This is a genomic window from Stenotrophomonas sp. 1278, assembly GCF_029892765.1.
In the GTDB taxonomy this organism is placed as follows: domain Bacteria; phylum Pseudomonadota; class Gammaproteobacteria; order Xanthomonadales; family Xanthomonadaceae; genus Stenotrophomonas; species Stenotrophomonas indicatrix.
In genome coordinates, this window is the sequence record NZ_JARXWD010000011.1 from 57672 (window position 1) to 113632 (window position 55961).

General features: G+C 66.9%; 54 protein-coding genes and 1 pseudogene (2 of these 55 cut by a window edge). 21 read left to right on the forward strand and 34 right to left on the reverse strand.

Annotated elements, in window-relative coordinates:
• A protein-coding gene (locus tag M2299_RS11735; protein WP_100436981.1) for a methyl-accepting chemotaxis protein crosses the window boundary here: on the reverse strand, positions 1-333 show its start. 2205 nt of this gene lie to the left of the window's left edge; 333 of the gene's 2538 nt are visible here — the first part of the coding sequence; the start codon lies at positions 331-333; the stop codon falls past the left edge of the window.
• 202 nt (positions 334-535) lie between these two features.
• On the opposite strand from M2299_RS11735, the gene M2299_RS11740 reads away from it, so the two are divergent.
• The gene (locus M2299_RS11740; RefSeq protein WP_280884390.1) at positions 536-1369 is read left to right on the forward strand and encodes an arylamine N-acetyltransferase; all 834 of its coding nucleotides are present in this window, start codon (positions 536-538) and stop codon (positions 1367-1369) included.
• Positions 1370-1401: 32 nt separating this feature from the next.
• On the opposite strand, the gene M2299_RS11745 is transcribed toward M2299_RS11740, so the two are convergent.
• On the reverse strand, positions 1402-1773 hold the full coding sequence (locus M2299_RS11745; RefSeq protein ID WP_099843880.1) for a VOC family protein: 372 nt from the start codon (positions 1771-1773) through the stop codon (positions 1402-1404).
• A 113-nt stretch (positions 1774-1886) separates the two neighbouring features.
• Here M2299_RS11745 and M2299_RS11750 point away from each other — a divergent pair.
• Positions 1887-2603: pseudogene (locus M2299_RS11750) on the forward strand (transporter substrate-binding domain-containing protein).
• A 36-nt stretch (positions 2604-2639) separates the two neighbouring features.
• Here the strand turns inward: M2299_RS11750 and M2299_RS11760 are convergent.
• Positions 2640-3542: a LysR substrate-binding domain-containing protein gene (locus M2299_RS11760; RefSeq protein ID WP_025878639.1), complete on the reverse strand. Its 903-nt coding sequence runs from the start codon at positions 3540-3542 to the stop codon at positions 2640-2642.
• A 243-nt stretch (positions 3543-3785) separates the two neighbouring features.
• On the reverse strand, positions 3786-4340 hold the full coding sequence (locus M2299_RS11765) for a GIY-YIG nuclease family protein (protein ID WP_280884393.1): 555 nt from the start codon (positions 4338-4340) through the stop codon (positions 3786-3788).
• An 84-nt stretch (positions 4341-4424) separates the two neighbouring features.
• Between M2299_RS11765 and M2299_RS11770 the strand changes: the two genes are divergently transcribed.
• Both M2299_RS11770 and M2299_RS11775 read left to right on the forward strand, forming a co-directional pair.
• The gene (locus M2299_RS11770) at positions 4425-5231 is read left to right on the forward strand and encodes a D-alanyl-D-alanine carboxypeptidase family protein (protein ID WP_099843886.1); all 807 of its coding nucleotides are present in this window, start codon (positions 4425-4427) and stop codon (positions 5229-5231) included.
• A gap of 69 nt (positions 5232-5300) precedes the next feature.
• Complete coding sequence (locus tag M2299_RS11775) at positions 5301-5834, forward strand: hypothetical protein (RefSeq protein WP_280884394.1); 534 nt, start codon at positions 5301-5303, stop codon at positions 5832-5834.
• Between the two features lie 19 nt (positions 5835-5853).
• Here M2299_RS11775 and M2299_RS11780 read toward each other — a convergent pair whose 3' ends face one another.
• Together M2299_RS11780 and M2299_RS11785 are read right to left on the reverse strand one after the other, a co-directional pair.
• Positions 5854-6456 (reverse strand): TetR/AcrR family transcriptional regulator, encoded by a 603-nt coding sequence (locus tag M2299_RS11780; protein ID WP_229655636.1) that lies wholly within the window; start codon positions 6454-6456, stop codon positions 5854-5856.
• A 9-nt stretch (positions 6457-6465) separates the two neighbouring features.
• Positions 6466-7062: an NAD(P)H-dependent oxidoreductase gene (locus M2299_RS11785; RefSeq protein WP_280884395.1), complete on the reverse strand. Its 597-nt coding sequence runs from the start codon at positions 7060-7062 to the stop codon at positions 6466-6468.
• Positions 7063-7252: 190 nt separating this feature from the next.
• Between M2299_RS11785 and M2299_RS11790 the strand changes: the two genes are divergently transcribed.
• Positions 7253-7654, forward strand: coding sequence for a response regulator (locus M2299_RS11790; protein ID WP_025878633.1), 402 nt, complete (start codon positions 7253-7255; stop codon positions 7652-7654).
• 11 nt (positions 7655-7665) lie between these two features.
• Here the strand turns inward: M2299_RS11790 and M2299_RS11795 are convergent, their stop codons facing one another.
• Together M2299_RS11795 and M2299_RS11800 are read right to left on the reverse strand one after the other, a co-directional pair.
• Complete coding sequence (locus tag M2299_RS11795; RefSeq protein WP_280884396.1) at positions 7666-8493, reverse strand: isocitrate lyase/phosphoenolpyruvate mutase family protein; 828 nt, start codon at positions 8491-8493, stop codon at positions 7666-7668.
• 46 nt (positions 8494-8539) lie between these two features.
• Positions 8540-9880, reverse strand: coding sequence for an acetamidase/formamidase family protein (locus tag M2299_RS11800; protein ID WP_280884397.1), 1341 nt, complete (start codon positions 9878-9880; stop codon positions 8540-8542).
• A 268-nt stretch (positions 9881-10148) separates the two neighbouring features.
• On the opposite strand from M2299_RS11800, the gene aroQ reads away from it, so the two are divergent.
• Genes aroQ through accC form a run of 4 tightly spaced genes read left to right on the forward strand, consistent with a single transcriptional unit; the run spans position 10149 to position 12946 of the window.
• The gene (gene aroQ / locus M2299_RS11805; RefSeq protein WP_025878630.1) at positions 10149-10601 is read left to right on the forward strand and encodes a type II 3-dehydroquinate dehydratase; all 453 of its coding nucleotides are present in this window, start codon (positions 10149-10151) and stop codon (positions 10599-10601) included.
• Positions 10598-11020 carry a lysozyme inhibitor LprI family protein gene (locus M2299_RS11810; RefSeq protein WP_059065320.1) on the forward strand — a complete coding sequence of 141 codons (423 nt, stop codon included), beginning with the start codon at positions 10598-10600 and terminating at the stop codon, positions 11018-11020. The genes aroQ and M2299_RS11810 overlap by 4 nt, the downstream gene beginning before the upstream one ends.
• A gap of 54 nt (positions 11021-11074) precedes the next feature.
• Positions 11075-11566, forward strand: a complete 492-nt coding sequence (gene accB, locus M2299_RS11815) for an acetyl-CoA carboxylase biotin carboxyl carrier protein (protein ID WP_025878628.1) — start codon at positions 11075-11077, stop codon at positions 11564-11566.
• A gap of 12 nt (positions 11567-11578) precedes the next feature.
• Complete coding sequence (accC, locus tag M2299_RS11820; RefSeq protein WP_025878627.1) at positions 11579-12946, forward strand: acetyl-CoA carboxylase biotin carboxylase subunit; 1368 nt, start codon at positions 11579-11581, stop codon at positions 12944-12946.
• Between the two features lie 145 nt (positions 12947-13091).
• Here the strand turns inward: accC and M2299_RS11825 are convergent, their stop codons facing one another.
• Both M2299_RS11825 and M2299_RS11830 read right to left on the reverse strand, forming a co-directional pair.
• Positions 13092-13466 (reverse strand): hypothetical protein, encoded by a 375-nt coding sequence (locus M2299_RS11825; RefSeq protein WP_105164750.1) that lies wholly within the window; start codon positions 13464-13466, stop codon positions 13092-13094.
• Positions 13463-14428 (reverse strand): hypothetical protein, encoded by a 966-nt coding sequence (locus M2299_RS11830; RefSeq protein WP_280884398.1) that lies wholly within the window; start codon positions 14426-14428, stop codon positions 13463-13465. Before M2299_RS11830 ends, M2299_RS11825 begins: the two co-directional genes overlap by 4 nt.
• Positions 14429-14578: 150 nt before the next feature.
• On the opposite strand from M2299_RS11830, the gene prmA reads away from it, so the two are divergent.
• The 3 genes from prmA to fis all read left to right on the forward strand — a co-directional run bounded on the left by prmA (position 14579) and on the right by fis (position 16682).
• Positions 14579-15499, forward strand: coding sequence for a 50S ribosomal protein L11 methyltransferase (gene prmA / locus M2299_RS11835; protein ID WP_059065374.1), 921 nt, complete (start codon positions 14579-14581; stop codon positions 15497-15499).
• 42 nt (positions 15500-15541) lie between these two features.
• A complete protein-coding gene (locus M2299_RS11840) occupies positions 15542-16291 on the forward strand; it encodes a DUF3426 domain-containing protein (protein WP_280884399.1) in 750 nt (249 codons plus the stop codon).
• Between the two features lie 115 nt (positions 16292-16406).
• Positions 16407-16682, forward strand: a complete 276-nt coding sequence (fis, locus tag M2299_RS11845; protein ID WP_006397198.1) for a DNA-binding transcriptional regulator Fis — start codon at positions 16407-16409, stop codon at positions 16680-16682.
• Positions 16683-16806: 124 nt separating this feature from the next.
• Here fis and M2299_RS11850 read toward each other — a convergent pair whose 3' ends face one another.
• From M2299_RS11850 to M2299_RS11875, 6 genes are read right to left on the reverse strand one after another with little or no spacing between them, the layout of a single operon-like run.
• Positions 16807-17799 (reverse strand): phosphatidate cytidylyltransferase, encoded by a 993-nt coding sequence (locus tag M2299_RS11850; protein ID WP_033832372.1) that lies wholly within the window; start codon positions 17797-17799, stop codon positions 16807-16809.
• Positions 17796-18425, reverse strand: a complete 630-nt coding sequence (locus tag M2299_RS11855) for a lysophospholipid acyltransferase family protein (protein ID WP_025878621.1) — start codon at positions 18423-18425, stop codon at positions 17796-17798. Before M2299_RS11855 ends, M2299_RS11850 begins: the two co-directional genes overlap by 4 nt.
• A gap of 12 nt (positions 18426-18437) precedes the next feature.
• Positions 18438-18875 (reverse strand): hypothetical protein, encoded by a 438-nt coding sequence (locus M2299_RS11860; protein WP_099843895.1) that lies wholly within the window; start codon positions 18873-18875, stop codon positions 18438-18440.
• Positions 18872-20206 carry a phosphatase PAP2/dual specificity phosphatase family protein gene (locus M2299_RS11865; protein WP_099843897.1) on the reverse strand — a complete coding sequence of 445 codons (1335 nt, stop codon included), beginning with the start codon at positions 20204-20206 and terminating at the stop codon, positions 18872-18874. The genes M2299_RS11860 and M2299_RS11865 overlap by 4 nt, the downstream gene beginning before the upstream one ends.
• Positions 20206-21957 carry a bifunctional alpha/beta hydrolase/class I SAM-dependent methyltransferase gene (locus M2299_RS11870; protein ID WP_099843899.1) on the reverse strand — a complete coding sequence of 584 codons (1752 nt, stop codon included), beginning with the start codon at positions 21955-21957 and terminating at the stop codon, positions 20206-20208. Before M2299_RS11870 ends, M2299_RS11865 begins: the two co-directional genes overlap by 1 nt.
• A gap of 39 nt (positions 21958-21996) precedes the next feature.
• Positions 21997-22617, reverse strand: coding sequence for a CDP-alcohol phosphatidyltransferase family protein (locus tag M2299_RS11875; RefSeq protein ID WP_280884400.1), 621 nt, complete (start codon positions 22615-22617; stop codon positions 21997-21999).
• Positions 22618-22830: 213 nt separating this feature from the next.
• Here M2299_RS11875 and purH point away from each other — a divergent pair, with 213 nt between their 5' ends.
• Genes purH through purD form a run of 3 tightly spaced genes read left to right on the forward strand, consistent with a single transcriptional unit; the run spans position 22831 to position 26652 of the window.
• On the forward strand, positions 22831-24414 hold the full coding sequence (gene purH / locus M2299_RS11880; protein WP_025878616.1) for a bifunctional phosphoribosylaminoimidazolecarboxamide formyltransferase/IMP cyclohydrolase: 1584 nt from the start codon (positions 22831-22833) through the stop codon (positions 24412-24414).
• A 17-nt stretch (positions 24415-24431) separates the two neighbouring features.
• Complete coding sequence (locus tag M2299_RS11885) at positions 24432-25310, forward strand: hypothetical protein (RefSeq protein WP_280884401.1); 879 nt, start codon at positions 24432-24434, stop codon at positions 25308-25310.
• A 58-nt stretch (positions 25311-25368) separates the two neighbouring features.
• Positions 25369-26652, forward strand: coding sequence for a phosphoribosylamine--glycine ligase (gene purD / locus M2299_RS11890; protein WP_280884402.1), 1284 nt, complete (start codon positions 25369-25371; stop codon positions 26650-26652).
• A 129-nt stretch (positions 26653-26781) separates the two neighbouring features.
• On the opposite strand, the gene rpoH is transcribed toward purD, so the two are convergent.
• The 6 genes from rpoH to rhlB all read right to left on the reverse strand — a co-directional run bounded on the left by rpoH (position 26782) and on the right by rhlB (position 32990).
• Entirely contained in the window at positions 26782-27657 is an 876-nt protein-coding gene (gene rpoH, locus M2299_RS11895) for an RNA polymerase sigma factor RpoH (RefSeq protein ID WP_025878613.1), read from the reverse strand.
• A gap of 254 nt (positions 27658-27911) precedes the next feature.
• Positions 27912-28637, reverse strand: a complete 726-nt coding sequence (gene ung / locus M2299_RS11900) for a uracil-DNA glycosylase (protein WP_280884403.1) — start codon at positions 28635-28637, stop codon at positions 27912-27914.
• Positions 28638-28646: 9 nt separating this feature from the next.
• A complete protein-coding gene (locus M2299_RS11905) occupies positions 28647-29489 on the reverse strand; it encodes a response regulator (protein WP_025878611.1) in 843 nt (280 codons plus the stop codon).
• 7 nt (positions 29490-29496) lie between these two features.
• Positions 29497-30444 (reverse strand): permease-like cell division protein FtsX, encoded by a 948-nt coding sequence (ftsX, locus tag M2299_RS11910; RefSeq protein WP_025878610.1) that lies wholly within the window; start codon positions 30442-30444, stop codon positions 29497-29499.
• Positions 30445-30446: 2 nt separating this feature from the next.
• Positions 30447-31133 carry a cell division ATP-binding protein FtsE gene (gene ftsE / locus M2299_RS11915; RefSeq protein WP_025878609.1) on the reverse strand — a complete coding sequence of 229 codons (687 nt, stop codon included), beginning with the start codon at positions 31131-31133 and terminating at the stop codon, positions 30447-30449.
• 126 nt (positions 31134-31259) lie between these two features.
• A complete protein-coding gene (rhlB, locus tag M2299_RS11920) occupies positions 31260-32990 on the reverse strand; it encodes an ATP-dependent RNA helicase RhlB (protein WP_025878608.1) in 1731 nt (576 codons plus the stop codon).
• A gap of 512 nt (positions 32991-33502) precedes the next feature.
• On the opposite strand from rhlB, the gene trxA reads away from it, so the two are divergent.
• The 3 genes from trxA (at position 33503) to M2299_RS11935 (ending at position 37634) form a co-directional block, all read left to right on the forward strand.
• Positions 33503-33832: a thioredoxin gene (gene trxA, locus M2299_RS11925; protein ID WP_025878607.1), complete on the forward strand. Its 330-nt coding sequence runs from the start codon at positions 33503-33505 to the stop codon at positions 33830-33832.
• Between the two features lie 228 nt (positions 33833-34060).
• Entirely contained in the window at positions 34061-35836 is a 1776-nt protein-coding gene (rho, locus tag M2299_RS11930; RefSeq protein WP_280884404.1) for a transcription termination factor Rho, read from the forward strand.
• 223 nt (positions 35837-36059) lie between these two features.
• Positions 36060-37634: a sensor domain-containing diguanylate cyclase gene (locus M2299_RS11935; protein WP_280884405.1), complete on the forward strand. Its 1575-nt coding sequence runs from the start codon at positions 36060-36062 to the stop codon at positions 37632-37634.
• A gap of 58 nt (positions 37635-37692) precedes the next feature.
• Here the strand turns inward: M2299_RS11935 and M2299_RS11940 are convergent, their stop codons facing one another.
• The 3 genes from M2299_RS11940 to aceK all read right to left on the reverse strand — a co-directional run bounded on the left by M2299_RS11940 (position 37693) and on the right by aceK (position 41337).
• Positions 37693-38568 (reverse strand): energy transducer TonB, encoded by an 876-nt coding sequence (locus M2299_RS11940; RefSeq protein WP_345782460.1) that lies wholly within the window; start codon positions 38566-38568, stop codon positions 37693-37695.
• An 82-nt stretch (positions 38569-38650) separates the two neighbouring features.
• The gene (locus M2299_RS11945; RefSeq protein WP_100436995.1) at positions 38651-39544 is read right to left on the reverse strand and encodes a TonB-dependent receptor; all 894 of its coding nucleotides are present in this window, start codon (positions 39542-39544) and stop codon (positions 38651-38653) included.
• 62 nt (positions 39545-39606) lie between these two features.
• Entirely contained in the window at positions 39607-41337 is a 1731-nt protein-coding gene (gene aceK, locus M2299_RS11950; protein ID WP_280884407.1) for a bifunctional isocitrate dehydrogenase kinase/phosphatase, read from the reverse strand.
• A gap of 177 nt (positions 41338-41514) precedes the next feature.
• Here aceK and M2299_RS11955 point away from each other — a divergent pair, with 177 nt between their 5' ends.
• The gene (locus M2299_RS11955; protein WP_280884408.1) at positions 41515-42261 is read left to right on the forward strand and encodes a KilA-N domain-containing protein; all 747 of its coding nucleotides are present in this window, start codon (positions 41515-41517) and stop codon (positions 42259-42261) included.
• Between the two features lie 63 nt (positions 42262-42324).
• On the opposite strand, the gene M2299_RS11960 is transcribed toward M2299_RS11955, so the two are convergent.
• The 9 genes from M2299_RS11960 to M2299_RS12000 form a co-directional block, all read right to left on the reverse strand.
• On the reverse strand, positions 42325-42684 hold the full coding sequence (locus M2299_RS11960) for a hypothetical protein (RefSeq protein WP_025878601.1): 360 nt from the start codon (positions 42682-42684) through the stop codon (positions 42325-42327).
• A 52-nt stretch (positions 42685-42736) separates the two neighbouring features.
• Complete coding sequence (locus M2299_RS11965) at positions 42737-43153, reverse strand: roadblock/LC7 domain-containing protein (RefSeq protein WP_032976421.1); 417 nt, start codon at positions 43151-43153, stop codon at positions 42737-42739.
• Positions 43146-43694 carry an ATP/GTP-binding protein gene (locus M2299_RS11970; protein ID WP_025878599.1) on the reverse strand — a complete coding sequence of 183 codons (549 nt, stop codon included), beginning with the start codon at positions 43692-43694 and terminating at the stop codon, positions 43146-43148. The genes M2299_RS11965 and M2299_RS11970 overlap by 8 nt, the downstream gene beginning before the upstream one ends.
• Positions 43687-44634 carry a hypothetical protein gene (locus M2299_RS11975; protein WP_140228513.1) on the reverse strand — a complete coding sequence of 316 codons (948 nt, stop codon included), beginning with the start codon at positions 44632-44634 and terminating at the stop codon, positions 43687-43689. Before M2299_RS11975 ends, M2299_RS11970 begins: the two co-directional genes overlap by 8 nt.
• 332 nt (positions 44635-44966) lie before the next feature.
• Complete coding sequence (locus M2299_RS11980) at positions 44967-47189, reverse strand: NADP-dependent isocitrate dehydrogenase (RefSeq protein ID WP_280884409.1); 2223 nt, start codon at positions 47187-47189, stop codon at positions 44967-44969.
• A gap of 371 nt (positions 47190-47560) precedes the next feature.
• Entirely contained in the window at positions 47561-48064 is a 504-nt protein-coding gene (locus M2299_RS11985) for a hypothetical protein (RefSeq protein WP_025878596.1), read from the reverse strand.
• A gap of 47 nt (positions 48065-48111) precedes the next feature.
• Positions 48112-48405, reverse strand: coding sequence for a LysM peptidoglycan-binding domain-containing protein (locus M2299_RS11990; RefSeq protein WP_025878595.1), 294 nt, complete (start codon positions 48403-48405; stop codon positions 48112-48114).
• A 206-nt stretch (positions 48406-48611) separates the two neighbouring features.
• Complete coding sequence (queF, locus tag M2299_RS11995; RefSeq protein ID WP_032976417.1) at positions 48612-49430, reverse strand: NADPH-dependent 7-cyano-7-deazaguanine reductase QueF; 819 nt, start codon at positions 49428-49430, stop codon at positions 48612-48614.
• A gap of 555 nt (positions 49431-49985) precedes the next feature.
• Positions 49986-51305: a M20 family metallopeptidase gene (locus M2299_RS12000; RefSeq protein ID WP_025874644.1), complete on the reverse strand. Its 1320-nt coding sequence runs from the start codon at positions 51303-51305 to the stop codon at positions 49986-49988.
• Between the two features lie 186 nt (positions 51306-51491).
• Between M2299_RS12000 and M2299_RS12005 the strand changes: the two genes are divergently transcribed.
• Positions 51492-52730: an efflux RND transporter periplasmic adaptor subunit gene (locus M2299_RS12005; RefSeq protein WP_032976663.1), complete on the forward strand. Its 1239-nt coding sequence runs from the start codon at positions 51492-51494 to the stop codon at positions 52728-52730.
• A gap of 74 nt (positions 52731-52804) precedes the next feature.
• A protein-coding gene (locus M2299_RS12010) for an efflux RND transporter permease subunit (RefSeq protein WP_280884410.1) crosses the window boundary here: on the forward strand, positions 52805-55961 show its 5' portion. Its footprint extends 77 nt past the window's final position; only the first 3157 of its 3234 coding nucleotides appear in the window; the start codon lies at positions 52805-52807; its stop codon lies beyond the right edge, outside the window.

A 55961-nucleotide genomic window follows, 5' to 3' on the forward strand; every position in this document is an offset into this window, starting at 1 on the left:
CAACTGGCTGCGGTCGGCATCGTCGAAACTTCGCGCATACTGGGTCTGCAGGCGCCGGGCCTCGGCCACCCGCGCTGCCAGCGAAGCGACGCGGTCACTGCCGTGCTGGTAGCTGGCCTGATCGCGCACCGCCTGCCTGCTCGAATGGCTGGTCCAGGCATGGACGGCGGCGATGGCCACCAGGCCCAGGCTGCAGACCAGCAGGGTCGCCTTGAGCTTGTCGGCGACGCTCAGCCGATGGGGCTGCAACCAGCGCAGCAGGCCAGGGAAACGGGAACGCAACCCGGCAACGCGGCTACGCAGGGACCGAAGGTGGGGAACGACGGCCGACATGACAGACTCCAGGCGGAAGGACGCACCTGTATCGACCGGTTACAGCAGAACTTTAGCCCCGGATTGATTCCAGCCACGAGTGGCGGGCAGTTGTCGCTGTTGTACCGGCCGTAGGCGACCGGGGGATGACACCGGCGGGATGCGCTTGACCTCAACCCCGGTTGCGGTATCACAGTGGAGGCCCCCGCCCGTGATGCCTGCCATGCCCATCGACGTCCCCCGCTACCTGCAGCGCCTGCAGCTGGATGCCCCGCCCCCGCTCACCCTGGCCGGGCTGACCCTGCTGCAGCAGCGCCACAACGCCCTGCTGCCGTTCGAGACCCTGACCAGCCTGCTGCGCGACGCGGTGGCAATCGACCTGGACAGCGTCCAGCACAAGCTGCTGCACGCGCAGCGCGGCGGTTACTGTTTCGAACTCAATGGCGCGTTCCTGGCGCTGCTGCAGGTCTTGGGCTTCGATGCGCAGCCACTGAGTGCACGCGTGCTGCTGTCGGCCACCGAGGGCGAGCTGACTGCGCGTACGCATCTGCTCCTGCGGGTGCGTCTGCAGGAAGAGGATTGGCTGGTCGATACCGGCTTCGGCAGCCTGACCCCGACCGTACCGCTGCGCCTGCACGAGACCGCAGTGCAGGACACACCGCACGAGCGTTACCGCGTGCGGACGCTGGATGATGGCGACTTCATGCTCGCCGCCGAGGCGGGGGATGACTGGCGGGCGCTGTACCGCTTCGACCTGCAGCCACCGGCGCCGATCGACAACGAGGTAGGCAACTGGTACGTGTGCACGCATCTGCAGTCGAGCTTTCCCGGCCAGCTGCGTGCATCACTGACCGGGCCGGATTGGCGACGCACCATCGGCAGCGGCAACTACACCGAATACCGCCCGGGCCAGGCGCCGGCCAAGCGCCCGCTGCGGGATGTGCAGGACGTGCGCGGGGTGCTGCAGCAGGGCTTCGGCATGCGCCTCCCCGACGATCCGCGGTTGGATCCGGCCATCGCCGACTGGCTGCAGCGATCACGGGCCACGTCCGTGTAGCGCGGCGCCATGTTCGGCTGCCGTCCTTGCTGCTATGGGTTGACGGGTGCCTGCAAGGCAATCCGGTTGCCCTCGCTGTCGCGGATCTCGGCCACCCGCCAGCCACCGGCGACGGCCGGGCCAAAGCACAGCACCGCGCCGGCCTGCAGGGCACGCTGCAGGCTCCGGTCCACATCGTCCACGCCCAGGTAGATGCGCGGGCCGTGCTCCGACGGCACGTAGTCGGCGCCGTGCACCAGCGCCATGCTGGCACCTGCGGCGTCGTCGTTGAACGACAGGTAGGCCATCCGGCAGTCATGCAGGTCGATCGGCGCTTCGATGCGTACCTGCAGCCAGTGCTCGTAGAACATCACGGCGCGTTCGAGATCGGCGACCGGAACTTCAACATGCAGGATGGGATTCATGGTGATCGTGCTCGGCGTGCAGATGGATGAAAGGCAGCATCGCAGCCCTGTGCACTGCACGATACGGCCCCGACTGGCATGCTGGACAGCCTGCCACCGTACTGGAAGCGCCCATGTCCCTGGCCGATCACCGTCATGCCCTGGCCCCGTTGGGCCACCTGCGCGTTGCCATCAACCTGGGCAACCCGGTGCTGGCCCAGGGCGACGCCAATTCACCGCGTGGGCCGTCGGTGGAACTGGCCACTGCGCTGGCACAGCGGCTGGGTGTGCAGGCATGCTTCAGTTGCCACGACGCGGCCGCATCGGTGGTTGCAGCGGCGAGCGACGATGCATGGGATCTGGCCTTCCTGGCGGTGGACCCGGCACGTGCCGACCGCATTGCCTTCAGCGCGCCGTATGTGGAGATCGAAGGCACCTATCTGGTGCGCGATGACAGTCCAGCGCAACGGGTTGCAGACCTTGATCGCAACGGGCTGCGTATCGCGGTGGGACGCGGCGCCGCCTACGATCTGTTCCTCAGCCGTGAGCTGCGGCACGCGACGATTGAACGTGCCGACACCTCGGCCGCGGCCATCACCCTGTTCGACCAGCAGCGGCTGGATGCAGCGGCCGGCGTACGCTAGCCCCTGCTGGCCTGGGCGCAGGCACATCCCGGCCATCGCGTGCTGGCCGATCGCTTCACCGTCATCCAGCAGGCGGTTGCCGCGCCCATCTCTCGACCCGTAGCGGCGTTGCAGGCACTGTTCGCGGAAGTGCAGGCGATCAAGGCCGGGCCGCTGCTGGGCGAGGCCTTCGCGCGTGCCGGGCAGGCAGTCACGCTGTTGCGGTGACGCGCACTCCATGGCGTCGCGCCTGCCCGCGTGGCGCTACCCCGCGTCTGCGGCCTGCATGTGCCGCACATGCTCGGCCGCCTGGGCGTGCAACCATTCGCGGAAGGCGAGGAAACCACGGTGCCGCACCGAGCGCTGCGGATACACCAGCCAATGCGGCCATGCGGTTTTCAGGCGCCGGTCCGACAACGCAACCAACTGGCCGGAATCCAGCAGCAGCCGCGCCCGCGTCACCCGTCCCAGGGCAACACCGACGCCGTCCAGTGCGGCGCGATGGTGGGCTTCGGAATCATCCAGCACCGCCACGTACCGCGCCGGCGGGCGCTGCCCGGTCAGCGCGAACCATGCGCCCCACGCGCCGTCGGGGTCTCCCAGCAGCGGCCACTGTGCCAACGGCAGGTGGCCGATGCCGCCCATGCGCTCGATCAGTGCCGGGCTGGCCATGGGCAGCAGCCATTCGTCGAACAACGGTTCCACCACCAGCCCCGGCCATTGTCCGCTGCCCAGCCGCAGCGCTGCATCGAACTGCAGCTGCCGGTCGAAGTCGATCAGTCGCTCGCTCGACTGCAGATTGATTTCGATCTGCGGATGCGCCGCCACGAAGTTGCCCAGGCGTGGCACCAGCCAGGCGCTGGCCATCGACGGCACGGCGCTGAGGGTGAGCACATGCTCCGGTCGCGCGGCGTAGGGCTGGAAGGCTTCGTTGATCGCATCCAGATGAGGGCCCACCTGATCCAGCAGGCGCTGCCCTTCCAGGGTCAAGGCCACACCGCGTGCCTGCCGTATCAGCAGCGGCTGGCCCAGGCGTTCCTCGAGCTGGCGCATCTGATGGCTGAGCGCACTGACCGTCAGGTTCATCGACGCGGCGGCGCGGGACAGGTTGCCCAGGCGTGCGGCAGCGACGAAGCCCTGCAGGGCATGCAGCGGTGGGCGGGACATAAGCCTTGAATTCCTCTCAAGTCGACCTTGCGGAAATGTCGCTTTTTGCACCGCCATGCTGCCCGTATCGTGCATTCCACTCAAGTGGAGGCACGATCATGAACATCTTCAGCGGTCTGTTGTTCCTGCAGGGTCATGTGACCAACGTTGCCCTGGCCCAGCGCCTCGCCAGCCCCGTTCCCGCAGCGCCCGATGCACACCGGGCACCCCGTCCGGGCAACACCCCGGCCGCCCGGGGCAGTGTCACCACCCGCGCTGCAGGTGCTCGGGCAACCACGGCTGCGGATCGATAGCGAGCGCGCGATACGCATCGATGGCGTCGCGCAGTGCGGCCACGCCGACGGGCGAACGCAGGCTTTCCTCTTCCGGCACGTGCACTGCGGCCCAGTCATGCAGCCGGTCCAGGCGCTGGACCATCGCAGCCCGCAGCCACAGCCGCAGCGGATAGGTGTGATAGCCCTGCTGCGCCAGCGCTTGCACAGCCTCGGCCAATGCAGCGTTGGCCCCACGCACCCACTCGGTGTGCCCACCGGCCTTGTCCTGCACCGTCATCGGTGCCGGCGCACGATGCAGCTTGAAGGGCCGGCGCAACTGCAGTTCCAGGTCACGCGCATCCCGCTCTGATTCCGCCTCGACCAGCGCGCCTGCTTCCAGATCGAAGAACTCGAACCAGCGCCGATGCAGCGCACTGATCCGGCCCAGCGGATCGCGCGAGAAGCCGATCTTCGCGTAGTCCTCCCAGGCACAGGGAAAGACATAGGCGAACACGCGGCCATCGATGCGGATGTCGGAATCCATTTCCACAGGATCGCGTGGCGGGTATTCGCAGGATGTGCAGGCAATGCCCACGGCATGCGTACTTCCGGCTACGCTTGCGCGACCATGTCTTCATTGCACGCCCCTCGCCCGCCCGTGTCATCGATCACGATCGATGCCGTCTCGCTCGACATCCTGCAGCAGCAGCACGCGGATCTGCGACGACCACCGGCCTCGCTGACCAAGCTGATGACCGCCTACACCGCCTACGACCTGCTCGCGCAGTCGGGCGGTTCGTGGTCGGACATGATCACCATCGACCCGCGCGACGTGTACGAGGTGGCCGACGATGAAACACGGATGGGCCTGGTGCCCGGCGAAAGCATCGTCCTCGGCAGACTGCTGGAGGGCCTGATGGTAGTCTCCGGCAACGATGCCGCGCTCGCCCTGGCCCGTCACCTGGCCGGATCACAGGCGGCGTTCGCGCAGCACATGAACGACCACGCGCGAGCGCTGGGCCTGCACGATACGCACTTCATTTCCGTGTCCGGCATCACTACCCCGGGGCATCTGTCGACCGCACGCGACATGGCGATATTGGCCGCGCAGGTGCTTGGCCGCCACCCCGATCTGCTGGCGATCACCGCACAGCGCAGCTTCGTGCACCACACCCTGCACAAGGCCAACCAGAACGCGCTGCTGGGCGAAGACGGCGTGGATGGTTTGAAGACCGGTTACACACAGGCTGCAGGCTTCTGCCTGGCAGCCACCGCCCGTCGCAGGTGCGCTGGGCACGCGCTGCCACTGCGCCTGATCACCGTGGTGCTGGGTGCTGATTCCCGTGCGTCGCGCGATGAGCAGGTGCGTGCGCAGCTTGATGCAGGCTTCGCCAGCGCCGGAAGCGCCGGAATGGCCGGCGTCCAACCCGCGTGACCGGCAGGCAGGGCAGACACCACGGGCAATGCGCTCTATAGTCCAGCGCCCGAAGGAGTACCCCCACCGATGGATCGACGCCTGTTGTGCTGGATGCTTGCGCTGTCCTGCATGTTCGCCGCTGCAATCACCCATGCCGGCGAACTCAGCCCTGCCGAGACCGACGCGCTGCAGCAGGATGTGCGTTCTCTGCTCTCCACCTTCGCGCGTGGCGATACCGATGCCATGATCGAGCGCACGCATCCGAGCGTGAAGCGTTTTGCCGGCGGCGACGCGGCGTATGCGAAAGCCGCGCGCGATGCGATGAAGGCACTCGGCGACATGGGCCTGAAGGTCATCAGCGATGAGGTCGGCGAACCGACCCGCACCTACGCTGCCGGCGACGAAGAAGTCTGCTTCGTGCCGCGGACCACGGTATTCACCACCGACGCACAGACAGTGAAAAGCCTCACCTTCATGGTCGCCATCCGGCAGGTCGGTGGTACGCAGTGGCGCTACATCGATGGTGCCGCCATGCAGGCAATGCCGGAGCTGCTGCGACAGCTGTTGCCGGACCTGCCGCGTGACGTGCCACTGCCATCAGTCAGCGTCGAGCAACGCTAGGCCGCTTCGCCCACACGATTCAGCTGCCACGCTTGACGATGGCGACGATCACGCGCTCCAGCTCGGCCTCGGCGGCCGTGTGTTCCACCGCACCGGCCGCAACCGCTTCAGACAGGGTTTCGGCGGCACCGAGAATGGCCCACAGCCCGGTAGCCGGCACGGCCTCGCCTACTGCGAACGGGCCCAGCCACTGCGCGCACTTGTCAATGAAATCCTGCTGATAGCAACGGCGTACCGCACGCAGTTCCGGTGACCCGGCCAACGCGGCGAGAATGTCCTGGATCTCGCTGCCCTGCGACAGCACACAATCGATGTAGCCCGAGGCGATGGCATGCGCGCGATCCTTCAACCGGGCCTTCGCACTGCCGATGCGCTCATCGAAGACCACGGTCTGCTTGTGGTCATAATCGGCATACAGCGCGGCCAGCAGGCCGTTGCGTGTTTCGAAGTGGTCGTAGGCCAGCGGCTTGGTCACACCGGCCGCCTCGGCCAGGCGGGCCAGGGTCAGCGCATCGGTGCCCTCTTCGCCAACCAGCGCCCACGCCACGTCCAGCAGCTGCCGGGCGCGCTGTTCACGGGTCAGGCGGCGACGGGGCTCGGGCGCGGCAGGTCTGGAAGGCAAGGGAGATCGTCAGGGCGCGGGGGTTCCGATCTTACGTCCGATGTCCACTGCCGTCTGCAGATGCGCTTCGGCCATGCCGCTGTCGGCGTCCAGCAGCAGCGTGGAGGACAGCACCGGCGCCCCGCAGTAGTCGAAGATACCCTGGTCGATCTGGGTCTTCATCGCCGCGCCATAGCCACGCCGGTCGATCATCTGCTGGCCCGCGCCGCCCAGCCCGACCAGATGCACCTGCAGCCGCTGCAGCTTTTTTTCCACCTTGCCGTCGGCACCTTCGTCATAGGCCCAGCCCTGGGTGAAGACGCGGTCGATCCATCCCTTCAGCAGCGCCGGGAACGACCACCAGTAGATCGGGTAGACCAGCACCAGCGCATCGGCCGCATCCAGCCGGGCGTGCTCGGCGGCGACATCGGCCGGCAGCGTCGTGGTCCTGCGGAAGAACGCGTGGTCCTGGATGTTGAAACGTGGATCGAAGCCTTCGGCCATCAGATCCACCGAGGTGACCGTATTGCCGGCATCGGCGTTGACGATGGCCTCACCGATCCGCGCGGCGACCGCGTGGGTGAGCGAGGCCGGGTCAGGATGTGCCACGACAATATGGGTATGCATGATGGGGCTCTGCTGTTCACTAGTTACCAATGGTAACTACGATTGCAGCCAGCACCAGCACCACCGGTGGAATGCTGTTGCGCGCTGCGGTCGCTGTTGTGCACATCACAGCCACACCGGGCTGCCACGGCCTTGATGCCGGTAAGCGGATGCTTGCCGGACCAACGCAGCATTCGCACGACAACACACCATGCAGAGCAACAACGAACGACCCGCACCGCTACCCCGCCTGCTCCTTGTGGAAGACCAGCTCGATCTGGCTGATCTGATGGAACAGGCCCTGACCGACGAAGGCAACGAAATCGCCCACGCCAACAGCGTCTTCGAGGCATTGGGCATGCTCGACAGTGGCCACTTCGATGGCGCCGTGCTGGACGTGGAACTTCGTGATGGCGTGGTATTCCCTGTGGCCGATCGGCTGCTCGAACTGGGCATCCCCTATCTTTTCGCTTCAGCGGTATACGACCAGCTGGTGCCGGTCCGGCATCGGCGCGCGCCCTTCCTGGCCAAACCGTTCCATGTGCAGGGCCTGCAGCGCGCGGTGCGCGAAGCGCTCGGCAGGACGGCCGCCCCGCCGACGCCGCCGCACTAGCCTGCACGCACCTACGGCTTGAACAACCCGTTGAGCTCGGCACCGGACGGGGTGGCCGGCAGCGCATCGAATGATCCACTGGCAAGCATCTGCCGGGAGGCGTCGAGAAAGCCGGACCACGCGCTGCGGGCCAGCGCACCGCCGACACTGACCCGGCGCACGCCCAGACTGGCGGCCTGCTGCAGCGTCATCACGCCGGGCGCACCGATCAGCAGGTTGACCGGTTTGCCAGCAGCAGCCTCCACCACGGCGCGGATCTGCTCTGCGGTCCGGATGCCGGGCGCATACAGACAGTCGGCACCCGCCTGCGCATAGGCGCGGATGCGAGCCAATGTATCGTCCAGATCGGGTCGCCCGACGAAGAAGTTCTCCGCGCGCCCCACCAGCATCACGTCGTGCCCGCTTTCATCAATGGCACGGCGCGCGGCCTGCAGCCGGGCCACGCTGTCTTCGACGCTGCGCAGCGGATGGTCCGCATCGCCGCTGGAATCCTCGATCGACAGGCCAGCCACACCGGTAGCGATCGCCATCGACACGCTCTCGTGCACCGCCTCCGGGCTGCGGCCAAAACCATCTTCGAAGTCGGCGTTCACCGGTAGATCGGTCGCCGCCACCATCGCCTGCAGATGAGCGAGGATCTCGCTGCGACCCATCGCCCCGTCAGGCTGCCCGTGGGCCCAGGCATGGCCGGAACTGGTGGTGGCCAGTGCCTGGGCACCCAGCCGCGCCAGCGCCACCGCACTGCCCACGTCCCATGGATTGGGCAGCAGGAAGCAACCGGATGCATGAAGCGCCCTGAAGGCAGCGCGGCGGTTTCGGATGGCGTCGGCACTCATCACGGACTCCTGGTGGATACGTTTTCCCCGGTTGCTGCCCGCGCAGTGGTCATCTGGCAGCGGGCTTCACGGCGGCGCGGCCCGGCTGCGTTGTCGTCTGCAACTGCAGCCCTTGCAACAGTGCCTTGTCCAGCTTCGCCGCCACGCCCACACTGCGCCCGGCCAGGTTGGCCACCTGGTACTGCACCGCCACGCCCAGCACCTGGGTCGCCTCGGACAGTGTCAACCCATAGGCCTGGCGCAGCCACTGCAGCATGCCCGAGGTGGCGGTGCGCAGCGCATCATCGCTGGAGCCACCCTGGCCCAGGGTCATGATCTGCGTTGCCGATTCCACCCGCGGCGTTGCGATCGCATGCTGCTTCAGCAGCTCCACTTTCACCACCACATCCAGTGATGTCTCCAGCGCCCACTGCGTGGTTTCGCCATCGCCCTGGAGCGCATGCCCATCACCCAGGTACATCAGGGCACCAGGCTGCTGCACGGGCAGGTAGACCGTATTGCCTTCGACCACGGCGTTGAAGTCCATGTTGCCGCCGAAGTCACTGGTATCGCCGGTGGAAAACGGCGGGTAGCCGAAGCCCGGCGCCAGCGCCAGGCCGCCGAGCATCGGCTTCACCGGCACTTCGAAATGCCGCAGGCCACCACCTGCGCCCTGCGGACGGGCGACGCCCCTGCTGCGGTCCAGCTGCCAGCGCACCGGCTTGCCCAGCCCGGTGGCTTCGGCAGCCACCCGCGGCGTCTTCAAGCGTCCCACCAGGCCATCCAGGCTGTCGGCATAGTCACGGTTGAGTTTCAACGAGGTAAGCGTGATCGCCAGCGTGTCGCCGGGTTCGGCACCGACCACGAAAAACGGCCCGACCTGTGGATTGCCGAACAGCGCGCGGGTGACGCCCTTTTCGTCGACGCCGCCGGAGTCCAGCGTACGGGTCTGCACCGAGTCCCCCGGCCAGATCACCAGCACCGGCGCCCGGTCGGCGCTGAACGTATTGGAGTAGTCGGTCGGCGTGAACACATGGCGCTGAGGTGCGGTCGAAACCCGCGCAGGTACTTTCCAGGCGCTGAAGGCGTGGACGGCACGCGCCTCGCGGTTGTTGGTGTCCGGCTGATCGCTCTGTCCCTGCATCCGCGCCCCGTCAATGCGCCCGTCGAACTGGTAGCGCTGGCCCTGGCTGTCGGTTGCGGTGAATACCATCTGCCCGGCACCCAGGGTGCCGGTGACCGGGTCGGCGTCCAGACGGCCGGCGATACGCCCGTCCTGCACGTCCACCTGCAGGGTCTGGTAGTTCCTGCTGCCCCACAGGTCGGTGGCAACGATCCATTGTTCGGCAGCCAGCGCATTCAAGGGCAGCAGCGACAGCAGCACTGCAGGCAATCGCATGGGGGTGGGCACGGCGCGAGCATCCAGGAGCGCCGACATGGCGGGTTGACCCAGTGTAGGAACACCCTGGCAACCTCCGCAGTGTCGAACGTAATGCGGCCCGGCCGCAGTCTTCCGGCAGGGAGGATGGCCGGCACGCGCAGTTTCCACTGTCTATAGTGAGCAGCCATGCGGCGCACGGCCTTTTCAAACGATCGATTTAAACACCACTAATTTCGCCGAACTGGACAGCATCCTCAGCTTCCGCCAGACTGCCGCCCTTTCCCGTCAATCGGATCCCATGGCGAAGCTGCTGGTCCTGCATGGCCCCAACCTCAACCTGCTCGGCAGCCGCGAGCCGGAGGTCTACGGCCACACCACGCTGGCCGACATCGACCAGGCGCTGGCCGCCCAGGCCGCTGCCGCAGGTCATGCGCTGGAGAGCCTGCAGTCCAACGCCGAGCACGTCCTGGTGGATCGTGTACAGGCCGCACGCACCGACGGAACCGCCTTCATCCTGATCAACCCGGCCGCCTTCACCCATACCTCGGTTGCCCTGCGCGATGCGCTGGCGGCGGTGGCGGTGCCGTTCATCGAGATCCACCTGTCCAACCCGCATACCCGCGAGCCCTTCCGCCAGCACAGCTATTTCAGCGACAAGGCGGTGGGCGTGGTGTGTGGCTTCGGTGCCGACAGCTACCGCTATGCGATGGACGCGGCATTGGCGCGCGTGCAGGCCGCCGCCGCATCATGAACCTGTCGCGCGTCCTCGCCAGCGTTGTGCTGTGGGCCGGCCTGTGCGGCGCTGCCAGCGCGTTCGACCGCAAGGACGAGGGCATCGACTGCGCGCATCCGACCACCACGATGGAGAGCGACCTGTGCGCCTCGGACGTGGCAGCGGCCGCCGACGTCGAACTCAACACCGTCTACGCCCAGGCACGCAGGCAGCTGCGCACGCCGGCCAACGGCGGCACCTGCAGCTACTGCGGCAACGCCGAACAGGAACTGGTGCTGGCCCAGCGCGCATGGATGCAGCTGCGCGACCACGACTGCCAAGCGGTGTACGCCCTCAACTCCGACGGCACCGCGCGCAACGGCGCGCAGATGCGCTGCCTGATCACCCTCGCGCGCGACCGCACCCGGCAGCTGCGCGACTTCTACGAACTGCTTTGACCCGAGCGCAACGCGCTTCCCACCACACTGACATCAAAGAGCAAAGAGGCCACCATGGATCTCCGCAAAATCAAGAAGCTGATCGACCTGCTGGAAGAGTCGAACCTGGCTGAAATCGAAATCAAGGAAGGCGAAGAGTCGGTGCGCCTGTCGCGCGCTCCGGTGTCCGGCTACGGCATGATGCAGGCCCCGCCGCAGATGATGATGGCCGCTCCGGCCGCCGCCCAGCCGGCCACCCCGGCCATGCCGATGCAGTCGCCGACCGAAGCCTCCACCGGCGGCACCGCCAAGCCGGGCAACGCGCTGCCGGAAGGCCACGTGCTGCGCTCGCCGATGGTCGGCACCTTCTATGCCTCGTCCGCACCGGACAAGCCGGCGTTCGTCAGCATCGGCCAGCAGGTCAAGGCCGGCGAGACCCTGGCCATCATCGAAGCGATGAAGATGTTCAACCCGATCGAAGCCGATGCGTCGGGCACCATCGTCGCCATCCTCGGCGAGAACGGCCAGCCGGTGGAATTCGACCAGCCGCTGTTCGTGATCGGCTAAGGGGCGGCTGCCATGCTCGACAAAGTCGTCATCGCCAACCGAGGGGAAATCGCGCTGCGCATCCTGCGCGCGTGCAACACCCTGGGCATCCGCACGGTGGCCGTGCACTCCACGGTCGACCGCAATCTCAAGCACGTGGCCATGGCCGATGAATCGGTCTGCATCGGCCCGGCGGCATCGGCGGAAAGCTACCTCAACATCCCGGCGTTGATCGCCGCGGCCGAGGTCACCGACGCCCAGGCCATCCACCCCGGTTATGGCTTCCTGTCCGAGAACGCCAACTTCGCCGAGCGCGTGGAAGAGTCCGGCTTCATCTTCATCGGCCCGAAGGCAGACACCATCCGCCTGATGGGCGACAAGGTCGAAGCGATCCGTGCCATGAAGTCGGCCGGTGTGCCGTGCGTGCCCGGTTCTGGCGGCCCGCTGGGCGACGACATCGTCGCCAACACCAAGATCGCCCGTGAGATCGGCTACCCGGTCATCATCAAGGCGGCCGGCGGCGGCGGTGGCCGCGGCATGCGCGTGGTGCACGCCGAAGCTTCCCTGAAGACCTCCATCGAAACCACCAAGAGCGAGGCCAAGGCCGCGTTCGGCAATGGCGAGGTCTACATGGAGAAGTTCCTGGAGAACCCGCGCCACGTGGAGATCCAGGTGCTGGCCGACGGCCAGGGCAACGCCATCCACCTCGGCGAGCGCGACTGCTCGATGCAGCGTCGTCACCAGAAGGTGGTCGAGGAAGCACCGGCACCGGGCATCACCGCCGAGCAGCGCGAGCAGATCGGCAAGGTGTGCGTGGAAGCCTGCATCCGCATCGGCTACCGCGGCGCCGGCACCTTCGAGTTCCTGTACGAAGACGGCCGCTTCTACTTCATCGAAATGAACACCCGCATCCAGGTGGAGCATCCGGTCACCGAGATGGTCACCGGTATCGATCTGGTCGCCGAACAGCTGAAGATCGCTGCCGGCCAGAAGCTGTCGATCAAGCAGAGCGATGTGGTGCTGACCGGCCATGCGATCGAGTGCCGCATCAACGCCGAAGACGCCGAAACCTTCGTGCCGAGCCCGGGCACCATCACCGGCTTCCACGCACCGGGTGGTCCCGGCGTGCGCGTCGATACCCACATCTACAGTGGCTACCGCGTGCCGTCGAACTACGACTCGATGATCGGCAAGCTGATCGTGCACGGTCCGGACCGCGAGACCGCCATCGCCCGCATGCGGGTGGCGCTGAGCGAGATGGTGGTCGATGGCATCAAGACCAACATTGCCCTGCAGCAGCGGATCATGCGTGACAAGGGCTTCCAGGCCGGTGGGCAGAACATCCACTATCTGGAAAAGCGCCTTGCCGAGCGCAAGAGCAAGCCGATCGCGTTGACCTGATCGGCAACTGCAGTCGCTGCACATGAAAAGGGCGGGGGCTTCCCCGCCCTTTTTTGCGTTTTTACGGTAGCGCCGGGCCTTGCCCGGCGGCCTTCCATCGCCACCGCCCACCCACCGGGCATGGCCCGGCGCTACCGGCGTGGCGTCAGCGCGCGTCGGCCGCGGTCGCCGGAATCTGCGAGTTCGCCAGAGGACGCACGCCGTTCGGCGAGGTCGGATCGACGATCACCATGGTCTCGCTGGACCCATCGGGCCACACCACCTGGAAGGTGCTGCCGGCCGGCAACGACGAGAACGGCACGCCACTCTGCGCGCGGTACACGGCGGCAACCTGGCTGGCGCCGGCACGGCGTACGTCCTCCTGTGCCTTCACCGAGGTCAGCTCCACCTTCGACAGATGCCGGTAGCGGTCTTCGTAGGTGTCGATCATCAGCAGGCCTACCGCACCGGCCGAGTACGCCACGAACAACACCACCCAGAACCAGAACTTGGCCCCATGCAGGAATCGACGGTAGTTCATCGCCCGTCCCTCGTGCCAATCAATCGCTTGATCCATTCCTTCATTTTCCCCGCACCTTGCCGCGAAACCGCGGCGTCATACACAAATTCACGGAAGTCCTGCGTTCCATCCGGCGAACAGATCCCTCCATTCGCACAAAAACTGTTGACCAGCACGCTGTCGGCTCCACAGGGAAGACCGAGTTCGCAGGCCGCAACCCGCCATGCCAGTTCACTCAGCTGTTCACCGGCCACCATGCCGGTCAATGCCTTGTCGCCCGCCGCACGCAATCCCATGCCCGGCGCGATCGCCATGTACGCCTCCGGATCGCGCGAGGTACGCACGCGTTCAACCAGGTCGCGGCGGTACTGCTCGCTGTCCTGCAGTGGCTCACCTTCGGCAAACAACGCCGCTTCGGCCGCCAGGTTGCCCTGCTGGGCCGCACGACGACGCTCGCCGATCACCAGTGCCGGCCCCAGCTTGTCGCCGGGCACGAAGCCACCGCAACGCTGCGCCACCCGTTCGCGCGCCTCCACCATCACCGGCGCCGCACTCAGGCCGAGGCCGGAAAGCACGTTGTTGTCCAGCCGGTAGCCGCCCGGGTCAACGGCGTACTGCGCGCAGTAGTCGTAGACCCGGCTGAGCATCCAGCGCGCCTCGTGGTTGCCCTGGTCGGCCTGCACGCGCAGGCGCTGCGCGTAGGCGTACAGATCGGTGGCACTTTCGATGTCGGCGCGGATATCCAGCGGCAGGCCCGACGGCAGCGCGGTGCCACGTTCGAAAGCCGCGAGGCGGCGTGCCAGCGCTTCGGGCATCACCGGTGCCAGCGCGCCCTGTGCATCGCTGGCCTGGGCGGCCAGCGGCACGTCGACGTGCGCGTCCATGGCCCGGCTGTGGCCGTTGGCCCGATAACCGGCCACGCCCAGCACGGCCACGGCCGGCAGGACGAGCAACCAGGTTTTCAGGGTCGGGGCGAAAGCCATCGGCAACGTTCGGTGGTACGGCGCACAGGAAAGCGCCGAGTTTAGCAAGGCCCGTGAGGCCTGTCTGAACCGGCTTCGTTCATCTCAAGGCATACGGAAACGCCGCGATGGTCTAGCATGGCCCCCTTTCCCGCGATTGCCCTCACCGCCATGCCGTTCCTGGAACTGACCCTGCGTTGCACCGAAGCCACCCAGCCCCGCTATGAGAATGCGCTGGAGGATGTGGGCGCGCTGGCGGTGACCCTGCTTGATGCCGAAGCCGACACCAGCAACGAACAGGCCATCCTCGAACCCGGCGTGGGCGAGACCCCGCTGTGGGACACCCTGGTGCTCAGCGCGCTGTTCCCGGCCGACAGCAATGCCTTGCTGCTGCTTGCCGCGCTGGAAGCCTTCGATCCGGAGCTGGACTGGAGCAACGGCAGCTTCCGCGCCGTGGAAGACGAAGACTGGGAGCGCGCGTGGCTGGACCAGTTCCAGCCGATGGACTTCGGCAGCCGTACCTGGATCGTGCCGTGGAACCACGAGCTGCCGGAAGCCGCGCAGGCCGCCGACGCCGCCATCGTACGCCTCGACCCGGGCCTGGCCTTCGGCTCGGGCACCCACCCGACCACCGCGCTGTGCCTGCGCTGGCTGGACCAGCTGGCCGTTGATGGCCAGCTGCAGGGCCAGCGCGTGCTCGACTTCGGCTGTGGCTCGGGCATTCTCGCCCTGGCCGCGCTGAAGCTCGGTGCCGCCCAGGCCATCGGCGTGGACAACGACCCGCAGGCGTTGATCGCCACCGCCGACAATGCCGAACGCAACGGCGAACAGGCACGCATGCAGGTGTACCTGCCGCAGGACGAACCGGTCGCCACCTACCCGATCGTGGTCGCCAACATCCTGGCCTCCGCGCTGGATGCACTGGCCGAACTGCTGGCCGCCCGTGTCGCCAGCGGTGGTCGCATCGCCCTGTCGGGCATCCTGCATGGTCAGGAAGACGAACTGCTGCAGCGCTATGCGGCGTGGTTCGACGACCTGCAGGCCACCCAGGATGGCGACTGGATGCGCATCACCGGCGTACGCCGCGCCTGATCGTGGTTGAATGACCGCTGGATCCGAGCCCGCGCCCTGAGCATGTCCGAGCCGAACCCACCGCGCCGTCCCCTGGCCACGTTCCTGCGCACCGCGCCGGGACGCGATGCCACGCCTGAAGCCACCGAACCGCGCGAACCGGTGCCGACCGATGCAGCGCCGGTGATCGAGGACATCGACCCGGCAACGGACATCGTGGCGGCAACCGAAACAGAACCGGCGGCCGCCGCTGATCCAATCATCGAGCCGGACTTCACCGCCAAACCCGGCATCGTTGCCACCGCCGCCGATGCGCCCAGCTTCCTCGGCGTGCGCCCGCGGGCGCTGCCCACCCCTCGCTGGCATTGGCTGCTGGTGGCCGCGCTGGCGCTGCTGCTGTTGCTGCAGAGCGTGCTTGCCGATCGTGCACGGCTGGCCGCCGATGCCGGTACCCGGCCGTGGATCGGTGCGCTGTGCAGCGTGCTGCGCTGCGAGCTGCCCGCCTGGCGCGAGCCCACTGCATTGACCATGACCAGCCGTGAAATCCGCCCGTTGCCGGCCCAGCCCGGCGTGCTGCAGATCCAGGCCAGCATCCGCAACGACGCGCGCTGGCCGCAGGCATGGCCGGACCTGCGCCTGTCGCTGTCCGATGCCGATGGTCGTGTGATCGGCACCGGCGTGTTCGCACCAGCGCAGTACCTCGGCGAAAACCCGGGTGCGGCCCCTCTGGAACCGGGCCAGAGCGCACGCATCGCCTTCCGCGTGCAGGAGCCTGCCGCATCCACGGTCGCATTCACCTTCGAGTTCCTTTGACCTGGGCCTGACCGTCCGGCCGTGGCAGGTCGGGCACGCTCGCGCTAGACTGACCGCCATCACCTCATCCGGTCCGGCGCCCCGCGTGCATGGACCAACCAGATCGGGAACCCCCTTGAACGCTGTCCTTTCTCGTCCTGACAACAGTCGTGGCGCTGCCCGGCCACCGCTGCGCGAACATGTGGCCCAGTCCGTGCGCCGTTACCTGCGCGACCTCGATGGCTGCGATGCGGACGATGTCTACGAGATCGTACTGCGCGAGATGGAGATTCCACTGTTCGTGGAAGTGCTCAACCACTGCGAAGGCAACCAGAGCCGCGCAGCGGCGATGCTGGGCATCCACCGCGCCACCCTGCGCAAGAAGCTGAAGGAATACGGCATCAGCGCGTAAGCGCGGATGCGTCTACCGCGGAACACCCCATCCGGTAGCGCCGGGCCATGCCCGGCGGCATGGTGATCTGCCGCACTTCGTGCTCGCCGGGCATGGCCCGGCGCTACCACGTCATCGACCAGGGTCAACCACCACCCGCCTTCCAGTAGTAACGCACCACGTGGAAGAACACCGGCGCGGCGAAGCACACTGAATCCAGCCGATCGAGCATGCCGCCATGGCCCTCGATCATGTTGCCCCAGTCCTTGATGCCGCGGTCGCGCTTGATCGCCGACATCACCAGGCCGCCCCAGAACCCCATCAGGTTGATCAGCAGCGACAGGCCGAACGCCTGCAGCGGCGTGAACGGGGTGATCCACCAGAGCGCGGCGCCCAACGCGCTGGCACAGAGCACGCCGCCGACGAAGCCTTCCACCGTCTTCGACGGCGACAGCTTCGGCGCGATCAGGTGCTTGCCCAGCAGCTTGCCCCAGATGTACTGCAGCACGTCCGACGACTGCACCACGATCACCAGGAAGGCGAACAGCAGCACGTTGCGCGCCGGATCGTAGCCCGGCACGCGCAGGTTCAGCAGCAGCGGCACATGCGAGATGCAGAACACGCAGATCATCAAGCCCCACTGCACCTTCGACGTGCGCTCCAGGTAGTGGGTGGTGTCACCACCGATGGTGGCCAGGATCGGCAGGAACAGGAACGCGTACACCGGGATCAACAGCGTGTACATGCCATACCAGTCGATCCAGACCAGGTAGTACTGCCACGGCAGCACGATGTAGAACGCGGCCAGCAACGCGTAGTAGTCACCTGATCGTGTTGGCGCCAGGGTGATGAATTCGCGCAGTGCGAACAGCGAGATGATGGCGAACAGCACGATCACTCCGGCGCGCCCGAAGAACAGCGCCAGCCCGACCACGATGGCCATCACCCACCACGCGCGGATGCGCGAGACCAGGTTGGCGATCACCGCGCTGGGCTGTCCACGCTGGCGCCAGCGCAGGGTTTCGGACACCAGCGTGGCCAGCACCAGCACCGCGCCTACGCCCGCGAACAGCAGCCCTGTCTGCTGGCCCACACTGCGTGCGGCAAGATCACCGGACACATCGATCATGAAGCTCATGCACGGCCTCCGTTCGGGGCCAGGGCCAGCAGCGCCTGCCGGCTGCGTGCCAGGAACGCCGCCTTGTCCTCATCGGCCTGCAGCCGCAGCGGCGTACCGAAGGTTGCCGTGCACAGCAACGGCAGCGGCAGGAAACGCCCTTTCGGCATCACCCGCTTGAGGTTGTCGATCCACACCGGCACGAACTCCAGCTCCGGGCGTTGCCGGGCGAGGTGGTAGATACCGCTCTTGAACGGCAGCAGCGGCTCATCACCGATGTTGCGCGTGCCTTCCGGAAACAGGATCAACGAACAGCCCTCGTCCACCGCGTCACGCAGCACCTGCAGCGGATCCTGATGGCGGTTGCCGGCCTCGCGCTCCACCAGCACGCCATTGAATACCGCGTCGATCAGGTAACGACGCAGACCGTCGCGCTGCCAGTACTCGGCGGCGGCGACCGGCCGCACCTGGCGCCGCAGCGCCGGCGGCATCGACGACCAGATCAGCACGAAATCACCATGACTGGCATGGTTGCCGTAGTACACGCGGTGCTCGCTGGACGGCGCGCAGCCAACCCACAGCGCGCGTGCGCCGGTCACTACATGGATGGCCGCGCTGCAGGCGCGGGCGATCAGTTCAGCAAACATCGGCACCTCCGGTCAGGTCTGCGGCCACAGCACGGCCAGCAGCAGGGCAGCGAACTGCAGCAGCGTGGCGGCGTACTGGCGCATCAGCAGACGCCGCATGCCGGTCCAGCGCGCATCCCAGCCACGCGTCGGCGCCTGTGCGTCCAGCCTGCGCAGGCCAGCGGTGTGCAGCGCCTGGTCCACGCGTTGTGCCGCGACTTCACCCTGCAGGCCCTCCTGCTGCAGCAGACGCAGCAGGCTGGCGTCCAACTGCACCCGCACCGCGTAGTACGCCTGCACAACACCTGCCACCAGGCTCAGCAGCAGCAGGCCAGCGGCGAACATCGCCAGCCCAGGCTCGATGCCCAGCAACAACAGGGCCACCAGCAGCAGGCCCAGCGACAACGCGGCAGGCACTCGCCCCTGCCGCAGCAGCAGATGCATCATCGGCAGATCGGGCACGGCGCTCATGCAATGGTCTCCTGCGCGGCAGCGGCCGCGATCACCTGTAGATGAACGTCATGCAGCACGATCGACGGCCGCGCGCCACGCACGATCGACACCGCGTCAGCGACATCGCGCGCACGGCCGGTGCGCAGCAACCAGGTCGCCACGCTGGCCGCGCTACGTGAGTACCCCAGCGCACAGCAGACCAGGACGGGGCCATGGCCGCGCAGGCGTTCAATGGCATCTGCCGCGGCGCGCAGCTGCGCCGCCGAAGGCACCGCCAGGTCCAGCATCGGCACGCTGGCGTACGCTGCCCCCGGCGCGCGGCAGGACAGCTCCGCACAGGTGTCGACCACGCCCACCAGCGGTGCCGGCAGTGCGGCACCTGGCAGGCGCCCCAGCCAGACAGCGTCGACGACCGGCACCGGCTGCGGCGCACGGCGCGTCCACAACCGCGAGTTGATCCACGCCGCACCCAGGTACGGTGCCAGCAGCCAGCGCGCGGCCATCGTCAACCGGCCATCGGCGCGCTTCTGGAACACCGCTGTGCCCAGCCCGGCATAGGCCAGCGACACCAGCAGCAACGACACCACGGGCCACAGCAGCCACAATGCGGTGCCGCGCAGCATCACCACCGGCACCAGCAGCAGGCCGGCACCCAACACATACAACGCGGCCAGCCGCCAACGCCTCGGGTCACCGGCAGCCTGCCAGGCACGCAACGGCGGCGTGCCCTGCTCCGGCCACAGCCACACGCACAACCAGCCAGCCAGCAGCCCGGTGGGAATGTCGATGAAGTGATGCTGGAACGTGGTCAGCACCGAAATGCCGATCAGCAGCGCCCACACATGCAGCACCAGCCGCCAGACCCCGTGCAGGTACTGCGCGAACTTCACCCACAGCACGATCAGCAGCACGATATGCAGCGACGGCGCCTGGTTGAATGGCTTGTCGAAGCCCAGCAGCACGTCGAACAACCAGCCGAACACACCGCCGATTTCCGGCCGTTCGAAGCTGAAGCGCAACGGCCACAACAGGAAGCACGCCACCGCGATCACCTGCGCGCTGAGCAGGCGCAGCGCGTGCCGGTCCAACTCCAGCCGGCGCCGGCACAGGAAGAACGAGATCGCATAGAACAGGTCGATCGACCAGTACGGCACGATCGTCCACGGCACGAACGGAATCCGCGCCTCCCAGGCAAATGCCATCACCGGCAGCTGGGCATGGCGGCCGGCCATCCAGTTGGCGAAGCCATAGCTGGCGAAGAAGAATGGACCGAGCAGGGCCAGCCACAGCAGGGCGCGCCGCCAGGGGCGCGCCTCGCTGGATGATGCGGTTGCCGCCAGCGTCGCCATCACGCGATCCGTCGTGCCAGCGATACGGTGAAGATGCCGAAGTCATCGATGCGCTGGGCCACCTTCTGGAAGCCGGCCAGGCGCACCAGTTCGTCCATCTCGTGCTGGGTACGGCGGCGCATCACCCACGCCGCGCCACCACGATGGCTGGTCAACGCACGCGCGATGAACTCCAGCTGCGGATGCCACGGCTGCCCGGTATAGGCCAGGTAACCGCCCACCGGCACCGTCGCAGCGATGCCCTGCAGCGAACGCAGCACCGCATCGTTGTCCGGGAACAGTTCGTACAGGCCGGACACCACCGCCAGCGTCGGCGCCGGTTCCACTGCTGCCAGCTGCGCCGGATCGAACGCATCGCCCTGTTCGAAGCGGGCGATGTCGGCCGCGCCGAGGCGCTCGATCAAGGCTTTGCCCTGCGTTACGTTCAGATCGCTGAAATCGCGCAGCACGATACGGTCGGCACGCTGTTCGCCCTGGCCGAGTGCTTCCAGCACGTAACGGCCATGGCCGGCCGCCACGTCCAGTACGCGCACCGGCGCGCCCTGCCCGCGCAGTCGCTGGGCGGCATCGCGCAGCAGTTCCTGCAGGTGCTTGCCGCGCACGCGGATGCCGCGCCAACCGATCGCATCCAGATAGTTGCGGTCGACCATCCGGCCCAGCGGGCCCTTGCCCCGCGCCTCATCACGGTAGATGTAGTCCAGCGTGCTGCCCGAATCGAAGCCGGTCTGCAGGCCTAGCGCGATGCCCTCCGACAGCGTGCCGCCGAAACGCAGGCCACCGCGCACCACGCGCCAACGCAGGTCGGCCAGGCTGTTGCGCTCCGGTGGCCACGACAGGATCTCCGATTCCTCGAAGGTCGGGCCATGCCGATGCGCATCGCGCCGCGACAGCTCCTGCAGCGGTTCGGCAAAGCGTGCCTGGATGAAGCTGCGGATACGCGCCAGCGCCGGCGCACGGTCGCGCTCGCCGAGGGTGTCGTGGAAGAAGCCCGGCAGGTGCACGCGCTCCTTGATCGGGCTGGACAGGCGTTCGTAGAAGCGGTCCTGCGGGCCGCGATGCACCACGAAGTCCGAGCCCGATACCAGCAACTGCACCGGCACGCTGATCGCCTGCGCGTCGGCCACGATGCGGTCGGCCGCTTCGTACAGGCCCAGCAGCACGCGCACCGAGATCGGCCGGGTGATCAGCGGATCGGTGCGGTAGCTTTCCACCCGTGCCGGGTCGTGGGTCAGCCACTGCGGCTTGACGTAGCTGTTGACGAAGAAGTTGCCGCGCAGTTTCTGCATCAGCGCCAGTCCAGCGCGTGCGAAAGGCACGTACAGCTTCACCTTGAATGCCGGCGAAGCCATCACCAGCGCGCGCAGCCGCGGCGCATAGTCATGCACCCAGGTGGCGGCAACCACCGCGCCCACGCTCTGCGCGATCACCACGATGTCCTCCACCGCGATGCCATGCTCGGCACTGAGGTGGGCGATGAAGCTGTCCAGGTCGCGCACCAGCGCCGGGAAGCCCGGTGCGTCGCCGCGCGTGCCGGGCGAGCGACCATTGCCGCGCGCATCCCACGCGAAGAACGCGGTGTCGGGCAGGTCCAGCTCGTCGACCAGATGGGTGACCCGGCCGGAGTGTTCATGGCCGCGATGCAGCAGCACGATGGCCTTGGCCGGCGTGGTTGCCGTGGTGCTCGGCCAGTACCGGTAGAACAGCGGTACCTGGTCGAAGCTGTGGAATTCCCGTTCCTGCGCCTGACGCATGCAATCTCCGTATGGATAGGGCGTGTAATCGTGTTGTGCTTACCGCTGCGATATCGCCGCGGCTTCCTTCAATCCCTGGCGTACGCGACGGACCACCGTCATCCCACACAGCAGTGCGGCCAGTGCGGCGACCGCGCTGACCACGGTCGCGCCTGCCCAGCCAAACGCTAGCAGCAGGCCCAGCACGCCGATCACGAACGCACGGTCGCTCTTGCCCATCGGGCCGTCATAGCGGCGGCTGGCGCCGGCCATCAGGCCCAGCACGCCGGCGTACTCGCTCAGCGCGGCGGCCCAGGCCAGCAGCCACAGTGCCTCGGGGCGCACGCCCGGTACGCTGAGCAGGCTCAGGTACAGCGCCGCGTCGGCGATCACATCGCACAACTCGTTCAGATAGGCGCCCAGCCGCGATTGCTGGCCGAATTCGCGGGCCAGCATGCCGTCGACGGCGTTGAGGGCCATGCGCAGCAGCATCCACAGCGGCAGGGCCAGATACAGCAGCGGCTGGGTGGGAGCGCAGCACCACACCGCAGCGGCCACCAGCAGCGAGACCACGGCCGCAGCCACGGTCACCGTGTTGGCGGTGATCCCCATGCGGTACAGGCCGTGTACGGCCGGACGCAGCAGGTCCTGGAAACGTCCTTTCAATGCATAGATCGACACGATCTGAACCCGCTAATCCTTGGCAGTGCGGGCACAGCCTACCTGATTGCGACAGCGCCACGTATCGAATTGCGCCCAATGCCGGCCCATGCAGGTGCTGCCGAGCGGATCAGGACGGGAGTCTGCACCGGCCAATTTCCCCCACCAGCGCCCGCCACCGGCCCCCACCGCCTACAATATCGGCCCCGCTCCGCTGCCGATTGCCCTGTCCCCATGACTGCTGATCTGTTGCCCGTCCGCCGGGCCCTCCTCTCCGTTTCCGACAAGACCGGCCTGGTCGAGCTGGCCACCGCGCTGGCTGCACGCGGCGTGGAACTGCTGTCCACTGGCGGTACCGCCAAGGCGATCCGCGATGCGGGCCTGGCCGTGAAGGACGTCGCCGAGGTCACCGGCTTCCCGGAAATGATGGATGGCCGGGTCAAGACCCTGCATCCGATGGTGCATGGCGGCCTGCTGGGCCGCTCCGGCCTGGACGACGCGGTGATGGCCGAGCACGGCATCGGTGCCATCGACCTGCTGGTGCTGAACCTGTACCCGTTCGAATCGGTCACTGCCAAGGCCGACTGCACCCTGGCCGACGCGGTGGAGAACATCGACATCGGCGGCCCGGCGATGCTGCGCTCGGCGGCCAAGAACTTCGCCCGCGTGGCGGTGGCCACCGACCCGTCGCAGTACGCCGAACTGCTGGCCTCGCTGGATGCCAACGACGGCCAGCTGTCGGCCGGCACCCGTTTCGCCTTCTCGGTGGCCGCATTCAACCGCGTTGCCCAGTACGACGCGGCGATCAGCAACTACCTGTCGGCCGTCACCGCCACCGACGCCGCCGTGCCGGTGCGCGCCGAATACCCGGCGCAGATGAATTCCACCTTCGTGAAGGTGATGGACCTGCGCTACGGCGAAAACCCGCACCAGAGCGGCGCGTTCTATCGCGACCTGCATCCGGTGCCGGGCACGCTGGCCACCTTCCAGCAGCTGCAGGGCAAGGAGCTGAGCTACAACAACCTGGCCGATGCCGATGCAGCCTGGGAATGCGTGCGCCAGTTCGACGCGCCGGCCTGTGTCATCGTCAAGCATGCCAACCCGTGCGGCGTGGCCGTTGGCGCCGGCAACGGCGATGCCTACGAGCTGGCCTACGCCACCGACCCGACCAGCGCCTTCGGCGGCATCATCGCCTTCAACAAGCCGCTCGATGCAGCCACCGCGCAGGTGATCCTGGACCGCCAGTTCGTTGAAGTCCTGATTGCGCCGGACTACGAACCGGCCGCGCTGGAGTACGCGCAGAAGAAGGCCAACGTGCGCGTGCTGCGCATTCCGCACGGCGACGGCCTGAACAACTTCGACAACAAGCGCGTGGGCTCCGGCCTGCTGCTGCAGTCGTCGGACAACCGCGGCATGACCCGCGACGAACTGAAGGTGGTCAGCAAGCTGGCACCGACCGACAAGCAGTTCACCGACCTGCTGTTCGCCTGGAAGGTCGCCAAGTTCGTGAAGTCCAACGCAATCGTCTACGCCAAGGACAACCGCACCATCGGCGTGGGTGCCGGCCAGATGAGCCGCGTCTACTCGGCTCGCATCGCCGGCATCAAGGCCGCCGACGCGAACCTGGTGGTCGAAGGGTCGGTGATGGCCTCCGATGCGTTCTTCCCGTTCCGCGACGGCATCGACGCCGCTGCCGCCGCCGGCATCAAGGCGGTGATCCAGCCGGGCGGTTCGATGCGCGATGCTGAAGTCATCGCTGCCGCCGATGAACATGGCCTGGCCATGGTGTTCACCGGCGTTCGCCACTTCCGCCACTGATACCTGGAGCGACACGGATGTCTGCAGTCTCTTTGAAACCGCTTGCCGTGCTCGCCTTCGCTGGCACGGCCCTGCTGGCCGGCTGCAAGCCGGCCGCCGAGCCCGCATCTGCCCCGCAGGCAGATGCGGCAAAGCCCGCCGCCAGCGAACCGGCAGCGCATGTCAGTCGCACCGCGCGGCTGCAGGCCTTCCTGACCGGGCGTTACGGCAAGGACGCCAAGCTTTCCGGCCAATGGCGCGGCAGCTGGACCCAGGACGATGAAACGCGCGCGATCGACTGGCAGGTCTGCGCCGAGCAACCGGTGGTGACCGGTGACAGCTGGCAACAACTACTGGCGGTGTGCGGTGCGCTGGTCGATGGCGCGCATATCGACCCGGGAACGATCCAGTTCTTCGTGCTGCAGCCCAAGGGCGATGGCTTCGGGGTAACCAGCGAACTGACCGGCGAGCGCTTCGGCAGTGGTGGCCAGCCCGGCACCGCCAGCATCATCCGCGCCGGCAGCGATTTCTACGGCTTCCGCGTCGAGGATGGCTGGTTCGGCCAGGGCTTCTCGCTGCTCTCGCAGACCCTGGTCCTGCCGGGCCCGAAAGGCCTGACCAGCACCGGCAACGTGCGCAGCCACATCGACAACGACGCCCAGTACGAATGCGAGAACGTCGACGCGGCCGCCGACCCCGATACCGCCGAAGACTGCCGCACCCGCCGCTTCAGCATCGATTTCGCACTGCGTTTCGACGACAGCGACCGCAGTGCGCGCATCTGGCCACTGCTGATCGAGGAATCCGGCAACACCTGCGGCGGCAAGCGGGTGCGTCAGGAACATCGCTTCACCCTGGACCCGAAGTCCTGGACCTACTCCTTCCCCGAATCGCTGCAACGCGAAGGCTGCGAATGACGCACACGCGCCGCCGGGGACCTGGAACTTCCCTTCCCACGCAATCTGGAATCTCGTGATGAACGTACTTGTCATCGGCTCTGGCGGCCGCGAACACGCCCTGGCATGGAAGCTGGCCCAGTCCTCCCGTGTCACTGAAGTGCTCGTGGCGCCCGGCAATGCCGGCAGCGCCAACGAAGACAAGTGCCGCAACGTCGCGGTGAAGGTCACCGACATCGATGGCCTGCTCGCCCTGGCCCAGGCCGAAGGCGTGGCGCTGACCGTGGTCGGCCCGGAAGTGCCGCTGGTGGCCGGCGTGGTCGACCGCTTCCGCGCTGCCGGCCTGCGCATCTTCGGGCCGACGGCGGCGGCCGCGCAGCTGGAAGGCAGCAAGGCCTACGCCAAGGATTTCCTGGCGCGCCACAACATTCCCACCGCGTTCTATTCGGTGCACACCGATATCGAGCCGGCACTGGCCTACCTGCGCGAGAAGGGCGCACCGATCGTGGTCAAGGCCGACGGTCTGGCCGCCGGCAAGGGCGTGATCGTGGCCATGACCCTGGCCGAGGCTGAAGACGCAGTGCGCGACATGCTCTCGGGTAACGCCTTCGGCGATGCCGGCGCACGCGTGGTGATCGAGGAATTCCTCGACGGCGAGGAAGCCAGCTTCATTTCGATGGTCGATGGCGTGCATGCACTGCCGATGGCCACCTCGCAGGATCACAAGCGCGTCGGCGACGGCGACACCGGCCCGAACACCGGCGGCATGGGTGCGTACTCGCCGGCCCCGGTGGTCACCCCGGACGTGCACGCCCGCGTGATGCGCGAGGTGGTGAACCCGACCGTGCAGGGCATGATCGCCGACGGCATCCCGTTCACTGGTTTCCTCTATGCCGGCCTGATGATCGATGCCAGCGGCGCGCCGAAGGTGATCGAGTTCAACGTGCGTTTCGGCGACCCGGAAACCCAGCCGGTGATGCTGCGCCTGCAGTCGGACCTGGTCGACCTGGTGGACGCGGCGATCGATGGCCGCCTGGACCAGGTGGACGCGCAGTGGGATCCGCGCCCGTCGCTCGGCGTGGTGCTGGCCGCCAGGCCGTATCCGGAATCGCCGATCACCGGCGAGGTGATCTCCGGCCTGGATGATGTGCCGGCAACGGCCAAGGTGTTCCATGCAGGAACGACGCTGGATGCGCAGGGCCAGGTGCTCAGCGCCGGTGGCCGCGTGCTGTGCGTGGCAGCACTGGGTGACAGCGTGCGCGAGGCGCAGGCGAACGCGTACGCGGGCGTGGCGAAGGTGACCTGGGCCAACGAGTTCCACCGCACCGACATCGGCTGGCGCGCGATCGCGCGGGAAATCTGAGACCGCGCTGATCCACGCGTGGCGTGGATCTACTGGGTCGCGAAGTAGATCCACGCCATGCGTGGATCCAGCAGGAAAAAAAAGGCCCGGCAATGCCGGGCCTTTCCATTACTCAAACGCTTCGCCGCCTTATGCGGTGAACAGCGCCTTCATCTTCTTCAGCGCGTTCGCTTCAACCTGGCGGATACGCTCGGCCGATACGCCGTACTCGTCCGCCAGCTCCTGCAGCGTCACCTTGCTGTCCGCATCCAGCCAACGGCGGCGGATGATGTCGCGCGAACGCGCATCCAGTTCCGCCAGGCCTTCGCGCAGCAGCTGCATCTGGTTGTCTTCGCTGTCCTCGCGCTCGTAGGCCATCGACGGATCTTCGTCATTGGCCACCAGATACGCAGCCGGCGACGGCGGCGCGTGGTCGTTGTCTTCATCGGTGGGGGCATCGAAACCGATATCGCGACCGGACAGGCGCGATTCCATTTCCAGCACCTCGCGCTCGGACACGTTCAGGTCCTTGGCCACGGCGCTGACTTCGGCGGCGTTCATCCAGCCCAGGCGCTTCTTCGACTTGCGCAGGTTGAAGAACAGCTTGCGCTGCGCCTTGGTCGTGGCGACCTTCACGATGCGCCAGTTCTTCAGGATGAACTCGTGCATCTCGGCACGGATCCAATGCACGGCGAAGGACACCAGGCGCACGCCCATGTCGGGGTCGAAGCGCTTGACCGCCTTCATCAGGCCGATGTTGCCTTCCTGGATCAGGTCGCCCAGCGCAAGGCCGTAGCCGTTGTAACCGCGGGCCACGTGCACCACGAAGCGCAGGTGCGAATGCACCAGCTCACGGGCAGCGTCCAGATCGTTGCCGTCGCGGAAGCGACGGGCCAGGTCCTGTTCGTTATCGACCGACAGCACCGGAATCTGGTGCACGGCACCGATATAGGCGTCCAGCGAACCGAGCGCACTGGGAATCGGCAGATTGTTTGCCACAAGGGCAGTAGAGGTGTTCTGGCTCATAGGCACCCATCTTAGCAGTCTGGGATTTGGACTGCTAAAGGAGGAAAAAGTTCCAGCATTCCACTGATGAAACACTGGTCCCAAACAGAACCCTACCGTAACGCGATTTGATGACAGTGGCGAGCGCGCTTTTCGGGATACACAATCCCTTGGAATTCAACCCACTAGCCCGGAAAGCCCGGCTATTCCGGGTCAAAGGCAGCTGAACAGGTGGCGGTTTCGCCCATTCACCATGGGGCAGCGTTGTTCGCCGTTCAGCCCGATGGCGCCAGCGTCGCCCGCGGCGGCAGCGACCAGTCGATCGGCGCCTGCCCGCGGCGCTGCAGGTACTCGTTGGCCATCGAGAAATGACGGCAGCCGAGGAAGCCGCGGTGGGCCGACAGCGGCGAGGGATGCGGGGCTTTCAGCACGCGGTGGCGGCCGGTATCGATCACCTTGCCCTTCTGCTGCGCGTAGGCACCCCAGAGCATGAACACCAAGCCCTCGCGCTCACGGTTCAACACGTCCACCACGTGGTCGGTGAAGCCTTCCCATCCGCGCCCCTGGTGCGCACCGGCCTTGCCCTCTTCCACCGTCAGCACCGCGTTGAGCAGCAGCACGCCGCGCTGCACCCACGGGATCAGGCAGCCGTGGTCCGGGCGGGCAATACCGAGGTCACCCTCGATTTCCTTGTAGATGTTCAACAACGACGGCGGCACCGGCACGCCCGGCTGCACCGAGAAACTCAGGCCATGGGCCTGTCCACGGCCGTGGTACGGGTCCTGGCCGAGGATGACCACTTTCACCTGATCGAACGGCGTCGCATCAAAGGCGGCGAAGATCTGCGGTCCAGGCGGGAACACCGCCGCACCGCTGGCCTTGCGCTGCCGCAGGAAGCTGGACAGCTCGCGCATCTGCGGCTGCAGCAGATAATCGCCCACACGCTGCTTCCAGCTCGGTTCCAGCTGGATCGCCGGGGTGTCCACTACTTCATCGATCATCGCAACACGTCATCGCAACAGGGGTCCATCATTCAACCGGGCCAGCCGCAGCTGGAACAGCACCTTGGTGATCAGCAGGCGCTCTTCGATCGGCTTCAGCACCAGATCGTTGGCGCCGGCCTGGAGCAGGCCGGTCTGGTTGTGCGGATTGCCATCGCCGGTCATCACCAGCACCGGCAGGCGGCGCTTGCCGTAGCCGAAGTCCACGCGCACGCGCTGCACCACGTCGCGGCCGCTCAGCTCTCCCTTCAGGGTCACATCGGTCAGCACCAGATCGATGCGATGGCGGCTGCGCCCGAGCGATTCGGCGGTGAGCAGGGTAAACGCTTCTTCGGCGCTGACCACATGCATCACGTTGAGCTGCTGGCGCTCGAGCATGCGCTTGGTCGCCTCGGCCACCACCCGGCTGTCCTCGATGTAGAGGATGGTCGCGCCGGGAATGGTCTGCGGCTGCACGTAGCCGCGCACGAAGGTCGCCAGGGCCTCGTGGCCCAGCGATTTGTCGAAGTAGTCGGTGACGTACTCGGTGAAGCGGCGCTGCTCCAGGTGCTGCTGGGCGTCGCCGGAGACCACGATCACCGGCACATAGGCCTGCCCTGCCGCTTCGCGCACCATCCGCGCCAACGCCAGGCCGTCGCCATCGCGCAGGGTCAACGAGGTGGTGACCAGATCGACCGGCCCCTGCGCCAGCGCATGCTGTGCGTCTTCGATGCTGTCGCAGCCGATCACCTCCACGCCCGGCAGATCGCGCTGCAGGACGTCGGCGATCAGCTTGCGCACCAGCTTGGAGCCGTCAACCACCATCACCCGCGTCGCGGGCCCTTCAAGGTGCTTCAGCGCTTGCGGTTGCATGCCGGTCTCAGGTGTCGGTCGGGCGGGTCTGGCGGAGGAAGTGGCCGGTCACCAGCCATGCACCCAGCCAGCCCAGCAACAAGGTGCCAAGCAGCACCAGGCTGCCATGCAGCAGGTCCAGGCCATGCAGCACAAACGGGCTGCCGTAGCTGCGCGACAGCTCGGCCAGCGGCGCGCGCAGGGCGGCACCGGCAATGCCGATCAGGCCCAGCGCGACCGCACCGGCGCCCAGGCCATACCAGGCGCCCAGGTACAGGAACGGGCGGCGGATGAAACCATCGCTGGCGCCGAGCAGCTGCAGCACACCGATTTCCTCGCGGCGGGCCTGGATGTCCAGGCGCACGGTGTTGCCGACCACCAGCGCGGCACCGGCGCCGAGCAGCACCGACAGCACCTGCACCAGCCGCGCACCAAACGCGAGCCAGGCATCCAGACGCTGCCGCCACAGGGCGTCGTGCTGCACCAGGTCGGCACCGGGCAGGCTTTCCAGCGCGCGTGCCAGCCGTGCATCGTCCTGGCCCTGGCCGGGGGTGACCACCAGCAACGAGGGCAACGGGTTGTCGTTGAGTGCGTCGATGGCTTCGCCGAGGCCGGCCTGGCGCAGTTCCTCCAGACCCTGCTCCGGCGTGCGCACGGTGACACTGGCCACGTCCGGCCGGTCGCGCAGCTCCCCGGCCAGGCGCAGCGCACCCGGGCCGTCGACGTCCGCCTTCAGGAAGACATTGATGTCGCGCGACTGCTGCACGCTGCCGGCAAACTGCTTGAGGTTGTCCAGCGCGATCGACAGGCCCAGCGGCAGCGCCAGGGCCAGCGCCATGACCATCACGGTCAGCAGCGTCGCCCACGGCTTGCGGCAGGCACGGCCGAGGCTGAACACCACGCTGTGCACGTGGTGCTGGAACCACACGCCCAAGCGCGACGGCGCAGCAGCTTCGGTGTTTTCGTTCTTGGCCATGGTTACTCCGCCAGATCCTGCGGCGAGATGTCGTCCACCAGCCGGCCGTGGTCGAGGATCAGCACGCGCTTGCGCATGTGGCGCAGCAGCGGCAGGTCATGGCTGACCACCAGCACGCTGGTGCCGCGCGCAGGCAGCTCGGCGAACAGGGACATGATCTCGGCCGCCAGGGTGGGATCGAGGTTGCCGGTCGGCTCGTCGGCCACCAGCAGCTTGGGCTCGCCGACGATGGCCCGGGCGATGCCGACGCGCTGCTGCTCACCGGCCGACAGCTGCGAGGGCAGCGCCTTCTCGCGGTGACCAAGGCCCATGCGCTCGAGCACCGAACGCACGCGCTTGTTGATGTCGCCACGGCGGGTACCGCGCAGGATCAGCGGCAGGGCCACGTTCTCGGCGATGGAGCGGTCCATCAGCAGGCGGTGGTCCTGGTAGACCGCGCCAACCGCGCGTCGATGTCGCGGCACATCACCGCCGCGCACCTTCAGCAGGTTGCGCTCGTCGAACATCACCGCGCCGCGGCTGGGCCGCTCGTCGAGGTGGATCAACTTGAGCAGGGTGCTCTTGCCCGCCCCGGAGTGACCGGTGACGAACAGCATTTCGCCCGGCGCGACCTCGAAGCTGACATCGGTCAGGGCTTCGTGGCCACCGGCGTACTGTTTGCTGACATTGTCGAAGCGCAGGACACTCATGCCCCGATTATGCAGGACCGGCGCGACAGATCGGTAGCGCCGGGCCATGCCCGGCGAAAACCTTCCGGCATCGCGGCCCCGGACGGAGGCCGCTGCGCTCGCCGGGCATGGCCCGGCGCTTCCGGCTTAATTGCCGGACAGCATCCGGCGGATCTTGCGGCCGATACGGGTCAGGAACGAGTCGCCGGCATCGGCGCTGGTACGCACCGGCTTGGCCACTACCTGCACCGGGGTAACCGGGCTGGCGCCGTTGCCGGCGTTGCTTGCCACACCTTCGGCGCCCTCGACCGGACGGCCGTGGCGACGACGACGACGCTTGCGCGGCTTGCGCTCGCCGTCCACCGCACCTTCCGGCGCAGCTTCAGCGCGCGGCGGACGCGGGGCCTGCACGGCGGCAGCTTCAGCCGTCACTGCACCCTCGACTGCGGCGGCAGCAACCTGCTCACCTTCCACACGCGGCTTGCGCGGGCCACGCGGACGGCGTTCGCCGCTGCGCTCGCCATCGCGGCCACCACGCCCAGCGCCAGCACCACTGCCGGAACGACCGCCACTACGGCCGCCGCCACGACGCTCTTCCTCGGCGGCGCGCGCTTCGCGTGCTTCGCGGAAGATCTGGCCGACGCTTTCGTTCTCGTCACCTTCCTCGCCCGGTGCCGGGGCGGCACGCTCAGGGCGCGGCAGCGACGTCAGGATCTCGCTGGTGACCGCTTCGACCGGGATCTTCTGTTCGATGTAGGCCTCGATGTCCGGCAGGCCCATCGCATAGCGCTCGCAGGCGAAGCTGATGGCATCGCCTTCCTCGCCCAGGCGGGCGGTACGGCCGATGCGGTGCACGTAGTCTTCGGCGTCGAACGGCAGGTCGTAGTTGTAGACGTACTTGATGCCGTCGATATGCAGGCCGCGGGCGGCCACATCGGTGGCCACCAGGATTTCCAGCTGGCCCTTCTGGAAGCGGTTGAGCAGGCTCTCGCGCTTCTTCTGCGGCACGTCACCGGACAGCACGCCGACGCGGTAGCCGGAACGCTCCAGCGAACGGGCCACGCGCTCGACGAACACCTTGGTGTTGACGAAGACCATGGTGCGCGCGCCTTCGCTGCGCGACAGCAGGCCCAGCAGCAACGGGATCTTCTCTTCGTCGGCCGGGAAGTAGATGCGCTGGCGCACGCGCGCGGCGGTGATGGTCTCGGCTTCGACCACCAGCTTCTGCGGCTCGTTCATGTGCTCATAGGCCAGCTCGAGCACGCGGTGGCTCAGGGTGGCGCTGAACAGCAGGGTCTGCCGGGTGGAGCGCTCGGGCATGCGGCGCAGCAGGAAGCGGATGTCCTTGATGAAGCCCAGGTCGAACATGCGGTCGGCTTCGTCCAGCACGCAGATCTCGCAGGCGTGCAGCGACACCACCTTGTGCTGCTTGACGTAGTCGATCAGGCGGCCGGGGGTGGCGATGATCACGTCCACGCCCTGCTGCAGGATCTCGCGCTGCTTGTCGTAGTCAACGCCGCCGTAGACCAGCGCGAAACGCAAACCCAGATCCGAACCGAACTTGACCGCATCCTTGTGGATCTGGATGGCCAGTTCGCGGGTGGGGGCCAGGATCAGCGCGCGCGGGTCTTCCGGCTTGCGATCGGCCAGTGCCGGGCGGGTCAGCAGGCGGTTCACGACAGCGACCAGGAAGGCCAGCGTCTTGCCGGTGCCCGTCTGGGCCTGGCCGGCGACGTCGCCACCGGGCAGCGCGACCGGCAGGGTCAGCGCCTGGATGGGCGTGCAGCGGGTGAATCCGGCTCCTTCAAGACCGGCCTGCAGGGCCGGATGCAGATCAAAGGAGGAAAAAGTCAAATCGGTCAGCGGTTTGTCGCTCATGTGTCCGTCTTGGTATGGCCACGCGCCTGCGGGCGGCGGCACTGAAATCTGTCTGGGGCTCCGTCGCAAACTGCGGCCCCTGCGGCGGGTCGGGCTGGCCGGGACCCCTCGGGTCCGCGCGCCGCACAATGCCCCAGTTTACCGCACTCGGGCCAGCAAACCGGAATTGGGCGTCTCATGACTCACGGAGACGCGCCTCTTCACCCCCCAGTACCGCGCTTGAACAGCGGCGCGGGCTCCCATGGCCTACCGCGTCAGCACCCCCATTTCAGCCATGGACAGTGACATCGGACACATACCGGGCTCAGCACCGATCACGATACGCTGGGTTCCAGCCAGCACCTGTCCCTGCCCTGCGATAGGGGTACACTGCCGGCCGTGAGCGTCCAGGCATCCCGCCGAACGCACCGTGGCAGTCCGCCGCGAGGCAACGACGAGGGTCACGCCACCGGGCATGGCCCAGTTCACCCACCTCCGGCCTGGCCGGGTGCAATCCAAGACGAGAAACCAAGATGAGCGACAAGGTTGTACACGTCGGCGATGCCGACTTTGATAGCGCCGTACTGAATTCCAAGGAACCGGTGCTGGTCGATTTCTGGGCCGAGTGGTGTGGCCCGTGCAAGATGATCGCCCCGGCGCTGGATGAACTGGCCGATGCCTACCAGGGCCGCGCCAAGATCGCCAAGGTCAACGTGGACAACAACCGCGCCCTGGCCGCCAAGTACCACGTGCGTTCGATTCCCTACCTGGTCGTCTTCAAGGACGGCGAGAAGGTGGGCGAGCAGATCGGTGCCGTTGGCAAGGCCCAGCTGGCCGGCCTGCTGGACAAGGCCCTGGCCTGATCCCGCGCTTTCCGGCAGCCGTTTTCGACGGCTGCCGGGCAGGCGCCCCGGCGCCTGACTGAATACCGTATCCGGCGACCCTTGCGTGGCGCCGCGGGCCGATGATAGTGTCGGCACATCCGGCCGCGTTCGCGTGCCGCATCTTCTGGACGCAGTTTCTTCCAGACCCATTCCCAATGTTCGCCGCCCCAGCCGGGCGCTCGCACCTTCAAGCGAGGAATAACGCTCTTGTCCGATAACACTCCCGAAACCGGTAGCGCTGATGCGCCCGCCGAAAAGCGCGTGCGCAAAGCCCGCGTGACCAAGGCTGCCGCTCCGGCCGCCGCCGAAACCAGCGCCGCCCCTGCGCAGCCTGCCCTGCCGCTGGCAGCCGCGCCCGAGGCGCCGGCACCGGCCGCAGCGCCTTCCGCGCCGAGCGCACCCGCCGCCGAGGCCCCTGCCAGCAGTGGCGGCGGCGAAGGTGGCGAGGGCCGCGAATCCGGCCAGCCGCGGCAGTCGCAGCAGAACAACCAGGGCGGTGGCCAGAACCAGAACCCCTACAACCAGGGCGGCCAGCAGGGCCAGCAAGGCCAAGGCAACCGCCGTGACCGTTTCCGCAACCGCCGCGACCGTGATCGCAATGGTGGCGGCGGTGGCGGTGGCAACGGCGGTCGCTTCCGCGACGACGGCATGCTCAACGACAACGGCGAACAGCAGCCGTTCGTACCGCGTCCGCACGCCAACGTCCCCGAAGGCTTCCCGGTCTATTCGCTGAGCGACCTCAAGCGCATGCCGGCCCAGAAGCTGCTGGAGATCGCCGAGCAGCTGCAGATTTCCGAAGGCGTGGCCCGTGCCCGCAAGCAGGACGTGATCTTCGCGCTGCTGAAGGTGCTGACCCGCCACGGCGACGGCGTTGCCGCCGACGGCGTGCTGGAAATCCTGCCGGACGGCTTCGGCTTCCTGCGCGCGGCCGAGGCCAGCTACCTGGCCGGCCCGGACGACACCTACATTTCGCCCAGCCAGATCCGCCGCTTCAACCTGCGTACCGGCGACCACCTGTCCGGCCGCATCCGCTTCCCGAAGGACGGCGAGCGCTACTTCGCGCTGTCGATCGTGGACACCATCAACGGTGAGCCGCTGGAAGCGTCGAAGAACAAGGTGCTGTTCGAGAACCTGACCCCCCTGTTCCCGCGTCGCCGCTTCACCCTGGAGCGCGGCAACGGTTCGTCGGAAGACATCACCGGCCGCATCCTCGACCTGATGGCACCGCAGGGCAAGGGCCAGCGCTCGCTCATCGTGTCCCAGCCGAAGGCCGGCAAGACGATGATGATGCAGCAGGTGGCCACGGCCATCACCACCAACCATCCGGACGTGCACCTGATCGTGCTGCTGATCGACGAGCGCCCGGAAGAAGTGACCGAAATGCAGCGCACCGTGCGCGGCGAAGTCATCAGCTCGACCTTCGACGAACCGGCCGCGCGCCACGTGCAGGTGGCCGAAATGGTCATCGAGCGTGCCAAGCGCCTGGTCGAGCACAAGAAGGACGTGGTGATCCTGCTCGACTCGATCACCCGCCTGGCGCGTGCCTACAACAACGTCGTGCCGAGCTCGGGCAAGGTGCTGACCGGTGGTGTGGACGCCAACGCCCTGCATCGCCCCAAGCGCTTCTTCGGTGCCGCGCGCAACGTGGAAGAAGGCGGCAGCCTGACCATCATCGCCACCGCGCTGGTCGATACCGGCTCGAAGATGGACGAGGTGATCTACGAAGAGTTCAAGGGCACCGGCAACAGCGAAGTGCACCTGAGCCGTCGCATCGCTGAAAAGCGCGTGTTCCCGGCCATCGACATCAACCGTTCGGGCACCCGTCGCGAAGACCTGCTGATCGAGCCGGAGCTGCTGCAGAAGATCTGGATCCTGCGCAAGCTGCTGCATCCGATGGATGAAATGACGGCGATGGAATTCCTGCTCGACAAGATGAAGAACACCAAGTCCAACGACGAGTTCTTCGGTTCGATGAAGCGCTGATCGCGCGGCATTGATGGAATACGGAAAGGCCCCGCAGTGCGGGGCTTTTTCTTTGGGTGGCGGCAGGACAAACGGCTTCACTTCGCGGCCCGGTGATTTGGCGATAATCTGCGGGACAAATGCCTGACTCTCCGCCCCGGCCGCGCTGGCCGGGCCGCCGATTCCCGCTGTTGCCCCATCCGGAGGATCCGGCGGGTCCAGCCCTGCCCGATCCTTCAACTGCATGCGCACACTGTCTCCCCGGCTCAACCTGGGCAAGCTGATCCTTGCCCTGGCCCTGCTCAGCGCCGTCATCGCCCTGGCCAATACGCTGCTTGCCAGCTATCGCGTGCAGCGCGACCAGCTGGTGGGCAACACCCTGGAAGCCAACCGCGTGTACGCCACCAAGCTGGCCGAGACCACGCAGAACTTCCTGCTGGCCGCGCAGCAGCAGCTGGCCTATGCCGCCACCCGGCTTGGCGACAGCGACATGGATCCGGCCCAGGCGCAGGATGAGGCCCGTCGCCTGCAGCTGCAGTCCAGCAGCTTCAACTCCTCGCTGGTGGTGGCCAACGACGGGCGGGTGATCGCGACCTCGCCGCAGAGCCTGCAGCTGCAGGGCGAGATCCTGCGCAGCGCTGGCAACAAGGCAGCGTTGGAACGGCGCCAGCCGATGATCAGCGATCCCTACCAGTCGGCCACCGGCAAGCTGCTGATCTCGATCTCGCACCCGGTATTCGACCGCAGCGGCCAGTACCGGGGCTATGTGAGCGGCACCCTGTACCTGCGCCAGCGCAGTGCACTCAACACCCTGCTGGGTACGCACTACTACCGCGATGGTTCCTACCTGTACGTGGTGGACCGCCATGGCCGCCTGATCTATCACAACAACCCCAAGGAAGTGGGCACCTACGCGTTGAACAACCCGGCGGTGAAAGAAGTGATGCGCGGCCAGCGCGGTGCGCAGCAGGTGCGCAACAACCACCAGGTGGCGATGCTGGCCGGTTACGCGCCCGTGCCGGCAACCGGCTGGGGCATCGTCGCGCAGCGCCCGACCGAGGCGACGCTGCAGCCGCTGTCACGCCTGATGTCGGCGGTGATCTGGAATGCCATTCCGCTGGGCGTGCTGTCGCTGCTGATCACCTGGTGGTTCGCCCGCCGCATTTCGCTGCCGCTGTGGCAGCTGGCGCGCAACGTGCAGGACGGCGAAGACACTGGCAATGCGATCAGCCACGTCAATGGCATCCGTGCCTGGTACTTCGAAGTGGCGCAGCTGAAACAGGCCGTGCTGTACAGCTTCAATGCGCTGCAGGACCGGATCGGCACGCTCAACCGCGCCAGCCGTACCGATCCGCTGACCGGCCTGCTCAACCGTCGCGGGCTGCAGCAGGCGCTCGACGCGCTGCAGGCGCAGGGCCTGCCGTTTGCGATCCTGACGCTGGATATCGACCGCTTCAAGTCGATCAACGACAGCCACGGTCACGACGTCGGTGATGCGGCCATCGTGCATATCGCCGAACAGATGCGCCGCCATTCGCGCGAGACCGACGTGCTGTGCCGCGCCGGTGGCGAGGAGTTCCTGGTGCTGTTGCCGGGCGTTGGCATCGAAGCGGCCCGGCAGACCGGCGAGCGCCTGCGCCAGGCCATCGCCGACGAACCGTTTGCTCCGGTGGGCACCATCACCGTGTCACTGGGAGTGGCCCACTTCCCCAGCTTCCATACCGATCCGGAACAGGCACTGCGCTTGGCCGACAAGGCCCTGTACCTGGCCAAGGAACAGGGCCGCAACCGGGTGGTGGTGTACCCGCACGCCGATTGAGCACATCGATTCAAGCGGGATGCGCCGGGGCAGGCCCGGCGCATCCCGCAATGACGCATCAGCCCAGCGGGGTGAGCAGGCGCGGGCCTTCCTGCGCACGACCGACCATGTACACACCGCCTTCGGGCAGCAGATCGCTTCCGGCGACCAGGGTTTCCTCGCCGGTCTTCCACGGTGCCTGCTGGCGCGGGCCGGGAATGTACGCGGTCCAGCGGCCGTAACGCTCACGCGAATCCTGGAAGGCGAAGCGCACCGGCACGCGCACGGTCCAGAAATCGCGATCCTTGTCCTCGCCGGTAGTGGGCGGGTTGAACGTCCAACGCTTGGCGCTATTGACGCTGGCCTTGGCCAGGATATCGCGCAGCTGGTTCATCGCGCGCGCGGTGCCAATCACGGTCAGATTGGTCTGCTCGGCGATCACATCGGCCACCCTGCCATCGCGGCCGACCTTGACCATCAGCATGACCGTGCCCTCTCCCTGCATGGTCACCGCCTGCGGTGGGTAATCCGGTCCCCGCAGTGCATTGCTGGTCACCCTGTCGGTGCCGACCTCACGCTCGCCATCCACCTTGCTGAAATTGGCATCGACCAGGCGGACCCGCATGGTGCCCTCGGCAGCATTGTCGGCCATCAGCCGCAGGCGCACCGCAGTGCGTGCCTGCACGGGCGCGCCATTGACCAGCACCGGGTCAAAACGCCAGCCCTGCACGGCCTTGTCCACGAAATCGGCAATACCCGCGTCGATCTTCTCGCGACGATCGAGCTGGAACCCTTCAACTTGGCCTTCGCGGCCGATGTCGATGACGCCACTAAGGGTCATGCTGGCCTCGGCCTGCCTGCGTACCTCGCGCGCGGTCTGCGCGTCGGCGGTATCGATCAGGGCGGCACCGCCCGACACCGCAAGGGCCAGTGCCAGGAAAAGAGAAGAACGCATCACAGCCACTCCTTGTGCATGAAGATGATGAAGTCTGCCCCCCGGGCAGGGGCCGATGAAACGCGGGGGCGGTTGGCCGGCATCATTGCTCGGCAAGCGGAGTCAACAGACGCAGCCCGCGGGTAGCGCTATCGACCATGTAGACGCCACCGGCCGGCAACAGATCGGTACCGACCTGCGCGGCATCGTCGGTGGTGCGCCACGGGGCCTGCTGGCGGGGGCCGGGAATGTAGGCCTGCCAGCGGCCGTAAGGAGTGGGGGGTTGCTTGCTGCCCTTGTCGTTCAGCGCGAAGGTGACCGGCACGCGCACGGTCCAGAACGCCAGGCCTTTGTCCCCGCCGGAGGTCGGCGGAGTGAACGTCCACTTGCGGGCCTCGCTGATGCTGGCCTTGGCCAGCATGTCACGCATCTTCTGCATCGCGTGCTCGGGTGCCACCACGCCCATGTTCACCTGTTCGGCGATGACGTCGGCAACCGCACCATCACGCTCGACCTTGACCAGCAGCATCACCTCGCCCTGTGCGCCGACGCGGAATGCCGCCTCCGGATAGCGCGGAGGCCTCATCTGGTTTCCGGTCACTGCGTCGGTGGCCTTGTCGTCATACTCGCTGAAATCCACGCTGGTCATGCGCACTTCCGTGCTGCCATCGGCGCCGGGCCTGCCCAGCAGACGTACGCGCAACGGTGCATGTTTCGCCACGGGCTTTCCGTCCACCAGGGTAGGTTCAAACTGCCACCTGCGGATCGTGCCATCCACGAACGCGGCGATGGCCGGTGCGATAGACGCCTTCTGGTCCAGCACAAGGCCACTGACCGCGCCATCTGCAGCGACATCGATGTTGCCGGTCAAGACCATGCTGGCTTCGGCGGTGGCACGCACCGCGCGTGTGCTCTGCGCTGCCGCATCGGTGCTGGGCAGGGCGCCAGCCGAGCCGATCGCAAGCGCGAAGGCGAGAAACAGGGGAGAACGCATCATTGCCGATCCTTGGTGATGAAAGTGCCGAGATTACCCGAGTTTCTCGCCGTCGGCGCGGCCAATCACGCCAACCGCTGCGCAGCCGAATACGGTGGCGTGTCCGGATAATCGCCCGCCGCAAAGCGCGCCTGCAGCCCCTGCCACCAGGCAGGATCGAACAGATGACGATAGTGCTCGCGCACCGCTGCCAGTTCCTGCGCCGGCAAGCCCATGAACGGCCCGAACCGCTCGGGGAAAACATCGCGCGGACCGACATGGAACCAGGGCTCATCGGCCATCGCTTCTTCCGGAGAGCTTGGCTTGGGCCAGGCCCGGAATACGCAGTCGCTGACCAGGCACAACTCGTCGTAGTCGTAGAACACGGCACGGCCGTGGCGCGACACGCCGAAGTTCTTCGGCAGCATGTCACCGGGGAAGATGTTGTTGCGCGCCATGTCGGTGATCGCCTGCGCGTAGTCGAGTACCGCTGCGCGCACGGCCTCCCCAGCCTGTTCGCGCAGATAGAGATTCAATGGCCGGAAGCGACGCTGCACGTAGCACAACGCGATCTCCACCTCGTCGCCATCCACGCGCACGCTCTGCGCGCACTGCTGCAGCAGCTCGTCCAGCAGCACCGGGGCGAAGCGTTCGCGCGGGAAACGCAGATGCCGGTAAGGCTGTGCGTCAAGCAGGCGACCGACACGGTCGAGGTTGAACACCAGGGCGTACTTCTCCTCCACCTGCTGCCGCGACATCGTCTTGGGCCAAGCGAAACGATCGCGGATCAGCTTGAACACCAGCGGGTAGCTGGGCAGGGTGAACACCGCCATGACCATGCCCGGCGTGCCTTCGGCATGCGCCAGACGCTCGTTCGGGTGTTCATTGAAGTGCCGGAAGAACGTCCGGTAGCGCTCGGTCTTGCCCTGTTTGGCGCGTCCGAGCACGGTATAGATCTCGTCGATCGGCTTGCCCAGCAGCAGGCTGCGCAGGAACACCACCGCATCGCCAACCGTACCCAGGTCAGCCTGGAAATAGCTGCGCGACACGCCGAACAGATGGGCCACATCGCGACGCCGGGTCAGCACGGCATCGGCGCGCAGGCCCTGGTCGTCGTTGACCAGCGCGATCACGCACGGCGAGAAACGGTGTTCACCGAACACGCGCCCGACCAGATAGGCGCGGCGCTCGCGGTAGAACACGGTATCTAGCAGCTCGATGCTGCGTACCGGCGTGTCGCCCCAGTGCGCCAGATCGTCCTGCAGGCGCACGGCGATGGCGGCGGCACAGCGCAACTGGTGCGCATACGGAACATCGAAGCGGTAGTCGGCCAGCACCCGTTGCAGTGCCTCTACCGGCCGCGTCGGCGAGACCGCGTAGGTGTGGCGCGCCACCGGATGGGTGATCGCATCGGAGGGCTCGACATCGAAGGCGATGAACTCCACTTCCGGGTCCACACCGCGGATGGCGAACAGCCGCCGCGACAGCGTGTTGTAGAAGGTCTTGTAGAGCTCGGCGTCGATCAGGCCCTGCAGCAGGGCGCTGAAGTGCGCGTGCACCTGCAGCCACAGCGCGCGTTCGCTGATGGCGTGACCGGCCAGCCGCCGCAGCGCATCCATCTGCTCGGCGATGCACTGGTCGTACAGGGCGATGCGCTCCACCGCATCGTGGCGCGCCGCCGCCCAGTCGCGCTGCTGGAAACGCAGCCGGGCACGCGCCGTGATCGCGGCAAAGCGGGCGTGATACTGCTCGAAACCATCGCGGATGGCCTCGGCGATGCGCGGTGCCAGCTCGGTTGCAGTGACAGGATCGGACATGCACGACGTATCCGGGGAAACCGATCTCACCATACGCTGGCGTGGGGTAGCTTGTGTAGCGCCGAGCCACGCTCGGCTGCTGCTGCCTCAGAGAACCAGACAAACGCAACCATTCCTACAGACCCCGGGCGACTGCATTGCCTACTCTTTCAGGCCCATAACGGCATGAGGTGACGCATGCAGCAAATGACCCTGATCCCACGCATGGAGGAAGGCAACGTAATCCCGCAACGGGTACGCGACGGCTACATCAGCGCGACGGCGCTCTGCCAGTCAGTGGGCAAGCGCTGGTCGGACTATCGGTCGCTGAAATCCACCGGTGAGTTCATCGAGGAGCTGACCCTGCAGACCGGCCTCCCGGAGGACCAGCTCATCCATGTGGTGTCCGGGGGCAATGCGGCGATGCAGGGCACCTGGATCCACCCTTACCTGGCCATCAATCTCGGCCAATGGTTGTCGCGAAAATTCGCGGTGAAGGTGTCGCAATGGGTGGTGGAATGGCAGCAGGGCCGGGCGAACGCCGTCATGCCCGCCCACATCGAACGCTACATGCAGAACCGCTCGAAAGTGCCCTACACGCATTTCTCGATGTTGAACGAGCTGACCCTGAACCTGATCGCGCCACTGGAGCAGGCGGGCTATACGCTGCCGCAGGAGCTGGTGCCGGACATCTCCGAGGGCCGGCTGTTCTGCAAGTGGCTGCGCGATCACAAGGGCATCGATCCCAACACCTTCGACAGCTATGAGCACAGCTATCCAGACGGCCGCAACGTGCAGGCAAAGCTCTATCCGAACGAGCTCTACGAAGACTTTCGCCGGCACTTCAACGAGACCTGGCTCCCACTGCATGCGCCCAGATACTTTGCTGCGCGCGACAGGCAGGCGCTGACCTTCGTACGCACGCTTCTGCTGCCTTCGACATGACATCACAGCGGACCGATCCCTGGGCTGCCGTGCAGCACCAGGGATCGGCCCCACCGAGCCGGCTCAGATCGCCAGTTCGGCCTCCACGTCCTGCACCTTGCGCCGCGCCAGGGCGAGGTTGGACTTGGTCCGGTCCAGCACGATGTAGAAGAACAGGCCCTTCTTCTTCGCCACCGGGCGCATGATGTGATACGCCTTGCCGAGCGAGATCAGGATGTCCTCGATGCCATCGTTGAGGTTGAGCGAGGCGGCGGTTTTCATCTTCGCGCGGATCACTTCGGTGTTGCCGGCCGCCGCCACTTCCATGTCCATGCCCGAACCGGCCTCGCCCAGCAGCATGCCGCTTTCGTAGTCGACCAGCGCCACGGCCTGCGCGCCATCGATACCCATCAGTGCAGTCAACGAATCATTCAATCCAGCCACGTTGCACCCCTCTCAATGTTGGTTCGAGCCCCTCGTTCCCCTGCGGCCGGGCTCACGATCCGCTGAGTTCGGCCAGGATCGCCTGGCCACATTCCCTGCTCTGCCACAGCACCTGGCCGATCACGCTGCGCTGGTCGCAGGCCGCCATCAGCAGCAGCGGCGCTCGCCCCTCGGCCTGGATGGCCAGCATCAGTACCTTGCCGCCGGCGGCCTCCAGCATCAGCGTCTGCAGATCGCCCAGCGCCAGTTCGCGCCCCACTGCTGCAGCCAGGGCCAGCATCGCGCTGGTCATCGCCGCCAGGCGTTCGCCACGCCCCTCCGCACCAGCACTGACCAGGGCAAAGCCATCGACGCTGGCCAGCACCACGGTCCGCACCCCTTCCACCCGCTGCTGCAGGTCCTGCAGCAACGGCTGCAGGCGCTCGCGCTGCTGCGCGTCCGGCAACGGCGCGCCTTGTCCATCAGCCATGTGCGGCCACCAGTGCATGCGCTTCCATTTCGCTCATCAGTACGTCCATCAGCAGCAGTCCTTGTTCACGATCACGGGCATCCACCGCCAGCAACGGCAGCGGCTGGCCATCGAGCCGGGCGCGCTCGGCCCAGTCATCCAGTGCCGCTGCCGGCACCTGGTCAAGATGGGTCACCGCCACCACCAGGGCCAATGCCGGACCGAACGGGCGCAGCACCTGCAGGTAGGCGTCCAGCTCGGCGGCCACCCCGGCACGGCGCGCGTCCAGCAGCAACACCGCACCGCGCGCACCCTGCAGCAGGATCGGCCACAGGAAATCAAAGCGCTGCTGGCCAGGCGTGCCATACAGGCGCAGCCTCTCGCCGTTGGGCAGGTCGATATCGGCGTAGTCCAGCGCCACCGTGGTCGAAGCCTTGTCGGCACCCGCGCGGTCGCTGTTGGCTACGTCGGTGTCGACCACCGCACCGGCGGCGATGCTGCGTACCAATGTCGACTTGCCGCTGCCCATGCCACCGAGCACCACCACCTTGTGCTCACGCATCGCGGTCACTCCCGCGCAGCGTGCGCCACAGGCGTGCGAGCAGGCCGTTGTCAGCAGTGTTGGCACGCGCACCCGCCAGCGGTACTGCAGGTGCGACCTGCAGCTGCGCATAGCCGCACAGGTAGGCGGCGTGGATGAAATCGCGCACGGCGGCGGCGGGAAGATCCAGCAGCATCGCGCATTCGTCCACCGTGCAGGCACGCTTGAGCAGCAGCGAACATAGACGGAAGCCATCGTGATCGTGGCCGAGCACGCGGAAGTCCGGCCAGCGCAGCAGCTTCACCGACGCCCCGCGCAGGCGCTCATCCAACGCCTGCCAGTGACGGCTGCGCTGCGCCCATTGCCACAGCAACGGACGCAACGGCAGTCGCGTGCGGTCACCCGCCAGTGCCTGCAGCTGCGCTGGCAGCAGCGCATCCAGATAAAGATGCTCGAAGCCGTGTGCCAGCCGCTCCACCAGCACCGTAGCCGGCTCGTGCAGCAGCACCGCCTGGTCCTGCTCCAGATCCAGCAGCAGCAGCGGCTCTGCGCCCTCGCCCAGCAGCGCCTGGCCCTGCCGCGATGGCAGCCGCTCGCGCAGCAGGCGGGTGATCGCATGCGCGCCGTCAGCCAAGCGGATCGGTGTCGCGTCGGTGCCGGTCTGCATGCCGCGCAGCGCCCGTCCTATCGCGCCATCATCCAGTACGTCCTGGCCGCCATCGCCCTCGCGCAACTGGCCGCCGAGGTCCTCGATCCAGCAGTGCAGCCGCGGGCGCTGCTGGCGCATGCGCAGTGCCGCGTTGCGCAGCGCTGGCGTATCGCGGATCACCAGCAGATCGCAGTCGTCCAGGTCCTGGCTGCGGCGGATCTGCCCGTCCGGCAGCGCCGAGGCCAGCCGCAGCCTCTGCAGCAGGGCCTGTTCGCCCTGGATGTCGGTTCCCACTACGAGCACGCGTGCCATCCGTGTTCCCCGTGCGACCACCTCCCCGGCGGTCTCGCATCGCCAAGGCTAGGCCATGGCTTGCCGCCATCGTCGTGATCGACTGCTCATATTGGTGGCAGTGGTGAACATGCATGCATCCGTTCTGCGACGGCCATCGCGGGCAAGTTTCATGCCGTGTTGACGGCGTTCCGACAGATGACGGATTTCACGGTTCCGGGCCCGAGTACATCCACGCCATGGGTGGGGTCAGATCCCTCTGCGGTACAGAGGGATCTGACCCCAGGCCCGCAAAAAAGAAACCCGCGCCGGAGCGCGGGTTTCTTTCCAGGTCTCAACCGGGCGGCGATGAATCAGCCGCGCAGCTGCTCCAGCGCGGCATTGAAGGTCGCGCTCGGACGCATCGCGGCAGCGGCCTTGGCCACATCCGGACGGTAGTAGCCGCCGATGTCCACGGCCTTGCCCTGCACCGCGATCAGCTCGTCAACGATCTTCTGCTCGTTGTCGGCCAGCGCCTTGGCCAGCGGAGCAAAGCGTGCCTGCAGTGCGGCAACTTCGTTCTGCGCTGCCAGGGCCTGCGCCCAGTACAGGGCGATGTAGAAGTGGCTGCCACGGTTGTCGATGCCACCGAGCTTGCGCGAAGGCGACTTGTCGTTGTCCAGGAACTGGCCGTTGGCCTCGTCCAGTGCCTTGGCCAGCACGCGGGCGGCAGCGTTGTCGTAGCGGTTGCCCAGATGCTCCAGCGACGCGGCCAGGGCCAGGAACTCACCCAGCGAATCCCAGCGCAGGTAATCCTCTTCGACGAACTGCTGCACGTGCTTCGGTGCCGAACCGCCAGCACCGGTCTCGAACAGGCCGCCACCGGCCATCAGCGGCACGATCGACAGCATCTTGGCGCTGGTGCCCAGCTCCATGATCGGGAACAGATCGGTGAGGTAATCGCGCAGCACGTTGCCGGTCACCGAAATGGTGTCCTCGCCCTTGCGGATGCGGGCCAGCGAGAAGGTGGTCGCTTCCACCGGCGGCAGGATGCGGATATCCAGGCCGGTGGTGTCGTGGTCCTTCAGGTACGTCTCGACCTTGGCGATGACCTGCGCGTCGTGGGCGCGGGCGGCGTCCAGCCAGAACACGGCCGGGGTGCTGCTCAGGCGCGCGCGTTCGACGGCCAGCTTGACCCAGTCCTGGATCGGCGCGTCCTTGGTCTGGCACATGCGCCAGATGTCACCGGCTTCCACGGCGTGTTCGAACACCACGTTGCCGGCCTCGTCGGTGACCTTGACCACGCCGTCGGCAGCGATCTGGAAGGTCTTGTCGTGCGAGCCGTACTCTTCAGCCTTCTGCGCCATCAGGCCGACGTTGGGCACCGAACCCATGGTGGCCGGGTTGAAGGCACCGTTGCTGCGGCAGTCGTCGATGACGGCCTGGTACACGCCGGCGTAGCAGCGGTCAGGAATGACGGCCTTGGTGTCCTGCAGCTTGCCTTCGGCATTCCACATCTTGCCGGAGTCGCGGATCATCGCCGGCATCGAGGCGTCGACGATCACGTCGCTCGGCACGTGCAGGTTGGTGATGCCCTTGTCCGAGTTGACCATGGCCAGGCCCGGACGCTGCGCGTACTCGGCCTGCAGGTCGGCTTCGATGGCGGCACGGGTGGCTTCGGGCAGCGACGGCAGGCGCGCGACCAGGTCGCCGATGCCGTTGTTGGCATCGAAACCGGCCTGCTTGAGCGTGTCGGCGTGCTTGGCGAGCACGTCCTTGTAGAACTCGTTGACGACCACGCCGAACATGATCGGGTCGGAGACCTTCATCATGGTCGCCTTCAGGTGCAGCGAGAACAGCACGCCCTGCGACTTGGCGTCTTCGATCTGCGCATCGATGAAGGCGGCCAGCGCCTTGCGGCTCATCACTGCCGCGTCGACGATCTCACCGGCCTTGACCGCGGTCTTCTCCTTCAGCACGACGGTGCTGCCGTCCTTGCCGTGCAGGGTGATCTTCAGCGCGCCGGCGTTGGCCAGGGTGGCCGACTTCTCGCTGCCGTAGAAATCACCCGCGTCCATGTGCGCAACGTGCGACTTCGAATCGGACGCCCAGGCGCCCATGCGGTGCGGGTGCTTGCGGGCGTAGTTCTTCACCGACAGCGGCGCGCGCCGGTCGGAATTGCCCTCGCGCAGCACCGGATTGACTGCGCTGCCCTTGACCTTGTCGTAGCGCGCCTTGTAGTCGCGCTGCTGGTCGTCGGCCGGGGTTTCCGGGTAATCCGGCAGCGGATAGCCCTGGTCCTGCAGTTCCTTGATGGCAGCCTTCAGCTGCGGCACCGAGGCGGAGATGTTCGGCAGCTTGATGATGTTGGCGTCGGGGGTGGTCGCCAGCTGGCCCAGCTCGGCCAGGTCATCGTTGACCTTCTGCGCATCGCTCAGCAGTTCCGGGAACAGCGACAGGATGCGGCCGGACAACGAGATGTCACGGGTTTCCACTGCGATGCCCGCGGTGGAGGTATAGGCGTCGACGATCGGCAGCAGCGACTGGGTGGCCAGGAACGGTGCTTCGTCGGTCAGCGTGTAGAGGATCTTGGACATGGGGGACTTGGACTCTGTAGCAGTGCTCAGGGGAAGGCCGGCGCCAGCGCCGGGCCACGTGCAACCGTGTCACTTTCCCCGCCGCCGTCAGGGTGGGCGCGCGCCGGGGAAACCCCTGCATTGTCGCGTTTTCAGCCGCGCGGGGCAAAGCCGTGCCATACGCGGCGGTACTGCACGCCGGCAACGCTGTGATCCATCCACGCATGGCGTGGGTCTGCGGAAACATCCCCGCGCGAGGATCCGCCAGGCGTCTGCATCTGTAGATCCACGCCATGCGTGGATGAGGCGTTCCCGCAAAACCGCCAACAAAAAAGGACGCAGCCTCGCGGCTGCGTCCATCGTGAGTCCAACCGGGAGAGAGTCGGCGGGACTTACTTGACCTCGAACTCCTGCGGCGTTCCGGCCGCCTTACCATCAACCATGACTTCGGCGCGGTACTTGCCGGCCGGCCAGCCATTGGCATTCTTGAAGGTGATGTTGGTGGTCTCTGCACCGCTGGTGTTCAGGGTTGCGTTCTGCTCACCGGCCACCTGGCCATCCTGGAAGGTCAGCTTGGCGCCGACGGTGACATTGTTGGCCGCGCCATCGGTCTTCACCGAGACGATGACATCGTCCTTCGGCGCGAACAGGGCGGCCGTGGTGACCGACTTGTCAGCTGCGGCGGTCTTGCCGACAGTGACCGCCGATACCGCTACGGCCGATGCAGCCATCGGCGGCGGCGCGCCGGTCATCGGCGCGGGCGCTTCGGCCGGCGTGGTTGCCGCCGGAGCCGCGTTGTTGTCTGCGGTTTCTTCCTTCTTCTTGCAGCCCACCAGGGCGACGCTGCCCAGCAGCGCGGCCAGCAGGGCATTCTGAAGCGGGGTCGTCTTGATCATTCGGGGTTCCTCCAAGGATTGTTCGGACGGCGATTGGATCGCCGGTATTACTTCGGCGGCAGTTTCAGGGTCTGGCCCGGGAAGATCTTGTCCGGGTCGTCGAGCACATCGCGGTTGGCTTCGAAGATCTTCTTCCAGGCGTTGGCATCGCCCAGGTGCTGCTTGGCGATCTTCGACAGCGAATCACCCTTCTGCACGGTGTAGGTGCCACCGCTGACCACCTCGGCGGTACTGTCCACCGAAGCACTGACGCCGGAAAAGTCCGCCTTGGGGACCTGCTGGGCGGTACTGTCGACGCTGCCACTGACGCCGGAGAAATCGGCTTTCTTCTCGGTACTCATCCACACACTCCCGTCTGTATGACTACATGGCTGGCACGGTGTCATAGAGGTTGTTAAATGGGGATGGTGCCGATGTGAAGCCGCCCCCCGGGGCGGCTGAACAATCGGGGCCCAACCGGTAGCGCCGGGCCATGGCGGGCGGCTCTGCATATGGCCGCTGCGCTCGCCGGGCATGGCCCGGCGCTATCTGTAACCGCCTGCGGCGGTTACTGCCGCAGTTCGCGGTAGGTCGCGGCCGGGGCGGCAATGCCAGGGCTGGCGCGCCACGGGTTGATGTCCAGGCCACCGCGACGGGTATAGCGGGCTTCGACTTCCAGCCACTGCGGCCGGCAGCGCGCAGACACTTCACTGAAGATGCGCTCGACGCACTGCTCATGGAACTCGGCGTGCTCGCGGTAGCTGACCAGGTAGCGCAGCAGGCCGGCACGATCGATCTGCGGGCCGCGGTAGCGCAGGCTGACAGTGGCCCAGTCCGGCTGCCCGGTGACCGGGCAGTTGGACTTCAGCAGGGCCGAGACCAGGGTCTCCTCCACCAGCGCATCGGCGTTGGCCGACAGGTAGTCCGCCTGCGGCGGGCCATAGCAGTCGATGTCCACCTCAAGGCCGTCGATCGACTCGCCCAGCGGTGATTCGCGCAACGCCGGCAGGCCGAACGTGACCTGGACCGGGGCGCCGGCGCAGGCCGACAGGTCGGCGACGAGGCGCTCGCGCAGGGCTTCGGCACTGTCGATGCGGGTGCTGTTGAGGGAGTTCAGGTACAGCTTGAACGACTTCGATTCGATCAACCGCGGCGAGGTGCACGGCACCTGCACGGTGGCGACGGCGACCTGCGGTTTGCCACGCGGGTCAAGCCAGCTCAGCTCGAAGGCGTGCCAGCGGTCATGGCCGACGAAGGGCAGCGCGGCCTCGTCCAGACCGATCTCGGCGCGGGCGCCGACGCGCGGGATGGGAAACAGCAGGCCGGGATCGTACTGCGACGGGTAACTGACCTCGCGACCGAGGCTGGAATCCTGTGGGGTGTTCATGGTGCTTATTGTATCGCGCGCAGAGCGGGCCTTCGGCCGGGTCGGCCAACGGCGGAGCCCCTCCGTGGTGGGGTTGGTTGGTCGGCAGAGCGGTCTATCGGCTTGGCCGGGAGGGTGGGTTGGCTGGGGGACGCCGTGAATACGTCCTTGTAGGCTCGGACGCGCCATCCATGGCGCTTACGCCCCCAGCCAACCCACCCTCCCGGCCACGGTCAATTTCCCGCGCCACCACGGGAAAGATCAGGAAAATCAAAATCAAAAACCGATGCTTCAGACGTTCATGATGTCCGCCGTGTCGACCAAGGTCGACACCTACCAAAGCAGGATGTCGTTCCGACAGCTGCGGGAAGCTGTCGAAGGCGGGGTGGGTCCGGTTGCGGGGGTGTCCGCGGCATGGATGCCGCGGCCAAGCCCCCATGGACGGGTTTACGGCGTCCCCCGCAACCGGACCCACCCTGCCATCCCACGGATAGCCAGCTTCTGCTGTTGCTGTTGCCGGCCAGCGGCCGGCACTACCGCTTCGGCGGGTGCAGGGCGCAGCCCTGCCCGAAACCCTCAACCCGCCGGGGTGCCCGCACCATGCAGGTAATCCAGGCTCACCTGCAGCAGCGCACGGAATCCGACATCCAGCGCCTTCTCATCCAGCAGGAACTTCGGCGAATGGTTGGCCGGCGCCGTCGCCGGGTCGATGCCCACGCTGGTGGAACCGACGAAGAAGAACATGCCCGGCACTTCCTTGGCGTACAGCGAGAAATCCTCCGCGCCCATCTGCAGCGGCGGCTCGTACACGTTGTCCTTGCCCACCACCGCCTGCAGGCTCGGCAGCATCTTCGCGGTCAGCGCCGGGTCGTTCACCGTGGCCGGGTTGCCTTCCGATTCGTAGATGTCGGTCACCGCCTTGGCCCCATGCGCGGCAGCGGTGTGGTCGGCCACGTTGCGCAGATCGGCGAAGATCTGCTGGCGCATGCCTTCGTCGAAGGTGCGGATGGTGCCGACCATCTCCACTTCATCGGGAATGATGTTGTAGCGGATGCCGCCGTTGATCGCGCCGAAGGTCAGCACCGCCGGCTGCTTGGACAGGTTGGCGCGGCGGCTGACGATGGTCTGTGCGGTGCCGATCAGATCAGCAGTGGCCACGATCGGATCCACGCCGTTCCACGGTGCCGAGCCATGGGTCTGGCGGCCGATCACCTTGATGCCGAAACGATCGGACGCGGCCATCAGCGGGCCACCGCGCACCGCGATCTGCCCTGCCTGCACGCTGGAGAACACATGCAGGCCGAACACCGCCTCGGGCTTGAAGTCGGCAAACAGGCCTTCCTTCAGCATCAGCGCCGCACCGCCCTCTTCCGGCGGCGGCGCACCTTCTTCGGACGGCTGGAAGATCAGCATCACCTGGCCCGGCAGGTCCTTCTTCATCGCCACCAGCGCTTCGGCCACGCCCAGCAGGGTGGCAGTGTGCGCGTCATGGCCACAGGCATGCATCACGCCTACGGTCTGCCCGCGGTACTGCGCGGTGGCCTTGGAAGCGAACGGCAGGCCGGTCTGCTCGGTCACCGGCAGTGCGTCCATGTCCGCGCGCAGGGCGATCTTCGGGCCCGGCTTGCCGCCTTCGATGATCGCCACCACGCCGTGGTGGGCAATGCCGGTCTTCGGCTTCAGGCCCATCGCTCGCAGGCGCTTGGCGACCTCGGCGGAGGTGCGTTCCTCGCGATTGGACAGTTCCGGGTGCTGATGGAAATCGCGCCGCCATTCCACCACCTTGGCCTGCAGGCGCTGTGCGGCAGCGGTCACTTCCGGGCGCTGCGCGTCCTCGGCGTGGGCAAGGGCCGGCAGGGCCAGCAGCAGGGCGGACAGCAGCAACGAACGGCGCATCTCGATCTCCACGGAAGGGGTCTGCACCTGAATGTAGGGCAACCTTGCCGTTACGGGAACCTCCAGCGTCGTCCATCTGTCTGAGCGCCCGTCCCATCCGTCATGCAGGAAACCCGGTGGGCCACAGGTATGCTTTGCGCATTGCCACCCGGGGTGCCACCCCGTCCAGCCCTCTTGGAGTCTTGAATGTCACGTGTTTGGAAGATCGTGCTGCTGGTCGTGGCGGTGCTGGTGCTGGCCGTGGTCGGCCTGCGCGTACTCGGTGGCGGCAAGGACAAGGCTGCCGGGCAGCAGGCAGGCGCCGGCCAGGGGGGCGAAGATCCCGATGCCGGCCCGGTGCCGGTGACCGTGGTCGATGCCGCGCGCCAGGACGTGCCGGTGTATGCCAGCGCACTGGGCACGGTGACCGCGATGAACACCGTGACAGTCAGCCCGCAGGTGGGCGGCCAGCTGATGAGCCTCAATTTCCGCGAAGGCCAGGAAGTGAAGAAGGGCGACGTGCTGGCGGTGATCGACCCGCGCACCGCCCAGGCCAGCTATGACCAGGCCGTTGCATCCAAGCGCCAGAACGAAGCCCTGCTGGCCACCGCACGCTCGAACTACCAGCGCTCGAACGCGCCGGAGTACCGCCAGTTCGTGGCCAAGACCGATCTGGATACACAACGAAACCAGGTGGCACAGTACGAAAGCGCGGTCGCCGCCAATGAAGCCAGCATGCGTTCGGCGCAGGTGCAGCTGCAGTACACCCGGGTCACCGCGCCGATCACCGGTATCGCCGGCATCCGCGCGGTCGACGCCGGCAACGTGGTCAACGCCGGTACCGCACTGGTCACCCTGACCCAGATCCATCCGATCCACGTGCTGTTCAACCTGCCCGAACGCCAGCTCGGCGACGTGCGCCAGGCGCAGGCCGCCGGCAGCGTGCCGGTCGCAGCGCTGGACCGCGCCGATTCGCACGTGCTCAGCGGCGACGGCAAGCTGGACGTGGTCGACAACCTGATCAGCGCCGACAGCGGAACCTTCAAGGCACGCGCGGTGTTCGACAACACCGACAACGGCCTGTGGCCGGGCCAGTTCGTCAATGTGCGCATGCAGCTGCGCACCATCGGCGGCGGCGTGGTGATCCCGACCCAGGCAGTGCTGCGTGGCCCGGATGGCGAGTACGTCTACGTCGTGCAGGGCGACAACACGGTGAAGATGCAGACCGTGCGCAGTGGCGTGGAAGTGGGCGACAGCCAGGTGCAGATCGCCGAAGGCCTGAAGGGCGGCGAGCGCGTGGTCAGCGAAGGCCAGTTCCGCCTGAAGCCGGGCAGCAAGGTGACCGCGCTGAAGCCGGGTGAGACCCCGGCCGCACCGACCGAGGCCGAACTGAAGGCCGCCGAACAGAAGAGTGGCGGCGGCCGCCGCGGTGGTGGCCCGCGCTGAGCGCAGGCCCCTGCTCTTCCCCGCGCCGGCGATCCCGCCGGCGCTGCCATTGAAGTGCCAGCAAGGATCAGTCCGTGGGCTTTTCGACGATCTTCATCCGCCGCCCGATTGCCACCTCGCTGTTGATGGCGGGCTTGTTGCTGCTGGGCATCCTCGGTTACCGCAAGCTGCCGGTGTCGGCGCTGCCGGAAATCGATGCGCCCAGCCTGGTGGTGACCACGCAGTACCCCGGTGCCAACGCCACCACCATGGCCTCGCTGGTGACCACGCCGCTGGAGCGCCAGTTCGGGCAGATCTCCGGGCTGGAACTGATGACCTCCGATTCCTCGGCGGGGTTGTCGACGATCATCCTGCAGTTCTCGATGGACCGCGACATCGACATCGCCGCACAGGACGTGCAGGCGGCGATCCGCCAGGCCACCCTGCCCTCGTCGCTGCCGTACCAGCCGGTCTACAACCGGGTGAACCCGGCCGACGCGGCCATCGTCACCCTCAAGCTGACCTCCGATACGCGGCCGCTGCGCGACGTCAACAACTACGCTGACTCGATCCTCGCCCAGCGCCTGTCGCAGGTGCAGGGCGTGGGCCTGGTGTCGATCGCCGGCAACGTGCGTCCGGCCGTGCGCATCCAGGTCAATCCGGCGCAGCTGTCCAACATGGGCTTGACCCTGGAAGAGCTGCGCAGCGCGCTCACCCAGGCCAACGTCAATGCGCCGAAGGGCTCGCTGAACGGCAAGACCCAGTCCTACAGCATCGGCACCAACGACCAGCTGGCCAGCGCCGCCGAGTACCGCGACACCATCATCAGCTACAAGAACGGCCGCCCGGTGCGTCTGTCCGACGTGGCCGAAGTGATTGATGGCGTGGAGAACGATCAGCTGGCGGCATGGGCCGACGGCAAGCCGGCCGTGCTGCTGGAAGTGCGCCGGCAGCCGGGCGCCAACATCGTGCAGACCGTCGAGCGCATCCGCGCGCTGCTGCCGCAGCTGCAGGGCGTACTGCCGGCCGACGTGCACCTGGAGGTGTTCTCCGACCGTACCGAAACCATCCGCGCCTCGGTGCATGAAGTGCAGTTCACCCTGATCCTGACGATCGGCCTGGTGGTGGCAGTGATCTTCGTGTTCCTGCGCCGGTTCTGGGCCACCATCATTCCCTCGGTGGCAGTGCCGTTGTCGCTGGCCGGCACCTTCGCGGTGATGGCCTTCACCGGCATGTCGCTGGACAACCTCTCGCTGATGGCGCTGGTGGTGGCCACCGGCTTCGTTGTCGACGATGCGATCGTGATGATCGAGAACATCGTGCGCTACATCGAACAAGGCAAGAGCGGCAAGGAGGCGGCCGAGATCGGTGCGCGCCAGATCGGCTTCACCGTGCTGTCGCTGACGGTTTCACTGGTGGCGGTGTTCCTGCCGCTGCTGCTGATGCCCGGCGTCACCGGCCGCCTGTTCCACGAGTTCGCCTGGGTGCTGAGCATCGCCGTGGTGCTGTCGATGCTGATCTCGCTGACGCTCACCCCGATGATGTGCGCCTACCTGCTCAAGCCCGATGCGCTGCCCGAGGGCGAAGACGCGCACGAACGTGCGGCCGCGGCCGGCAAGCAGAACCTGTGGACGCGCACCGTCGGCCTGTATGAGCGCAGCCTGGACTGGGTGCTGGAACACCAGCCGCTCACCCTGGCCGTGGCCGCGGCCGCGCTGGTACTGACCGTGCTGCTGTACGTGCTGATTCCCAAGGGCCTGCTGCCCGAGCAGGACACCGGCCTGATCACCGCCGTGGTCCAGGCCGACCAGAACATCGCCTTCCCGCAGATGGAGCAACGCACCCAGCAGGTGGCCGAAGCGCTGCGCAGGGATCCGGACGTGACCGGCGTATCGGCCTTCATCGGTGCTGGCAGCATGAACCCCACGCTCAACCAGGGCCAGCTGTCGATCGTCCTGAAAGAGCGCGGCGAACGTGATGGGCTGGAAGACATCCTGCCGCGCCTGCAGAAATCCGTCGCCGGCATTCCCGGCGTGGCGCTGTACCTGAAGCCGGTACAGGACGTGACCCTGGACACCCGCGTGGCCGCCACCGAGTACCAGTACTCGCTGTCGGACGTGGACAGCGCGGAAGTCGCGCTGCAGGGCAACCGCCTGACCCAGGCGCTGCGCCAGCGCCCGGAACTGGCCGACGTCGACAACAACCTGTCCAACCAGGGCCGCGCACTGGAACTGAACATCGACCGCGACAAGGCCAGCGTGCTGGGCGTGCCGATGCAGACCATCGACGACACCCTCTACGATGCGTTCGGCCAGCGCCAGATCTCGACCATCTTCACCGAGCTCAACCAGTACCGGGTGGTGCTGGAAGTGGCGCCGCAGTTCCGCACCAGCACCGCGCTGATGGAACAGCTGGCGGTCGCCTCCAACGGCGCCGGCGCCCTCACCGGCACCAACGCGACCAGCTTCGGCCAGGTCACCTCGTCCAACTCGTCGACCGCCACCGGTATCGGTGCACAGAACACCGGCATCACCGTCGGTGCGGGCGGCATCATCCCGTTGTCGGCGCTGGCCGAGGCGAAGGTCTCCAGCGCGCCGCTGCTGGTCAGCCACCAGCAGCAGCTTCCTGCGGTGACGGTTTCCTTCAACGTCGCGGCGGGCTATTCGCTGTCCGATGCGGTCAAGGCCATCGAAGAGACCAAGGCCAGCCTGGACATGCCGGCGCACGTGCATGCGCAGTTCATCGGCAAGGCCGCCGAATTCACCGGCAGCCAGACCGACGTGGTGTGGCTGCTGCTGGCCTCGCTGGTGGTGATCTACATCGTGCTGGGCGTGCTGTACGAGAGCTACATCCACCCGATCACGATCATCTCGACCCTGCCGCCGGCCGGCGTCGGTGCGCTGCTGGCATTGATGGTCTGTGGCCTGAGCCTGTCGGTGGACGGCATCGTCGGCATCGTGCTGCTGATCGGCATCGTCAAGAAGAACGGCATCATGATGGTCGACTTCGCCATCGAGGCGCGGCGCACCGGCGCCAACGCGCGCGAAGCCATCCGCCGCGCCTGCCTGCTGCGCTTCCGCCCGATCATGATGACCACCGCTGCAGCCATGCTTGGCGCGTTGCCGCTGGCGCTGGGCACCGGCATCGGCTCGGAACTGCGTCGGCCGCTGGGCATCGCCATCGTCGGCGGCCTGCTGCTGTCGCAGCTGGTAACCCTGTACACCACGCCGGTGATCTACCTGTACATGGAAC

What these genes read in the sequence shown, in the direction of transcription:
- M2299_RS11740 (WP_280884390.1), top strand. Translation starts at nt 536, where the DNA reads ATGCCCATCGACGTCCCCCGCTACCTGCAGCGCCTGCAGCTGGATGCC.
- M2299_RS11745 (WP_099843880.1), bottom strand. Translation starts at nt 1,773, where the DNA reads ATGAATCCCATCCTGCATGTTGAAGTTCCGGTCGCCGATCTCGAACGC.
- M2299_RS11760 (WP_025878639.1), bottom strand. Translation starts at nt 3,542, where the DNA reads ATGTCCCGCCCACCGCTGCATGCCCTGCAGGGCTTCGTCGCTGCCGCA.
- M2299_RS11765 (WP_280884393.1), bottom strand. Translation starts at nt 4,340, where the DNA reads ATGGATTCCGACATCCGCATCGATGGCCGCGTGTTCGCCTATGTCTTT.
- M2299_RS11770 (WP_099843886.1), top strand. Translation starts at nt 4,425, where the DNA reads ATGTCTTCATTGCACGCCCCTCGCCCGCCCGTGTCATCGATCACGATC.
- M2299_RS11775 (WP_280884394.1), top strand. Translation starts at nt 5,301, where the DNA reads ATGGATCGACGCCTGTTGTGCTGGATGCTTGCGCTGTCCTGCATGTTC.
- M2299_RS11785 (WP_280884395.1), bottom strand. Translation starts at nt 7,062, where the DNA reads ATGCATACCCATATTGTCGTGGCACATCCTGACCCGGCCTCGCTCACC.
- M2299_RS11790 (WP_025878633.1), top strand. Translation starts at nt 7,253, where the DNA reads ATGCAGAGCAACAACGAACGACCCGCACCGCTACCCCGCCTGCTCCTT.
- aroQ (WP_025878630.1), top strand. Translation starts at nt 10,149, where the DNA reads ATGGCGAAGCTGCTGGTCCTGCATGGCCCCAACCTCAACCTGCTCGGC.
- M2299_RS11810 (WP_059065320.1), top strand. Translation starts at nt 10,598, where the DNA reads ATGAACCTGTCGCGCGTCCTCGCCAGCGTTGTGCTGTGGGCCGGCCTG.
- accB (WP_025878628.1), top strand. Translation starts at nt 11,075, where the DNA reads ATGGATCTCCGCAAAATCAAGAAGCTGATCGACCTGCTGGAAGAGTCG.
- accC (WP_025878627.1), top strand. Translation starts at nt 11,579, where the DNA reads ATGCTCGACAAAGTCGTCATCGCCAACCGAGGGGAAATCGCGCTGCGC.
- M2299_RS11825 (WP_105164750.1), bottom strand. Translation starts at nt 13,466, where the DNA reads ATGAACTACCGTCGATTCCTGCATGGGGCCAAGTTCTGGTTCTGGGTG.
- M2299_RS11830 (WP_280884398.1), bottom strand. Translation starts at nt 14,428, where the DNA reads ATGGCTTTCGCCCCGACCCTGAAAACCTGGTTGCTCGTCCTGCCGGCC.
- prmA (WP_059065374.1), top strand. Translation starts at nt 14,579, where the DNA reads ATGCCGTTCCTGGAACTGACCCTGCGTTGCACCGAAGCCACCCAGCCC.
- M2299_RS11840 (WP_280884399.1), top strand. Translation starts at nt 15,542, where the DNA reads ATGTCCGAGCCGAACCCACCGCGCCGTCCCCTGGCCACGTTCCTGCGC.
- M2299_RS11850 (WP_033832372.1), bottom strand. Translation starts at nt 17,799, where the DNA reads ATGAGCTTCATGATCGATGTGTCCGGTGATCTTGCCGCACGCAGTGTG.
- M2299_RS11855 (WP_025878621.1), bottom strand. Translation starts at nt 18,425, where the DNA reads ATGTTTGCTGAACTGATCGCCCGCGCCTGCAGCGCGGCCATCCATGTA.
- M2299_RS11860 (WP_099843895.1), bottom strand. Translation starts at nt 18,875, where the DNA reads ATGAGCGCCGTGCCCGATCTGCCGATGATGCATCTGCTGCTGCGGCAG.
- M2299_RS11865 (WP_099843897.1), bottom strand. Translation starts at nt 20,206, where the DNA reads ATGGCGACGCTGGCGGCAACCGCATCATCCAGCGAGGCGCGCCCCTGG.
- M2299_RS11870 (WP_099843899.1), bottom strand. Translation starts at nt 21,957, where the DNA reads ATGCGTCAGGCGCAGGAACGGGAATTCCACAGCTTCGACCAGGTACCG.
- purH (WP_025878616.1), top strand. Translation starts at nt 22,831, where the DNA reads ATGACTGCTGATCTGTTGCCCGTCCGCCGGGCCCTCCTCTCCGTTTCC.
- M2299_RS11885 (WP_280884401.1), top strand. Translation starts at nt 24,432, where the DNA reads ATGTCTGCAGTCTCTTTGAAACCGCTTGCCGTGCTCGCCTTCGCTGGC.
- purD (WP_280884402.1), top strand. Translation starts at nt 25,369, where the DNA reads ATGAACGTACTTGTCATCGGCTCTGGCGGCCGCGAACACGCCCTGGCA.
- rpoH (WP_025878613.1), bottom strand. Translation starts at nt 27,657, where the DNA reads ATGAGCCAGAACACCTCTACTGCCCTTGTGGCAAACAATCTGCCGATT.
- ung (WP_280884403.1), bottom strand. Translation starts at nt 28,637, where the DNA reads ATGATCGATGAAGTAGTGGACACCCCGGCGATCCAGCTGGAACCGAGC.
- M2299_RS11905 (WP_025878611.1), bottom strand. Translation starts at nt 29,489, where the DNA reads ATGCAACCGCAAGCGCTGAAGCACCTTGAAGGGCCCGCGACGCGGGTG.
- ftsX (WP_025878610.1), bottom strand. Translation starts at nt 30,444, where the DNA reads ATGGCCAAGAACGAAAACACCGAAGCTGCTGCGCCGTCGCGCTTGGGC.
- ftsE (WP_025878609.1), bottom strand. Translation starts at nt 31,133, where the DNA reads ATGAGTGTCCTGCGCTTCGACAATGTCAGCAAACAGTACGCCGGTGGC.
- rhlB (WP_025878608.1), bottom strand. Translation starts at nt 32,990, where the DNA reads ATGAGCGACAAACCGCTGACCGATTTGACTTTTTCCTCCTTTGATCTG.
- trxA (WP_025878607.1), top strand. Translation starts at nt 33,503, where the DNA reads ATGAGCGACAAGGTTGTACACGTCGGCGATGCCGACTTTGATAGCGCC.
- M2299_RS11935 (WP_280884405.1), top strand. Translation starts at nt 36,060, where the DNA reads ATGCGCACACTGTCTCCCCGGCTCAACCTGGGCAAGCTGATCCTTGCC.
- M2299_RS11940 (WP_345782460.1), bottom strand. Translation starts at nt 38,568, where the DNA reads ATGCGTTCTTCTCTTTTCCTGGCACTGGCCCTTGCGGTGTCGGGCGGT.
- M2299_RS11945 (WP_100436995.1), bottom strand. Translation starts at nt 39,544, where the DNA reads ATGATGCGTTCTCCCCTGTTTCTCGCCTTCGCGCTTGCGATCGGCTCG.
- aceK (WP_280884407.1), bottom strand. Translation starts at nt 41,337, where the DNA reads ATGTCCGATCCTGTCACTGCAACCGAGCTGGCACCGCGCATCGCCGAG.
- M2299_RS11955 (WP_280884408.1), top strand. Translation starts at nt 41,515, where the DNA reads ATGCAGCAAATGACCCTGATCCCACGCATGGAGGAAGGCAACGTAATC.
- M2299_RS11965 (WP_032976421.1), bottom strand. Translation starts at nt 43,153, where the DNA reads ATGGCTGATGGACAAGGCGCGCCGTTGCCGGACGCGCAGCAGCGCGAG.
- M2299_RS11970 (WP_025878599.1), bottom strand. Translation starts at nt 43,694, where the DNA reads ATGCGTGAGCACAAGGTGGTGGTGCTCGGTGGCATGGGCAGCGGCAAG.
- M2299_RS11975 (WP_140228513.1), bottom strand. Translation starts at nt 44,634, where the DNA reads ATGGCACGCGTGCTCGTAGTGGGAACCGACATCCAGGGCGAACAGGCC.
- M2299_RS11980 (WP_280884409.1), bottom strand. Translation starts at nt 47,189, where the DNA reads ATGTCCAAGATCCTCTACACGCTGACCGACGAAGCACCGTTCCTGGCC.
- M2299_RS11985 (WP_025878596.1), bottom strand. Translation starts at nt 48,064, where the DNA reads ATGATCAAGACGACCCCGCTTCAGAATGCCCTGCTGGCCGCGCTGCTG.
- M2299_RS11990 (WP_025878595.1), bottom strand. Translation starts at nt 48,405, where the DNA reads ATGAGTACCGAGAAGAAAGCCGATTTCTCCGGCGTCAGTGGCAGCGTC.
- queF (WP_032976417.1), bottom strand. Translation starts at nt 49,430, where the DNA reads ATGAACACCCCACAGGATTCCAGCCTCGGTCGCGAGGTCAGTTACCCG.
- M2299_RS12000 (WP_025874644.1), bottom strand. Translation starts at nt 51,305, where the DNA reads ATGCGCCGTTCGTTGCTGCTGTCCGCCCTGCTGCTGGCCCTGCCGGCC.
- M2299_RS12005 (WP_032976663.1), top strand. Translation starts at nt 51,492, where the DNA reads ATGTCACGTGTTTGGAAGATCGTGCTGCTGGTCGTGGCGGTGCTGGTG.